At 71.7% G+C, this 54,398-nt stretch carries 57 protein-coding genes, 1 tRNA gene and 1 pseudogene (2 of these 59 only partly in view); 41 read left to right on the top strand and 18 right to left on the bottom strand.

What is annotated here, in order from left to right; translation table 11 throughout:
• Window positions 1-988: the 3' portion of a zinc-binding dehydrogenase gene (locus AMY39116_RS0311090; RefSeq protein ID WP_020417731.1), read on the top strand. It extends 62 nt beyond the left edge of the window; only the last 988 of its 1,050 coding nucleotides appear in the window; its start codon lies beyond the left edge, outside the window; it ends in the stop codon at window positions 986-988.
• A 57-nt stretch (window positions 989-1,045) separates the two neighbouring features.
• On the opposite strand, the gene AMY39116_RS0311095 is transcribed toward AMY39116_RS0311090, so the two are convergent.
• The 4 genes from AMY39116_RS0311095 to AMY39116_RS0311110 all read right to left on the bottom strand — a co-directional run bounded on the left by AMY39116_RS0311095 (window position 1,046) and on the right by AMY39116_RS0311110 (window position 5,406).
• Window positions 1,046-2,449 (bottom strand): MmgE/PrpD family protein, encoded by a 1,404-nt coding sequence (locus AMY39116_RS0311095; RefSeq protein ID WP_027935820.1) that lies wholly within the window; start codon window positions 2,447-2,449, stop codon window positions 1,046-1,048.
• Between the two features lie 160 nt (window positions 2,450-2,609).
• Window positions 2,610-3,425, bottom strand: coding sequence for a cyclase family protein (locus AMY39116_RS0311100; protein ID WP_020417733.1), 816 nt, complete (start codon window positions 3,423-3,425; stop codon window positions 2,610-2,612).
• Window positions 3,422-4,231, bottom strand: a complete 810-nt coding sequence (locus AMY39116_RS0311105) for a CoA ester lyase (RefSeq protein ID WP_020417734.1) — start codon at window positions 4,229-4,231, stop codon at window positions 3,422-3,424. Before AMY39116_RS0311105 ends, AMY39116_RS0311100 begins: the two co-directional genes overlap by 4 nt.
• Window positions 4,228-5,406: a CaiB/BaiF CoA-transferase family protein gene (locus tag AMY39116_RS0311110; protein WP_020417735.1), complete on the bottom strand. Its 1,179-nt coding sequence runs from the start codon at window positions 5,404-5,406 to the stop codon at window positions 4,228-4,230. The genes AMY39116_RS0311105 and AMY39116_RS0311110 overlap by 4 nt, the downstream gene beginning before the upstream one ends.
• Before the next feature lie 216 nt (window positions 5,407-5,622).
• On the opposite strand from AMY39116_RS0311110, the gene AMY39116_RS0311115 reads away from it, so the two are divergent.
• The 9 genes from AMY39116_RS0311115 to AMY39116_RS0311155 are packed head-to-tail and all read left to right on the top strand — an operon-like array spanning window position 5,623 to window position 15,125.
• On the top strand, window positions 5,623-6,867 hold the full coding sequence (locus tag AMY39116_RS0311115) for an ABC transporter substrate-binding protein (protein ID WP_020417736.1): 1,245 nt from the start codon (window positions 5,623-5,625) through the stop codon (window positions 6,865-6,867).
• The gene (locus AMY39116_RS0311120) at window positions 6,864-7,868 is read left to right on the top strand and encodes a branched-chain amino acid ABC transporter permease (RefSeq protein ID WP_235716104.1); all 1,005 of its coding nucleotides are present in this window, start codon (window positions 6,864-6,866) and stop codon (window positions 7,866-7,868) included. Before AMY39116_RS0311115 ends, AMY39116_RS0311120 begins: the two co-directional genes overlap by 4 nt.
• Window positions 7,865-8,911 (top strand): branched-chain amino acid ABC transporter permease, encoded by a 1,047-nt coding sequence (locus AMY39116_RS0311125; RefSeq protein WP_020417738.1) that lies wholly within the window; start codon window positions 7,865-7,867, stop codon window positions 8,909-8,911. The genes AMY39116_RS0311120 and AMY39116_RS0311125 overlap by 4 nt, the downstream gene beginning before the upstream one ends.
• On the top strand, window positions 8,908-9,642 hold the full coding sequence (locus AMY39116_RS0311130) for an ABC transporter ATP-binding protein (protein ID WP_235716105.1): 735 nt from the start codon (window positions 8,908-8,910) through the stop codon (window positions 9,640-9,642). Before AMY39116_RS0311125 ends, AMY39116_RS0311130 begins: the two co-directional genes overlap by 4 nt.
• Window positions 9,629-10,330 (top strand): ABC transporter ATP-binding protein, encoded by a 702-nt coding sequence (locus AMY39116_RS0311135; protein WP_020417740.1) that lies wholly within the window; start codon window positions 9,629-9,631, stop codon window positions 10,328-10,330. The genes AMY39116_RS0311130 and AMY39116_RS0311135 overlap by 14 nt, the downstream gene beginning before the upstream one ends.
• A complete protein-coding gene (locus tag AMY39116_RS0311140; protein WP_051123510.1) occupies window positions 10,327-11,658 on the top strand; it encodes an MmgE/PrpD family protein in 1,332 nt (443 codons plus the stop codon). The genes AMY39116_RS0311135 and AMY39116_RS0311140 overlap by 4 nt, the downstream gene beginning before the upstream one ends.
• The gene (locus AMY39116_RS0311145) at window positions 11,658-12,287 is read left to right on the top strand and encodes an aspartate/glutamate racemase family protein (RefSeq protein WP_020417742.1); all 630 of its coding nucleotides are present in this window, start codon (window positions 11,658-11,660) and stop codon (window positions 12,285-12,287) included. Before AMY39116_RS0311140 ends, AMY39116_RS0311145 begins: the two co-directional genes overlap by 1 nt.
• A complete protein-coding gene (locus AMY39116_RS0311150) occupies window positions 12,287-13,633 on the top strand; it encodes an FAD-binding protein (RefSeq protein WP_020417743.1) in 1,347 nt (448 codons plus the stop codon). Before AMY39116_RS0311145 ends, AMY39116_RS0311150 begins: the two co-directional genes overlap by 1 nt.
• 25 nt (window positions 13,634-13,658) lie before the next feature.
• On the top strand, window positions 13,659-15,125 hold the full coding sequence (locus AMY39116_RS0311155; protein WP_020417744.1) for a dihydroorotase family protein: 1,467 nt from the start codon (window positions 13,659-13,661) through the stop codon (window positions 15,123-15,125).
• Between the two features lie 497 nt (window positions 15,126-15,622).
• Here AMY39116_RS0311155 and AMY39116_RS0311160 read toward each other — a convergent pair whose 3' ends face one another.
• Window positions 15,623-16,447, bottom strand: coding sequence for an IclR family transcriptional regulator (locus AMY39116_RS0311160; RefSeq protein ID WP_020417745.1), 825 nt, complete (start codon window positions 16,445-16,447; stop codon window positions 15,623-15,625).
• Window positions 16,448-16,596: 149 nt separating this feature from the next.
• Here AMY39116_RS0311160 and ligD point away from each other — a divergent pair, with 149 nt between their 5' ends.
• Genes ligD through AMY39116_RS0311175 form a run of 3 tightly spaced genes read left to right on the top strand, consistent with a single transcriptional unit; the run spans window position 16,597 to window position 18,150 of the window.
• Window positions 16,597-17,502, top strand: a complete 906-nt coding sequence (gene ligD, locus AMY39116_RS0311165) for a non-homologous end-joining DNA ligase (RefSeq protein ID WP_020417746.1) — start codon at window positions 16,597-16,599, stop codon at window positions 17,500-17,502.
• 10 nt (window positions 17,503-17,512) lie between these two features.
• Entirely contained in the window at window positions 17,513-17,869 is a 357-nt protein-coding gene (locus AMY39116_RS0311170) for a YidH family protein (protein ID WP_020417747.1), read from the top strand.
• The gene (locus AMY39116_RS0311175) at window positions 17,866-18,150 is read left to right on the top strand and encodes a DUF202 domain-containing protein (RefSeq protein ID WP_020417748.1); all 285 of its coding nucleotides are present in this window, start codon (window positions 17,866-17,868) and stop codon (window positions 18,148-18,150) included. The genes AMY39116_RS0311170 and AMY39116_RS0311175 overlap by 4 nt, the downstream gene beginning before the upstream one ends.
• On the opposite strand, the gene AMY39116_RS0311180 is transcribed toward AMY39116_RS0311175, so the two are convergent.
• Window positions 18,119-19,522 (bottom strand): PLP-dependent aminotransferase family protein, encoded by a 1,404-nt coding sequence (locus AMY39116_RS0311180; protein WP_020417749.1) that lies wholly within the window; start codon window positions 19,520-19,522, stop codon window positions 18,119-18,121. The genes AMY39116_RS0311175 and AMY39116_RS0311180 overlap by 32 nt on opposite strands.
• Before the next feature lie 80 nt (window positions 19,523-19,602).
• Here AMY39116_RS0311180 and AMY39116_RS0311185 point away from each other — a divergent pair, with 80 nt between their 5' ends.
• From AMY39116_RS0311185 to fdhA, 3 genes are all read left to right on the top strand, one after another.
• Window positions 19,603-20,217, top strand: a complete 615-nt coding sequence (locus AMY39116_RS0311185; RefSeq protein WP_020417750.1) for a DSBA oxidoreductase — start codon at window positions 19,603-19,605, stop codon at window positions 20,215-20,217.
• A gap of 160 nt (window positions 20,218-20,377) precedes the next feature.
• Entirely contained in the window at window positions 20,378-21,586 is a 1,209-nt protein-coding gene (locus AMY39116_RS42670; RefSeq protein ID WP_039791404.1) for an MFS transporter, read from the top strand.
• 39 nt (window positions 21,587-21,625) lie between these two features.
• Window positions 21,626-22,846 (top strand): formaldehyde dehydrogenase, glutathione-independent, encoded by a 1,221-nt coding sequence (gene fdhA / locus AMY39116_RS0311195; protein ID WP_020417753.1) that lies wholly within the window; start codon window positions 21,626-21,628, stop codon window positions 22,844-22,846.
• Window positions 22,847-22,888: 42 nt separating this feature from the next.
• Here fdhA and AMY39116_RS0311200 read toward each other — a convergent pair whose 3' ends face one another.
• The gene (locus AMY39116_RS0311200) at window positions 22,889-23,503 is read right to left on the bottom strand and encodes a TetR/AcrR family transcriptional regulator C-terminal domain-containing protein (RefSeq protein WP_020417754.1); all 615 of its coding nucleotides are present in this window, start codon (window positions 23,501-23,503) and stop codon (window positions 22,889-22,891) included.
• Between the two features lie 65 nt (window positions 23,504-23,568).
• Here AMY39116_RS0311200 and AMY39116_RS0311205 point away from each other — a divergent pair, with 65 nt between their 5' ends.
• Together AMY39116_RS0311205 and AMY39116_RS0311210 are read left to right on the top strand one after the other, a co-directional pair.
• On the top strand, window positions 23,569-24,951 hold the full coding sequence (locus AMY39116_RS0311205; protein ID WP_020417755.1) for a DHA2 family efflux MFS transporter permease subunit: 1,383 nt from the start codon (window positions 23,569-23,571) through the stop codon (window positions 24,949-24,951).
• On the top strand, window positions 24,948-25,757 hold the full coding sequence (locus tag AMY39116_RS0311210; RefSeq protein ID WP_020417756.1) for an SDR family NAD(P)-dependent oxidoreductase: 810 nt from the start codon (window positions 24,948-24,950) through the stop codon (window positions 25,755-25,757). Before AMY39116_RS0311205 ends, AMY39116_RS0311210 begins: the two co-directional genes overlap by 4 nt.
• Here the strand turns inward: AMY39116_RS0311210 and AMY39116_RS0311215 are convergent.
• Both AMY39116_RS0311215 and AMY39116_RS0311220 read right to left on the bottom strand, forming a co-directional pair.
• Window positions 25,717-26,394, bottom strand: a complete 678-nt coding sequence (locus AMY39116_RS0311215; protein ID WP_020417757.1) for a phenylalanine--tRNA ligase beta subunit-related protein — start codon at window positions 26,392-26,394, stop codon at window positions 25,717-25,719. The genes AMY39116_RS0311210 and AMY39116_RS0311215 overlap by 41 nt on opposite strands.
• Window positions 26,391-26,990 carry a LysE family translocator gene (locus tag AMY39116_RS0311220; protein ID WP_020417758.1) on the bottom strand — a complete coding sequence of 200 codons (600 nt, stop codon included), beginning with the start codon at window positions 26,988-26,990 and terminating at the stop codon, window positions 26,391-26,393. The genes AMY39116_RS0311215 and AMY39116_RS0311220 overlap by 4 nt, the downstream gene beginning before the upstream one ends.
• 28 nt (window positions 26,991-27,018) lie before the next feature.
• Between AMY39116_RS0311220 and AMY39116_RS0311225 the strand changes: the two genes are divergently transcribed.
• Genes AMY39116_RS0311225 through AMY39116_RS0311235 form a run of 3 tightly spaced genes read left to right on the top strand, consistent with a single transcriptional unit; the run spans window position 27,019 to window position 29,647 of the window.
• Entirely contained in the window at window positions 27,019-28,479 is a 1,461-nt protein-coding gene (locus AMY39116_RS0311225; protein WP_020417759.1) for a PLP-dependent aminotransferase family protein, read from the top strand.
• The gene (locus AMY39116_RS47805) at window positions 28,476-28,598 is read left to right on the top strand and encodes a hypothetical protein (protein ID WP_020417760.1); all 123 of its coding nucleotides are present in this window, start codon (window positions 28,476-28,478) and stop codon (window positions 28,596-28,598) included. The genes AMY39116_RS0311225 and AMY39116_RS47805 overlap by 4 nt, the downstream gene beginning before the upstream one ends.
• Window positions 28,595-29,647 (top strand): C45 family peptidase, encoded by a 1,053-nt coding sequence (locus AMY39116_RS0311235; protein WP_020417761.1) that lies wholly within the window; start codon window positions 28,595-28,597, stop codon window positions 29,645-29,647. Before AMY39116_RS47805 ends, AMY39116_RS0311235 begins: the two co-directional genes overlap by 4 nt.
• A 111-nt stretch (window positions 29,648-29,758) precedes the next feature.
• Here the strand turns inward: AMY39116_RS0311235 and AMY39116_RS47415 are convergent.
• Window positions 29,759-30,121: pseudogene (locus AMY39116_RS47415) on the bottom strand (substrate-binding domain-containing protein); the annotation flags it as partial.
• A gap of 221 nt (window positions 30,122-30,342) precedes the next feature.
• The gene (locus AMY39116_RS0311245) at window positions 30,343-30,885 is read right to left on the bottom strand and encodes a hypothetical protein (protein ID WP_020417763.1); all 543 of its coding nucleotides are present in this window, start codon (window positions 30,883-30,885) and stop codon (window positions 30,343-30,345) included.
• Between the two features lie 323 nt (window positions 30,886-31,208).
• Between AMY39116_RS0311245 and AMY39116_RS0311250 the strand changes: the two genes are divergently transcribed.
• Both AMY39116_RS0311250 and AMY39116_RS46040 read left to right on the top strand, forming a co-directional pair.
• Complete coding sequence (locus tag AMY39116_RS0311250; RefSeq protein WP_020417764.1) at window positions 31,209-32,114, top strand: NADP-dependent oxidoreductase; 906 nt, start codon at window positions 31,209-31,211, stop codon at window positions 32,112-32,114.
• Window positions 32,115-32,132: 18 nt separating this feature from the next.
• Window positions 32,133-32,312: a hypothetical protein gene (locus AMY39116_RS46040; protein ID WP_157358513.1), complete on the top strand. Its 180-nt coding sequence runs from the start codon at window positions 32,133-32,135 to the stop codon at window positions 32,310-32,312.
• Here AMY39116_RS46040 and AMY39116_RS0311260 read toward each other — a convergent pair.
• Both AMY39116_RS0311260 and AMY39116_RS0311265 read right to left on the bottom strand, forming a co-directional pair.
• The gene (locus AMY39116_RS0311260) at window positions 32,309-32,710 is read right to left on the bottom strand and encodes a VOC family protein (protein ID WP_020417766.1); all 402 of its coding nucleotides are present in this window, start codon (window positions 32,708-32,710) and stop codon (window positions 32,309-32,311) included. The genes AMY39116_RS46040 and AMY39116_RS0311260 overlap by 4 nt on opposite strands.
• A 55-nt stretch (window positions 32,711-32,765) precedes the next feature.
• Complete coding sequence (locus AMY39116_RS0311265; protein ID WP_020417767.1) at window positions 32,766-33,218, bottom strand: iron chaperone; 453 nt, start codon at window positions 33,216-33,218, stop codon at window positions 32,766-32,768.
• A gap of 106 nt (window positions 33,219-33,324) precedes the next feature.
• On the opposite strand from AMY39116_RS0311265, the gene AMY39116_RS0311270 reads away from it, so the two are divergent.
• Complete coding sequence (locus AMY39116_RS0311270) at window positions 33,325-33,927, top strand: TetR/AcrR family transcriptional regulator (RefSeq protein ID WP_020417768.1); 603 nt, start codon at window positions 33,325-33,327, stop codon at window positions 33,925-33,927.
• Between the two features lie 359 nt (window positions 33,928-34,286).
• Here AMY39116_RS0311270 and AMY39116_RS0311275 read toward each other — a convergent pair.
• Window positions 34,287-34,359: transfer RNA gene (locus AMY39116_RS0311275), tRNA-Arg, on the bottom strand.
• Window positions 34,360-34,548: 189 nt separating this feature from the next.
• On the opposite strand from AMY39116_RS0311275, the gene AMY39116_RS0311280 reads away from it, so the two are divergent.
• Entirely contained in the window at window positions 34,549-35,460 is a 912-nt protein-coding gene (locus tag AMY39116_RS0311280) for a cation diffusion facilitator family transporter (RefSeq protein WP_020417769.1), read from the top strand.
• A 385-nt stretch (window positions 35,461-35,845) separates the two neighbouring features.
• Here the strand turns inward: AMY39116_RS0311280 and AMY39116_RS0311290 are convergent, their stop codons facing one another.
• Together AMY39116_RS0311290 and AMY39116_RS42675 are read right to left on the bottom strand one after the other, a co-directional pair.
• On the bottom strand, window positions 35,846-36,550 hold the full coding sequence (locus tag AMY39116_RS0311290) for a DUF305 domain-containing protein (RefSeq protein WP_020417771.1): 705 nt from the start codon (window positions 36,548-36,550) through the stop codon (window positions 35,846-35,848).
• A gap of 5 nt (window positions 36,551-36,555) precedes the next feature.
• A complete protein-coding gene (locus tag AMY39116_RS42675) occupies window positions 36,556-37,350 on the bottom strand; it encodes a DUF3105 domain-containing protein (RefSeq protein WP_020417772.1) in 795 nt (264 codons plus the stop codon).
• 102 nt (window positions 37,351-37,452) lie between these two features.
• Here AMY39116_RS42675 and argS point away from each other — a divergent pair, with 102 nt between their 5' ends.
• The 6 genes from argS to rho all read left to right on the top strand — a co-directional run bounded on the left by argS (window position 37,453) and on the right by rho (window position 46,139).
• The gene (gene argS / locus AMY39116_RS0311300; protein WP_027935823.1) at window positions 37,453-39,108 is read left to right on the top strand and encodes an arginine--tRNA ligase; all 1,656 of its coding nucleotides are present in this window, start codon (window positions 37,453-37,455) and stop codon (window positions 39,106-39,108) included.
• Window positions 39,109-39,114: 6 nt separating this feature from the next.
• Window positions 39,115-40,551, top strand: a complete 1,437-nt coding sequence (lysA, locus tag AMY39116_RS0311305) for a diaminopimelate decarboxylase (protein ID WP_020417774.1) — start codon at window positions 39,115-39,117, stop codon at window positions 40,549-40,551.
• 5 nt (window positions 40,552-40,556) lie between these two features.
• Window positions 40,557-41,864 (top strand): homoserine dehydrogenase, encoded by a 1,308-nt coding sequence (locus tag AMY39116_RS0311310; RefSeq protein WP_020417775.1) that lies wholly within the window; start codon window positions 40,557-40,559, stop codon window positions 41,862-41,864.
• Window positions 41,861-42,925 carry a threonine synthase gene (gene thrC / locus AMY39116_RS0311315; protein ID WP_020417776.1) on the top strand — a complete coding sequence of 355 codons (1,065 nt, stop codon included), beginning with the start codon at window positions 41,861-41,863 and terminating at the stop codon, window positions 42,923-42,925. The genes AMY39116_RS0311310 and thrC overlap by 4 nt, the downstream gene beginning before the upstream one ends.
• Window positions 42,922-43,803, top strand: a complete 882-nt coding sequence (gene thrB / locus AMY39116_RS0311320) for a homoserine kinase (RefSeq protein ID WP_020417777.1) — start codon at window positions 42,922-42,924, stop codon at window positions 43,801-43,803. Before thrC ends, thrB begins: the two co-directional genes overlap by 4 nt.
• Window positions 43,804-44,195: 392 nt before the next feature.
• Window positions 44,196-46,139 carry a transcription termination factor Rho gene (gene rho, locus AMY39116_RS0311325; protein ID WP_020417778.1) on the top strand — a complete coding sequence of 648 codons (1,944 nt, stop codon included), beginning with the start codon at window positions 44,196-44,198 and terminating at the stop codon, window positions 46,137-46,139.
• A 62-nt stretch (window positions 46,140-46,201) separates the two neighbouring features.
• Here rho and AMY39116_RS0311330 read toward each other — a convergent pair whose 3' ends face one another.
• On the bottom strand, window positions 46,202-46,702 hold the full coding sequence (locus AMY39116_RS0311330) for a hypothetical protein (protein ID WP_020417779.1): 501 nt from the start codon (window positions 46,700-46,702) through the stop codon (window positions 46,202-46,204).
• Window positions 46,703-46,922: 220 nt separating this feature from the next.
• Between AMY39116_RS0311330 and rpmE the strand changes: the two genes are divergently transcribed.
• Together rpmE and prfA are read left to right on the top strand one after the other, a co-directional pair.
• Entirely contained in the window at window positions 46,923-47,153 is a 231-nt protein-coding gene (gene rpmE / locus AMY39116_RS0311335; RefSeq protein ID WP_017987296.1) for a 50S ribosomal protein L31, read from the top strand.
• A gap of 82 nt (window positions 47,154-47,235) precedes the next feature.
• Window positions 47,236-48,315 (top strand): peptide chain release factor 1, encoded by a 1,080-nt coding sequence (prfA, locus tag AMY39116_RS0311340; RefSeq protein ID WP_020417780.1) that lies wholly within the window; start codon window positions 47,236-47,238, stop codon window positions 48,313-48,315.
• Between the two features lie 3 nt (window positions 48,316-48,318).
• On the opposite strand, the gene AMY39116_RS0311345 is transcribed toward prfA, so the two are convergent.
• Window positions 48,319-49,080, bottom strand: coding sequence for an alpha/beta fold hydrolase (locus AMY39116_RS0311345; RefSeq protein WP_020417781.1), 762 nt, complete (start codon window positions 49,078-49,080; stop codon window positions 48,319-48,321).
• Between the two features lie 59 nt (window positions 49,081-49,139).
• Between AMY39116_RS0311345 and AMY39116_RS0311350 the strand changes: the two genes are divergently transcribed.
• The 8 genes from AMY39116_RS0311350 to AMY39116_RS0311385 form a co-directional block, all read left to right on the top strand.
• Window positions 49,140-49,487, top strand: coding sequence for a MerR family transcriptional regulator (locus AMY39116_RS0311350; RefSeq protein WP_020417782.1), 348 nt, complete (start codon window positions 49,140-49,142; stop codon window positions 49,485-49,487).
• Between the two features lie 22 nt (window positions 49,488-49,509).
• The gene (gene prmC, locus AMY39116_RS0311355) at window positions 49,510-50,373 is read left to right on the top strand and encodes a peptide chain release factor N(5)-glutamine methyltransferase (RefSeq protein WP_020417783.1); all 864 of its coding nucleotides are present in this window, start codon (window positions 49,510-49,512) and stop codon (window positions 50,371-50,373) included.
• Window positions 50,374-50,595: 222 nt separating this feature from the next.
• Window positions 50,596-51,246, top strand: coding sequence for an L-threonylcarbamoyladenylate synthase (locus AMY39116_RS0311360; RefSeq protein ID WP_020417784.1), 651 nt, complete (start codon window positions 50,596-50,598; stop codon window positions 51,244-51,246).
• A complete protein-coding gene (locus tag AMY39116_RS0311365) occupies window positions 51,246-52,406 on the top strand; it encodes a glycosyltransferase family 4 protein (RefSeq protein WP_020417785.1) in 1,161 nt (386 codons plus the stop codon). Before AMY39116_RS0311360 ends, AMY39116_RS0311365 begins: the two co-directional genes overlap by 1 nt.
• Window positions 52,403-52,834: a hypothetical protein gene (locus tag AMY39116_RS0311370; RefSeq protein WP_020417786.1), complete on the top strand. Its 432-nt coding sequence runs from the start codon at window positions 52,403-52,405 to the stop codon at window positions 52,832-52,834. Before AMY39116_RS0311365 ends, AMY39116_RS0311370 begins: the two co-directional genes overlap by 4 nt.
• A 370-nt stretch (window positions 52,835-53,204) precedes the next feature.
• Window positions 53,205-53,987 carry a F0F1 ATP synthase subunit A gene (gene atpB / locus AMY39116_RS0311375; RefSeq protein WP_027935824.1) on the top strand — a complete coding sequence of 261 codons (783 nt, stop codon included), beginning with the start codon at window positions 53,205-53,207 and terminating at the stop codon, window positions 53,985-53,987.
• Between the two features lie 63 nt (window positions 53,988-54,050).
• Window positions 54,051-54,308, top strand: a complete 258-nt coding sequence (locus AMY39116_RS0311380; RefSeq protein ID WP_020417788.1) for a F0F1 ATP synthase subunit C — start codon at window positions 54,051-54,053, stop codon at window positions 54,306-54,308.
• Window positions 54,309-54,337: 29 nt separating this feature from the next.
• Window positions 54,338-54,398, top strand: the start of a protein-coding gene (locus tag AMY39116_RS0311385; RefSeq protein WP_017987306.1) for a F0F1 ATP synthase subunit B. It continues 494 nt past the right edge of the window; only the first 61 of its 555 coding nucleotides appear in the window; its start codon is at window positions 54,338-54,340; its stop codon lies beyond the right edge, outside the window.

Below are 54,398 nucleotides of genomic sequence, written 5' to 3' on the forward strand. Positions count from 1 at the left end.
GCCGGTACCCGAACCCGGGCCGGGCCAGGTCCGGATCAAGGTGCGCGCGGCCGGGGTGTGCCTGTCCGACGCCCACCTGATCGACGGCACCCTCACGCCGCTCTTCCTCGAAACCCCCGAGGTCACCCTCGGCCACGAGGTGGCGGGCGAGATCGACGCGATCGGCCCCGACGTGCCGGACCGGTGGCGGGAGGGCCAGCGCGTCGCACTCGAGGCGGGGGAGCGGTGCGGCCAGTGCCCGAACTGCGTGCGCTTCCGCGACCCGTGCCTGCAGGTCCGCACGCGCGGCGTCGACTACGACGGTGGCTGGGCCGAGTACGCCCTCGCCAGCCAGCACACCCTCATCCCGATCCCCGACGACCTGCCGTTCGTGCAGGCCGCGATCGTGCCGGACGCCGTGTCCACCCCGTGGGGCGCGGTCACCGGCACCGGCCAGGCCCAGCCGGCCCGGCCGGCGGGCGTGTGGGGCGCGGGCGGGCTCGGCGCGCACGCGGTGCAGCTGCTCCGGCTGATCGGCGCCGCCCCGATCGTCGCGGTGGATCCGCTCGAAGCGGCGCGGGAACGGGCACTGGAATTCGGCGCCGACCTCGCGCTGGACCCGGGCGACCCCACCCTGCGCGAGCAGATCCTCGCCGTCACCGGGGGTTCCGGGCTGGACGTGGCGTTCGACATGGCCGGCGTGCCACCGGTGCGGGAGCAGGCCGTGAGCTGCCTCGGCCTCGGCGGGCGTCTCGTGCTCGTCGGACTGACCCCGAAACCGCTCACGGTCACCGACGGCATCGGATTCAGCTACCGCGGCCAGCGCCTGCTCGGCCACTACGGCTCCCAGCCGGGCGCGGTCGAGCAGCTCATCGAGCTGGCGCGCTACCACCGCCTGGAATGGAGCCGCAGCATCAGCGGCACCTACCCGCTCGCCGACGCCGCGACCGCCGTCGAGCACCTGGAACGCAAGGAGGGCAACCCCATTCGACTGGTCCTGGTCCCCTGACCGCCCGCACCGGACCCGCGAGCGCGCCACAGGTCCGGTGCGGTCACCACCAGCGGTTCAGGCCCGCAGGAGGCGGGTCAGCTCACCGAGGTCCGTGAGCCCGGCGAGGCCGTACGTCAGCTCGGTGATCCGCTCCGCCGCCTCCGCGGACACCACGCGCGTCGCGTTCAGGCGGAACTTCAGCGCCAGCTCCTCGGCGGACAGCGGGTTCGCCGCCCCGCCGCGGTTGGCGTCCACCCGTTCCTCCAGCGTCCGGCCGTCCCGCAGCCGCGCACGCAGCACCGCCGGGAACTGGTGCGGGAAGATCTCGTCGCACCGGGTGTCCGGCACGCAGGTCACCTTCGCCGCCAACGCCAGCCGCTCCGGGGAAGCCGCCGCCGCGTCGGTGAAGTCGTCGTGGAAGACGCCCAGCCCGCCACCGCCGAGGAAGCCCGCCGCCACCGTGTACGGGCCGGAGAACGCGGCGTGGTAGCCGGACCGCGGGCGGATCTTGTCCTCTCTCGGCTCACCGATCGTGCGCAGCACCGCGGTCGGCGCGCCGAGCTCCAGCGACTCGATCTCCTCGACCGCCACGCCCCGCTCCCGCAACCGCCGCGCGGCGTCGATGCCGGCGTGCGTGAAGTGGTTGCACGGGTAGGGCTTGAAGAAGATGCCGGGCAGCTCCCACTCGTCGCCGAGCCCGCGGGTGATCGCGTCCACGTCGGTCTGGTCCCCGCAGAACGCCTGCAGCAGACCGAACCGGCCCTCCAGCACGGTCGGCGGGCCGGTGATGCCGTGCCGCGCCATGCCCGCGGCCGTCACCGCCGCGTGTGCGGCCCACCCGCAGTGCACGCGCTTCACGGTACCGCCGGTGCGGTTCGCCTCCAGCAGGCCCGACCCCATGCTCGACGCGATCCCCAATACGTCCGCGATGCCATCTTCGTCCACTTCGGACAGCATGGCGCACGCCACCGCCGCGCCCAGCGCGCCGCAGATCGCCGTGGCGTGCAGGCCGCGCTCGAAGAACACCGAGTTGCCCAGCTCGGAGTCGTACCCGGCCATGCCGAGCCGCACGGTGATCTCGACGCCGACGCCGATCGCGTCCAGCAGTTGCGCGCCCGAGCAGCCACGCGCCTCGGCGACCGCGAGCGCCGCCGGCACCACCGACGCCGAAGGGTGAAGCACCGACGGCAGGTGGGTGTCGTCGAAGTCCAGCGAGTGCGCCAGCGTCCCGTTGACCAGGGCCGCGCTCGGCTCGGGCAGCCGATCACCCGACCCGATGGCCGTCGCCCGGCCGGACCCGCCCCACTCACGAACGAGCGCGCCGACCGCGGCGGCCGGGCGTTCGGACGTGGCGGCGAGGCTGTTGCCCAGCACGTCGAGCACCCGCCGCGCCGCATCGTCCCGCAGCTCGGACGGCAGGCCCTTCGCCCGCACCGAGGCCGCGAACTCCGCCAGCCGCTGCACGATTGTTTGTGTCATGCCGCCACCGCCGGGAGGGGTTGCACCGGCGTGCCGGTGTCGAGGATGGGTGGTGGGGCGGGCAGGAACGGGCGCGTCATGCCGCCACCGCCGCAAAGGGGGCGCCGCGGTGAGCCTGTGCCGCAGATGATGGGTGGTGGGGTGGGCAGGAACGAGCGCGTCATGCCGCCACCGCCGCGAGGGGGCGCACCGGCGAGCCCGTGCCGCCGACGATGCGCAGCGGCGCGAGCATGAAGACGAACTCCCGCACGCCCGACTCGGCGATCTCCTCCAGGTTCAGGTGCTCCATGATGAAGATCCCCGACTCGACCAGCAGCACCCGGTGCACCGGCAGCACCGCGTGCCCCGCGCCGGCTGGGATCTGCTCGTATGCCGTCGTGTCCGCGCCGGTCGCGACGATTCCCCGCGCGGCCAGCCACGTGGCTGCCGACACGTCCGCGCCCGGCACGCCCGACTCCTTGCCCATGTACGCCACCGGGTCCGAGAACTTCCGCGCCCAGCCCGTCCGGATCAACGCCACGTCACCGGGGCCAGGCTCGGCGCCGGCCAGCTTCGCCGCCGCCTCCAGGTCCTCCGCCGTCACGCCGTAACCCGGCTCCAGCACCGGCACCCCGTGCACCGCCGCCACGTCCAGCAGCACCGCCCGCCTCAGCAGGCCCGGCAGGTTCTCCGCGCCGTGGGTCTTGAACACGCCACCCTGCTGGGCCTCCGCCGCGTCCACGTCCCCGTGCAGCTTCCCGCAATGACTCACGTGCGACAGCGCGTCGATGTGCGTGCCGACGTGCCCGCCGGTCACGATGATCTCGTTCGCCGCCGAACCGCCGTCCGCCCGCTCCATGTCCCCGTGCCTGCGGATCAACGTCATCCGGAACCCGGGATGGTTCGGCGAGGTCGGCATGCCGGTGAAGAACGGCTGACCCAGCTCGATCAACCGCACCCCGCCGGACACCGCCGCCAGCAACGCATCCTGTGTCATGAACCCTTGCCTTCCTTCACGTACTGGTCCGCGATCTCGAGCACCCACCGGGCGCGCGCCACGATCGCGGCGTCCACGAACTGTCCGTTGCGGTCGATCCAGGCCGACTCCTCCGCGGCGAGCACGTCACGGGCCCACGCCGTCTCGGCCGGATCGGGGGCGCACACCTCGTGCACCACCGGGATCTGCGCGGGGTGGATCACCGACCGGCCGAAGAACCCGGCGTCGCGCCCCTCGACCGTCGAGGCACGCAGACCGTCCCGGTCACGCACCGCCGTCCACACGCTCTGCACCGGGCTCGGCAACCCGGCCGCCCGCGCCGCCACCACTACCCGCGAACGGGGCCACGCCAGCGCGCGGGAATCCCGTACCCGCAGGTCCGCCATCAAATCGGCCTCCCCCAAGGAAATCCCGGCCACCAGCGGGTGCGCGGTCGCCAGCGCCAACGCGTTCTCCACCCCCAGCGCCGACTCCAGCACGGGGTACACCGGCACCCCGAGCGCGTCGGCGACCCGGCGCAGCTCGCCCGGATCCTCGGCCTTCGGCACGCGCACACCAGCGAGCCCCTCAACCGCTGCCAGCGCGCGGATGTCCGCTTCACCGGCGGAGGTCCCGGGCGCGTTGATCCGCACGAAAGCCGACGCGGACGCCAGCGTCTCCAGCACGGTCCGCCGCGCGAAGTCCTTGGCGGCAGCCGAAACCGCGTCCTCCAGGTCGAGTATCACCGCGTCCGCGGGCCCGGCCAGTGCCTTGCCGATGCGGTCCGGCCGGTCGCCGGGCACGTACAGCCAGCTGCGGGCAATCACTTCACGACGCCCTTTTCCCGCAGCGCGGCGACATCCACCCCGTACCGGCCCAGGACCTCCTCGGTGTGCGCGCCGAGCGGGGCGCCTGCCGACGTGATCCGCCCCGGCGTCTCGGACAGCCGGAACAACACGTTCTGCATCTTCACCGGCCCGAGCTCGTCGTCGTCGACCGTCGCGATCGTGCCCAGCGCGGCGAACTGCGGGTCGCTCATCACGTCCGCCGCCGTGTAGATCGGCGCGACCGCCGCCTCGGCCTCCTCGAACGCCTTGACCACCTCGTCGCGGTCCCGCTGCGCGATCCACGACCCGACCGCCTCATCGAGCAGATCCGCGTGCTTCGCCCGTTCCGCGCCCGAGGCGAACCACGGCTCGTCGATCAGCTCGGGGCGCCCGACCAGTCGCATCACCCGTTCCGCGATCGTCTGCGCGCTGGTCGAGATCGCCACCCAGCTGCCGTCGCGCGTGCGGTAGGTGTTGCGCGGCGCGTTGTTTACCGACCGGTTCCCGGTGCGCTCCTGCAGCTGCCCGAGCTGGTCGTAGGCGATGATCTGCGGCCCGAGCAGCGTCAGGATCGGCTCGATGATCGCCAGGTCGACGACCTGCCCGCGCCCGGTCTGCTCCCGCGCCCGCAGCGCGGTCATGATCGCGTAGGCCGTCGTCAGCGCCGCGATCCCGTCGGCGAGCCCGAACGGCGGCAGCGTCGGCGGGCCGTCCGGCTCCCCGGTGATGGCCGCGAACCCGCTCATCGCCTCGGCCAGCGTGCCGAACCCGGGCCGCTTCGCGTACGGCCCGATCTGGCCGAACCCGGTGACCCGCGCGAGCACCAGGCCGGGGTTGATCTCGCGCAGCTCGTCGTACCCCAGGCCCCACCGTTCCAGCGTGCCCGGCCGGAAGTTCTCGATCACCACGTCGGCGTCGGCGACCATCTTCCGGAACACCTCCTGCCCCTCGGGCGCGCCGAGGTACAGGGTGATGGCCTTCTTGCCGCGGCCGAGCATCTTCCACCACAGGCCGACCCCGTCGCGCTGGGCGCCGTGGCTGCGGACCGGATCGCCCTTCGGGTGCTCGATCTTGATCACGTCGGCGCCGAAGTCGCCGAGCAGAGTCGCCGCCAGCGGGCCGGCGAAGAGGGTGGCCGTGTCGAGTACCCGGATCCCGGACAATGCGCCCGTCATGGGGCGTACCTGCCTTTCTCATCCCGGCGAGCGTCGTTTCGCCAGGAGGAACATCGGTAAACATCCTGTTTCGTCGCCGACGCATCGCGCTGGTCACCAAGTTCGCACTGATAACGGCGCTCCGTCAAGTTATGACTGGATATTGACCTGGCGTGGAGGCGGGTGTCACGATAACCCGCATCACTCCCAATGTTTCTCTAAGCGGAACGAGGTGACATGTCCGCGCGAAAGCTCATCGCCGCGCTCGGTGCGTGCGCCCTGCTCGCGACCGGTTGCGGGGGCTCGGCTCCGATGGGGGCCGCGGGCGCGGCCGCCGAGCGCGACGAGGGCCCGGTGAAGATCGGCGCGCTGCACCCGGTCAGCGGGTCCAATGCGGTGGACGGGCAGCAGATGCGCCGCGGCGCCCAGATGGCGGTGGACGCCATCAACGCGGCAGGCGGCATCAAGTCCCTCGGCGGCCGCAAGGTCGAGCTCGTCACGGGGGACACCCAGGGCAAGGCCGACATCGGCCAGAGCGAGGCGCAGCGGCTGATCTCGGCCGGCGCGGTCGGCCTGGTCGGCACCTACCAGAGCGCGGTCAGCACGAACGTCGCCGTGGTGGCGGAACGCAACCGCGTCCCGTTCGTCGCGGACGTGACCGCCTCCGACGCGATCTACGCCCACGGCTACAAGTACGTGTTCCGCGTGCAGCCGGGCAGCAAGGTCATCGCGACGGCGGCCGCGCAGTACCTCCAGCAGGTGTCGCAGCAGGCGGGCAGGCCGGTCAAGAAGGTCGCGTTCCTGCACGAGCAGAGCGACTTCGGCAGCGGCGCCGCGGAGGCGTTCACCGCGGCGGCCGAGCAGCTGGGCATCGAGGTCGGCCCGAACATCAGCTACGACGCGGCGAGCGTCAGCGACCTGACCGCGCAGGTCACCCAGGTCAAGGCGTCCGGCGCGGACGTGCTCGCGGTGGCCGGCTACTACCGCGACAGCCTGCTGGCCGCCAAGGCGATCGCCTCGGTCAAACCGGATCTCAACGCGGTATGGGGCGTCTCCAACGGCGCCTTCGACCAGCCGAAGTTCGTCACCGACGCCGGTGATCTCGGCGCGCTGTACTTCAGCACCAACTACCACTACGACGCGACCAACCCGCAGACCGTCGCGCTGCGCGAGCAGTACCAGCGCACCTACGGCGATCCGATGCGGACCGGCGCGGTGCTGTCCTACGACGCGGTCCAGGTGATCGCGCAGGCGGTCGAGAAGGCCGGCAGCACCGATCCGGAGAAGGTCCGCGATGCCATCGCCGCCGCCCAGGTCGCACCCCTGACCGTGGGCGCGGGCCCGATCCAGTTCGCCTCCAACGGCGACAACCGCAACGCCATGGCGGTCCTGATGCAGATCCAGGACGGCCAGGTCAAGCAGGTCTATCCCCCGGAGAAAGCCGAATCCCGGCCCGAGTACCAGGTGACGTGGCGGCCATGAGCGAAACAGCACAGGGGGCGGCGCTCGCCCCCGACGTCTCCCCACCCCAGAAGAAGGACCGCGGTTTCCTCGGCCGCGCCGGTGTCGTCGGCGGTGTCCTCGTCGTCGCGATCGTCGTCGCGCTGCTGCAGTCGGGCAGCGGGCTGGTGGTCTGGCAGTCGGTCGTCACCGGCCTGCTGACCGGCGGTCTGTACGGCCTGATCGCGATGGGCCTGACGCTGATCTTCGGCGTGCTGGACATCGTCAACTTCGCGCACGGCGCGTTGCTCGCGGTCGCGATGTTCATCTCCTTCGGCATGGTGCAGGCCACCGGCATGCACCCCTACCTGACGCTGGTCATCGCCATCCCGGCGTTGTTCCTGATCGGCGCGGCCGTCCACCGTGGACTGCTGTCCGGCACCGGCGGCAGCTCGCTGGAAAACCAGCTGCTCATCACGCTGGGCCTGTCGCTGCTGCTGGAAAACGGGCTGCTGATGTTCTTCGGCGCCGAGCCCAAGACCATCGCGCTGCCCGGCGACTTCCAATTCCCGCTGCTGGGCGCGGTCGTCGCGGGTTCGCGGCTCTACGCGTTCCTCGGCGCGATCCTGCTCGGCGCGCTGCTGTACTGGCTGCTGCGGCGAACTCGGCTGGGCACGGCGATCCGCGCGGTCGCCGCGAATGGGCCGGGCGCGGAACTGGTCGGCATCAACGTCCGCCGGATCCACACGCTCACCTTCGCGATCGGCACCGCGTGCGCCGGTGCGGCCGCCGCGCTGGCGGGACCGCTGGTCACCGTGACCCCGACGCTGGGCGAGCAGTTCAACATCACCGCGTTCGTCGTGGTGGTGCTCGGCGGGATGGGCAACGTGGTGGGCGCGCTCGTCGGCGGCCTGCTGATCGGGCTGGTCGAGCAGCTCACCACGATCTACCTCGGCGGGCAGTCCTCGCTGCTGGGCGTGTTCGTGGTGTTCATCCTCGTGCTCTTCCTGCGCCCGCAGGGACTCTTCGGGAGGCGCGCATGAGCACCATCACCATCGCCGGGCCGGCCGGCGCGGAGAAGGTCAAGGCACCGCCGCTGCGCCCGCAGAACCGGCAGCTCGCGATCCTCGCCGTGCTGGTGCTGGTCGCGATCCCGCTGCCGCTCATCCTGCCGCCCGCGCAGGGCGCGGTGGCCGTGCGGATCCTGATCTTCCTGCTGATGGCCGTCGGCTGGAACATCATGAGCGGTTTCGGCGGCATGTTCAGCTTCGGGCACGCGGCCTACTTCGGCCTCGGCGCCTACACCAGTGCCTACCTGCTGGTGAAGCACAACGTGTCGCCGTGGATCGGGATGGTCGCCGGGATGGCGGTGGCCGCGGCGGCCGCCGTGCTGATCGGCTACTTCTCGTTCCGCTACAAGCTGCAGGGCGCGTACTTCGCGCTCGCCACGTTCGCCTTCGCCGAGATGCTGCGGCTGATCGTGACCAGCAGCGCGTTCGCCAACAAGGCCGTCGGCTTCACCGTTCCGCTGATCCCGGACTCGTCGCTGTGGATGCTGCAGTTCGAGGCCGACTCGCCCGCGTACTTCTGGGTCGCGCTGGTGCTGGCCGGTGCGGCGGTCGCGATCAGCATCGTGTTCCTGCACTCCCGCGCCGGGAAGTACGTGACGGCGATCCGGGACGACGAGCTGGCCGCGGCCTCGCTCGGCACGCCGGTGATGCGGCACAAGCTGATGACGGTGGCGTTGTCCGCCGCGATCACCGCGGTCGCCGGCGCCTTCTACACCCAGTACTACCTGTTCGTGAACCCGGAGCTGGGTTTCGGCTCGGCGGTGTCGATCCAGGCGATCGTGCCGGTCGTGATCGGCGGCATCGGCACGATCTGGGGCCCGGTGGTGGGCGCGATCATCGTCGGTTCGCTCACCGACGTGACGGCGACACTGCTGCGCACCCCGCCGGAGTTCCTGGGCTTCCTGCAGGGGCGCAGCGGTCTGGACGTGGTGCTGTACGCGGTGCTGCTGATCCTGATCGTGCGCCTGCTGCCGAAGGGCATCGTCGGAACGATCGCGGCGAGGTGGCGTCGATGAGCATCGTCAGGGCCGACGGGATCGGCAAGTCCTTCCGCGGGCTGCGTGCGCTGTCCGATGTGGACTTCGAGGTGGCCGAGGGGGAGATCCTCGGCATCATCGGGCCGAACGGCGCGGGCAAGACCACGCTGTTCAACGTCGTCTCCGGCGCGCTGGCCCCGGACACCGGCCGGGTGGCGTTCGCTGGTCAGGACGTCACCGGCCGGGCGCCGGACCGCATCGCCCGTGCCGGGATGGTGCGCACGTTCCAGCTGATGCGGCCGTTTTCCAGCATGACCGTGCTGGAGAACGTCTGCCTGGCCGCGCAGCACCACCGGTTCGGCAGGCGCAAGCTGCGCGAACACGCGCTGGAGGTGGTCGAGCGGGTCGGGCTCGGGCCGTGGGCCCACCGGGCCGCGCCGGAGCTGCCGACGGCCGGTCTCAAGCGGCTCGAACTGGCCCGCGCGCTCGCGACGCGGCCGAAAGTCCTGCTGCTCGACGAGGTCCTCGCCGGGCTGGTGCCCGCGGAACGCGAACCGGTGCTGGACCTACTGGCGCGGCTGCGTGAGGAGGAGGGCGTGACCCTGCTGTTCATCGAGCACATCATGGCCGCGGTGATGCGGCTCGCCGACCGCGTGCTCGTGCTGGACCAGGGCCGCGTCATCGCCGTCGGGTCGCCGCAGGAGGTCACCAGCGACGCGCGTGTCATCGACGCCTACCTCGGTGAGGAGCCGACCCATGCTGACGCTTGAGAAGGTGTGCGCCGGATACGGGCGGATGCGGATCCTGCACGACATCGACCTGCACCTGGGCGAGGGCGAGATCGTCGCGCTGGTCGGCGCGAACGGCGCGGGCAAGACCACGACGCTGCGCAGCATCTGCGGCCAGTTGAAGGCGTTGTCCGGCAGCATCACGTTCAACGGCGCGCCGACCGCGGGCCGCCGTCCGGACCAGCTCGTGCGCGACGGTCTCGTGCACGTGCCGGAGGACCGGGCGCTGTTCGGCACGCTGACCGTCGAGGAGAACCTGCGGATGGGCGCGTGGACGCGCACCCCGGCGCAGGCGGCGAAGTCGCTGGCCGAGGTCTACGAGCTGTTCCCGGTCCTCGCCGAGCGGCGCACGCAGATCGCGCAGACGTTCAGCGGTGGTCAGCAGCAGATGCTGGCGATCGCCCGCGCGCTGATGGCGGCGCCGAAGCTGCTGATGCTGGACGAGCCGTCGACCGGCCTGTCACCCAAGCTGACCTGGACGATGCTCGAAGCGGTGCGGCGGATCCGGGACAACGGGGTGTCGGTGCTGCTGGTCGAGCAGAACGCCAAGCAGGCGCTGGCGATCGCGGACCGCGCGTACGTGCTGGAGAGCGGGTCGACCGTGCTGTCCGGCAGCGGCGCGGAACTCGCCGGCGACAGCCGGGTGCGGAAGGCGTACCTGGGACTGTGACAGCGGCCGAATCGACTCGACAGCTGGGCGCGTGGGTGTCCGAACTGGACACCCCGGACGTGGTGCGGGACCGGCTCGCGCTGGTCCTGCTGGACGTCCTCGGGGTGACCGCGGTCGGCGCGGCGCAGCCGGAGCAGCGGGCGCTGCGTGCGGCGTGGCGGGCGCCGGACGGGCCGGCGCCGTTGATCGGCGCCGGGCGGTCGGTGACCGTCGACGCGGCGGCGTTCCTCAACGGGATGGCCTTGGTGTCGCTGGAGCTCGACGAGGGCAACAAGTACGCCAAGGGGCACCCGGCCGCGCACGGTTTCCCCGCGGTGCTCGCGCTGGCCGCGGATCTGGACAGCACCGGCGCGGACACCGCGGCGGCGTTGCTGGCGGCTTACGAGGTGGCGTCGCGGTTCGGTCGCGCGACGTCCTTGACGCCCGGCGCGCACCCGCACGGCAGCTGGGGTGTGCCCGGTGCGGCGGCCGGGTGCGCGCGGTTGCTTGGGCTCGACGCGGAGCAGACCGCCGCGGCCATCGACACCGCGGCGGGCATGGCGATCGCCGGGCACTTCGATTCGGCGACCACCGGCAACCCGGTGCGCAACGCCTGGATGGGCGCTTCGGCCACCTCCGGTCTGGCGGCCGCACGGATGGCGGCCGCCGGGATGGCACGCAACACCGGCACCGCGGCGCTGTCCCTCGGCACACTGCTCGGCTCGTTCGACCCCGGCGAGCTGACCGCCGGTCTCGGAACGCGGTGGGACATCCAGCACGGCTACTTCAAGCGGCACGCGTCCTGCTCGTTCACTCACCCGGCGGCCGACGCGGTCCTCGCGCTGCGCGGCGAGTTCCCGGCGGCAGGCATCACGTCGATCCTCGTCGAGTCCCACGCGCTCGGCGCCGGGCTCACCGGCACGGACTGGACGAACCGGTTGTCGGCGATGTTCTCCACCCCGTTCGTGGTCGCCACCGCGGCACTGACCGGGCGGGTCGGCCCGGACAGCGCCCTCGACGACCCGGCGGTGCAAACGCTTGCGCGGCGGGTGCGGCTGGTCGCGGCCGACGACCTGACCGCCCGGCTGCCCGCCGAACGCGCCGCGCGGGTCACGGTCGCCTTCGACGACGGCACCACGCTCACCCGCGAGGTGCCCAACCCGGTCGGCGACGCCGACCACCACCCGCTGGGCGAGGACGACCTGGTCGCCCTGCTGAAGACGTGGCTGCCCCGGCAGCCCGGGCTCGTGGACCGCGCCGTCGCGGTCAGCAACGAGCTGCCCGGCCTGGCTCGCGCCGGGGACGCCCTGCGCGGGCTGGCCGGACCGGACGAGAAGGAGCTGAACTGATGCGTGCCCTCGCGGTGACGCCCATCCACCTGCCCGCGGAGGAGATCCGGCGGCGGCAGGCCCGCTACGACCGGCTCGCCCCGCCGGGCCTGGAGGTCGAGCTCGTCGACGTCGGCGCCGCCGCACCGGCCTCGCTGGACACCGACGAGTCCGTGCGCGCCTCGGAACGCCAGGTGGCCGCCGCGCTCGCCCGGGCGGGGGAGGGCTACGACCTGGCCTTCCCGGACTGCGTGCTCGACCCGGCGGTGCCGGACACCGTCGCGGCGGATCCGCGGCCGGTGCACGGGTTGCTGAAGCTGTCCGCGACCTACCTCGCGGGCAAGGGCGTGCGGTTCGGCGCCGTGGTGCGCAACGAGGCCATCGCCGCCGAGTTAGGCAAGCGCATCGCCGACTACGGGCTGAGCCCCTACTTCGCCGGCACGCGCGTGCTGGACCTGCCGTTCGAGGCGATCGCCGACACCGGCACGTGGAACCGGGCGCTGGGCGCCGCGGTGCGCGAACTGGCGTCGCTGGGCGCGACCGCGGTCATCAACGGCTGTTCGGCGGTGGATGTCGAACCCGCCGACCTGCCTGCCCGGATCGTCGACCCGACGGCGCTGGCGTTGCGGCTGCTGGCGGTGGAGGCGTGATGGATCTTGTCGTCGCGGGTGCCGGTGGCGGCCTGGCCGGTGCGCTGCGTGCCGCCGAACTCGGGCTGAGCGTGGTCGTCGTCGAGGCCAGCGAGCACTTCCGGCGCGGCAACAACACGTCGATGTCGACCGCGATGTTCCCCGGCGCCGGTTCGCGCTGGCAGGCCGAGGCCGGTGTCGACGACTCGCCCGAGCGGTTCGTCGCCGACATCATGGCCAAGACGAAGGGCAAGGCCGATCCGCGGCTGGCCCGTACGCTGGCGGAGGTGAGCGCGCCGCTGGTGGAGTGGCTGGCGGATTCGGCGGGGCTGCCGTTGTCGCTGGTCACCGACTTCAACTACCCCGGTCACGCGGTGCCGCGCTGCCACTCGATCCCGGGGCGGCACGGCTCCGGGGTCGTCGACCACCTGGCCCGGCGGGTCGCCGAGCACGAGAACATCGAGTTGCTCGCGCCGGCGAAGCTGGTGGACGTGCTCACCGGTGACGGCGGTGTCCGCGCCGCGGTGGTGCGGTACCCGGACGGTGCGGAGGAGGAGATCTCGGCCCGCGCGGTCCTGTTGGCCACCAACGGGTTCGGCGCCGATCGCGACCTGGTCGCCCGGCACCTGCCGGAGATCGCGGACGCGTTGTACCAGGGCAGCGACCAGTCGCTCGGCGACGCGTTGCGGATCGGCGAGAAGCTCGGCGCCGCGGTGGGTTACCTGGACGCCTACCAGGGCCACGGCGCGGTCGCGGCGAACGCGGGCACGCTGGTCGGCTGGGCGACGATCATCCACGGCGCGGTCCTGGTGGACACGACGGGACGCCGCTTCGGCGACGAGACCCGCGGCTACTCCGAGTACGCTGCCGAACTGGCCGCCCGACCCGGCGCGACGGGCTGGATCGTGCTCGACGAGACGATCTTCGAGCAGTGCCAGCCGTTCCAGGACTTCCGGGACACGGTCGCCTCGGGCGCGCTGGTGTGGGCTGATTCGGCTGAGGAGCTGGCCGCGGTGACCGGTTTGCCGGAGCTGGCCGACGAACTCGCCGTCGCCGGCGCGATCGCCCGCGGTGAGCGCGCGGATTCGTTCGGCCGCACGAACTGGGAACGCCCGCTGTCTGGCCGCCTCGCCGCGGTGCGGGTGGTGCCCGCGCTCTTCCACACCCAGGGCGGTTTGCTGGTGAACGAGAACGCCGCAGTCGTCGACGCCCAGGACCGGCCGATCCCCGGCCTGTACGCCGCGGGCGGCGCGGCGGCGGGCATCTCCGGTCACGGCGCCGCCGGATACCTGCCCGGCAACGGGCTCCTGCCGGCTTTCGGGCTGGCGTACCTGGCCGCGAACGACGTCGCACGTCGCCCGGCCTGATCGATCACGCGGAGGAAAACGAGAGATGGCAACGACGGAACTGCTGGTCCGCAACGTCCGGGTGGTCCGGCCCGACGGCCCCGACGGCGAGCCGGAACTGCTGGACATCGCCGTCAACGACGGCACGATCACGCGGGTGGCGCCGGACCTGTCCGCCGACGACGCTGCCAGGGTGATCGACGGCCGGGGCCTGCTGGCGTTCCCCGGCGTGGTCGACGCGCACCAGCACTGGGGCATCTACAACGAGCTGTCGACCGACACGCGCACGGAAAGCCGGGCGAGCGCGCAGGGCGGCGTGACGACGTCGCTGACCTACATGCGGACCGGGCAGTACTACCTGAACAAGGGCGGCAGTTACCGGGACTTCTTCCCGGAGGTGCTGAGCAAGTCCGCCGGCAACGCGTACGTCGATTACGCGTTCCACCTGGCGCCGATGAGCGCGCAGCACATCGAGGAGATCCCGTTCCTCGTCGAGGAGCACGGCGTCACGTCGTTCAAGATCTTCATGTTCTACGGTTCGCACGGGCTGCACGGCCGGTCGACGAGCCAGAGCGATTTCCTGATGATCCCGCCGGACGAGCGTTACGACATCGCGCACTTCGAGTTCGTGATGCGCGGGGTGCAGAAGGCGCGGGAAATCCTGACCGAGTACGCGCCGCACCTGTCGTTGTCGCTGCACTGCGAGACGGCGGAGATCATGACGGCGTACACGAAGATGGTCGAGCAGGACGGCTCGTTGACCGGGCTGCGGGCGTACTCGGCGTCGCGGCCGCCGCACTCGGAGGGCCTGGCGGTGACGATCGCGTCGTACCTGGCGCACGAGACCGGGTTGCCGAACATCAACCTGCTGCACCTGTCGTCGGAGAAGGCCCTTTCGGCGGCGCTGACCATGGCGTCGGCGTTCCCGCACATCGACTTCCGCCGCGAGGTGACGATCGGCCACCTGCTGGCGGATGTTGATACAGCGTCCGGGATCGGTGGCAAGGTCAACCCGCCGCTGCGGGAGCGCGAGGACGTGGAAGCCCTGTGGCGGCATGTGCTGGCGGGCGAGGTGGACTGGGTGGTGAGCGACCACGCGTGCTGCCGGGACGAGCTGAAGTTCGGCTCGGACCGGGAGGACGTCTTCCTGGCGAAGTCCGGTTTCGGCGGCGCGGAGTACCTGTTGCCCGGCCTGGTGGGCGAGGGCACGAAGCGGGGCCTGTCGCTGCAGAAGATCGCCGCACTGCTGTCGTGGAACCCCGCGCAGCGGTACGGCCTGCTGCGCAAGGGAAAGATCGCGGAAGGCTTCGACGCGGACTTCGCCCTGGTGGATCCGGACGTCCAGTGGACCGTGCGGGCGGCCGACTCGGAAAGCACCCAGGAATACACCCCGTTCGAGGGCTTCGAAATGACCGCACGAGTCACGGACACCTTCGTGCGAGGAAACCACGTATACGCGGACGGCAAAATCCAAGGCGAGCCCAACGGAAAATTCCTGAAGCGCGGCCGCTAAAACCACAACACCAACCGCCGCCCGGCAACGCAAAGCAGGCGACTACCCCAACCAGACCTCCCCCGCCCCCGATCCACAGCCGATCTTTAGTCGCCGACCAGGGTTGTCAAGGCACGCTTTCCCGCCTTGACAACCCTGCTCGGCGACTAAAACACAATCAGGCATCGGGGGCGGGGGTGGTCGAAAGGTGACCTTCCGGCGCCGTGAGGCGCATTTTCCGCGCGACAGCGCGGCTCTAAAGATCAAAAGAGTCCTCGCCGGACGGGCAGGCTCCGGGATGACCAGGGGTTGGGTGCCTCGGCTCACCTCGTGCAGTGGGTCGCCGGGTGGTCATCCCGTCGCCTTCCGGTTTGTGCATATCACCTTGAGCCAGGGCCGCAAGGTTGGCATGTTCGGCTGCCGGTTGGCGGCCTGGGTTGCGGCCCTGGCTCAAGGTGATCGTCCAGTGTCAGGCGACGGGATGACCACCCAGCTTCGTTTGTGTTCAGGGCGTTGCGCTACGCGCTGCCTGCTTCGCTGTCGCGCAGCCAGGTCCAGTTGTCCCGGATTTCTTCCGATGCTGCGCGGATCAGGGCCCGATAGCGGTCGATCGCCTCTGGCGTGAAGCGGTATTGCGGGCCGCAAATGCTGATCGAGCCGTGGACCTCGCCGTCGGGGCCGAACAGGGGGGCGGCGACCGAACCGGCTCCGGCTTGGCGTTCGCCGAGGGAGACCGCTACCCCCTCCCTCGCGGTTTCGGCCAGTGCGGTGCGCAGGGTGTCGACGTCGGTGATCGTCTTGTCCGTCAGCGGTTCCAGCGTTCGCCGCAGCACCGACTCTTGCCGGTCCTCCGGTAGGAAGGCCAGGATGACCTTGCCCGACGAGCCCGCGTGCAGGGGAAAACGACGGCCGATCTCCACCGTCATCTTGATCTCGCGCGGGCTCTCGAACTGGTCCAGGTACACCCGCTCGTCGCCGACCAGGCCGGACAGCGTGGTGGTCTCGCCGGTCTCGTCCCGCAGCCGGCGCAGTATGGGCGTCGCGACCGTGCGGGCGTCGAACCGGCGCAGGGCGCTCGCGCCGAGCGCTGCCGCGGCCTGGCCCAGCCGGTAGCCGTTCACGCCAGGATCGGTCGCCAGCAGCTCCCGCGACACGAGCGACTGCAGGATCCGGAAGACGACGGCCTTCGACAGTCCCAGCTCGCGGCTGATCGCGCTCACCCCCAGGTAACGGGGACCGCCGGCGAAGAGCAGGAGCACGTCGGCGACCCGGGCCGCGGCCTCGGTGCCGGTGTTGTCGTTGGCCGGTGCGAGCTTGCGTCCGGCGGTACTCTTGGTGGTCAAAGCCGATGGTCCTCGGGGTAGCGTTCCGGTGAGAGGAACGGTATTGGTGCAGCTACTCCCATACTGTACCGGTTCCGAGCAAGATCTGTTCCGGTCAGCGAGACAATGCGCGGGATGCACGGCGCGCGACGCTGGGGCAGGCTGGGGGCATGGCCGAGGACAGGGTGACGGTGCAGGTCGACGGGCGCCGGCTGTCGTTGTCCAACCTGGACAAGGTGCTCTACCCCGAAGCCGGGTTCACCAAGGGCCAGGTGATCGACTACTACGCCCGCGTCGCCCCGGTGATCCTGCCGCACCTGCGCGACCGGGCGCTCACCTTCCGACGCTGGCCGGGCGGGGTGCAGTCGAACCCGTTCTACGAGAAGGACGCCGGACGGCACGCCCCCGACTGGGTGAAGACCGCGAAGATCTCGGACGTGAACGCGTATCCGCTGGTCAACGACGTGCCGACGTTGATATGGGCGGCCAACCTCGCCGCGTTGGAACTGCACGTGCCGCAGTGGACCGTCGGCCCGCGTGGCGCCCGGCGCAACCCCGACCTGCTGGTGTTCGACCTCGACCCGGGCGAGCCTGCGACGATCGTCGAGTGCTGCCGCGTCGCCGAGCGGCTGCGCGACCTGCTGGCGGCGGACGGGCTCCGGCTCTACCCGAAGACCAGCGGCTCGAAGGGCATGCAGCTGTACGCGGCGGTGAAGACCGCGACACCGGAGGACACCTCGGCCTACGCGAAGGCCGCCGCGAAGAAGCTCGCCGCCGAGACGCCGGGCGAGGTCACCGCGGCCATGACGAAGAGCCTGCGGCCCGGCAAGGTGTTCATCGACTGGAGCCAGAACAATCCGCACAAGACGACCGTCGCGCCGTACTCGCTGCGCGGCCGCCCGGAACCGACCGTGTCCACACCAGTCACCTGGGACGAAGTCGAGTCGTGCCGCCGCCCCGCGCAGTTGAAGTTCCTCAGCGACGACGTCCTCGACCGCGTCGAGGAAATCGGCGACCTGTTCGAGGACCTGCACGACGCCCCGGTCAAACTGCCCCGGGCCCGCGCCGGACAGTAACGTCACCCGCATGAGCCCACGCTGGTACGAAGAGGGGGAGGAGCCCGACTACCGCTTCACCCTCGCCAACGAGCGCACGTTCCTGGCGTGGCTGCGGACCGCGCTCGCGCTCATCGCCGGCGCCGTGGCGCTCATGCAGTTCGTCCCGCAGTTCTCGATCGCCGGGTTGCGTGGCGTCCTCGCCGCGCTGCTCGCCGTCACCGGCACCCTGCTCGCGGCGTTCGCCTACCGGCGCTGGGCCCGGGTGCAGCGCGCGATGCGCAACAAGCGGCCGCTGCCGATGACGTGGCTGCCGGTCGTCGTCGGGTGGGCGGCCGCGCTCGCCGGGACGGTCGTCCTCGTGGTCGCGCTGGCCACGATCCGATGAGGGACCCCGGACTCCAGCCCGAGCGGACCGCGCTGGCCTGGCAGCGCACCGCGCTCGCCGCCGCCGTCGCGGCCGTTCTCCTGCTGCGCAGCGGCCTGGTCCGCGGCGCCCCGCTGGAGATCGCCGCCGCGGGGTGCGCGGCCGCGGTCGTGGTGCTGTGGTTCATCGCCGTGCGGCGGCCGCCGACGACCGGCAGCGCGCGGCACGTCCTCGGCGCGGCGACCATCGCGGTCGCGGCGGCCGGTCTCCTCACCGCGATCCAGGTCGTCCTGCTGCCCTGAACGCGTCGCGCAACAGGCGGAGACCGGCCACGATCCCGTCCGGCGACACGGCCCCGTAGCCGAGCGCGAGCCCCTGCTCGGGCGGCGAATCGGCGTAGTAGGTGTGCAACCGGTCGAACGCGACACCCGGGGCGTGCAGGGCCGACGTGTCGACCACCGACCTGGCGCACACGTGCAGGCCCGCGGCCGAGGGCACGAGCCGGAGCCAGTCGCCGAATTCCCGCTCCAGCGTGCGCACGATCAGCTCGTGCCGGGCTGCGTACTCGCGAGTGGCCTTCCGGACGTGCCGGGTCAGCAGGCCCTCGTCCAGGAACCGGGCGAGCGCGGCCTGCGTGGTGAGGTCACCGTGCCAGTCGGTGAGCTGTTTGGCCTTGAGCAGCGCAGGCCGCAGCGCGGCGGGGGCGATCAGGAAACCCAGCCGCAGCATCGGCAGCAGCGTCTTGGAGAACGACCCCACGTAGATGACCCGCCCGGCGCGGTCCAGGCTCTGCAACGGGTCCAGCGGCCGCCCGGCAAAGCGGAACTCGCTGTCGTAGTCGTCCTCGACGATCACCGCGTCCCGCCGCCCGGCCCACTCGAGCAGGGCGGCCCGGCGCGCCGGCGACATCGGTGTGCCCAGCGGGAACTGGTGCGACGGCGTCACGTACACCAGCCGGGCGGTGTTCGGGATCCGGTCCACGACGATCCCCTCGCCGTCCACCGGCACTCCGGTGACCCGCGCGCCGAGCGATGCGAGCAGCCGCCGCGCCGGGGGATAACCGGGTTCCTCGACCGCGACGCACGCCCCCGGTTCGACCAGCACCCGGCCGACGAGGTCGAGCGCCTGCTGCGCGCCCTGCGTGACCAGCACGTCTTCGGCCGCCGCCCGCACCGACCGCGCGATGCCGAGGTGGCGCGCGATCGCCGCGCGCAGTCCACTGTGGCCGGACGGATCGCCGTAGCCGGCCGGGATCTCGTGGCCCCGCAGGCTCTGCGAGACCAGCCGCCGCCAGGTCTGCAGCGGGAACAGGCTCGCGTCCGGCACGCCGACGCGGAAGTCGTAGCGCACCGGCGGCGCCTCGACGGGGTCCGGCAGGGTGTTCCAGAACGGCCGCGCGGCGAGCACGCCCCGGGGCGCCCGGCGGGGCTGCCGCGGTGCGGTGCCCGCGACGAACGTCCCGGCCCCGACGCGGCCGGTCAGCAGGCCCTCGGCGGTGAGCCGGTCGTAGGCGGCGGCGACCGTGTTGCGGGAGACGGCGAGGGTCCGCGCGAGCTCCCGCGACGGCTGCAGTCGCTCGCCTGGCCGGAGGCGTCCGTCGGCGATCGCGTCGCGGACCTGGCGGTAGATCTGCGCGACGAGGTCACCGCCGGTCAGGCTGATGTGCAGGTCCACCACGGCTCCGGAAATGGCCCAAACAAGCAGATAGGAATTGGAGCTTACCTCGGGCCAATCGGCTGCCTAGCGTTTCCGCCATGACGACAGCCGACCTCTGGTTCGACCCGAAGTGCCCGTGGGCCTGGATCGCCTCGTGCTGGCTGCTGGAGGTGGAGCGGGTGCGGGACGTGCGGGTCCGGTTCCACGTGCTGAGCCTGTCGCTGCTCAACGAGGGGCGTGCGGTGGAGCCGTGGTACCGGGAGTGGCTGGACAGCGCCTGGGGCCCGGCGCGGGTCGCGATCGCCGCGGAGCGCAGGTGCGGCAACGAGGTGCTGCGTGACCTCTACACCGCGCTGGGCAGGCGGATCCACCTCGACCGCGCGCCGCTCGGGCCCGACCTGTACCGCGAGGCGCTGGCCTCGTGCGGCCTGCCGGTGGACCTCGCGGAGGCCGCCGCCACCACCGAGCACGACGAGGCGCTCCGCGAGAGCACCGCGGCGGGGCTCGGGCCGGTCGGGGAGGACCTGGGCACGCCGACGATCCACGTGACCGGCCCTGACGGCGAGGTCAACGCCTTCTTCGGCCCGGTGGTCACGCCGGTCCCCCGCGGTGACGCGGCGGGCCGGCTGTGGGACGGCGTGGTGCTGGTCGCGGGCACCGACGGTTTCTTCGAACTGAAGCGGGCCCGCACGCGCCGCCCGGTGGCGTCATGACCGCCGCGCGGGTGCTCGCTGTGGCGCAGCAGGCCAATTCGTTGGGTGACGGCGCTTATTACGCCGCGTACGCCCTTGGGCTGCCGCTCGGCTGGGCGGCCGTCGCAGGAGTGGGTGTGGGCCACCGCGCCGACGGGTACGGGCCGCACCGGGGCGTGTCATGACTGCCGCGCGGGTGCTCGCCACGGCGCAGCTGGTCAACTCGCTCGGCGACGGCGCCTACTACGTCACCTCCGCCCTGTACTTCACCCTCGTCATCGGTCTGCCGCCGGCCCAGGTGGGGCTCGGGCTGACGCTCGGCTGGGCGGCAGGCGCGATCGCCGGGGTGTGGGCCGGTCACCTCGCCGACCGGTACGGGCCGCGGCGGGTCGCGGTGCTGCTCGCGCTCGGCACGGCCGTCGCGCTCGGCGGGTTCGTCTTCGCCACCTCGTTCCCCGCCTTCCTCGCACTCGCGGGCGCCTACGCCTGTGGCCAGAGCGGGCTCGCCGCCGCACGGCAGGCGCTGCTCGCCGGTCTGGTCGAGCCCGCCGGCCGAACCCGGGTGCGCGCCCACCTGCAGGCGGCCACGAACGCGGGGCTCGCGATCGGCGCCGCGGCCGGGGGCGTCGCGCTGCAGGCCGGCACCGCGCTCGCCTACCAGGTGGTGTTCGCTGCCGACGCCGCCGGGTTCGTGGGCGCGGCGGTGATCCTGTCGCGCGTGCCGGAAGTCGCCGTGGTCCGCGACAGCCCGCGACGGGCGGTGCTGCGCGACCGGCCGTACGCGGTGCTGGCCCTCCTGCACACGATCATGATGCTGAACATGCCGCTGCTCAGCCTGGTCATTCCACTGTGGATGGTCGAGCGGACGGACGCGCCTGCCTGGCTGGTGTCGGTCCTGCTGCTGGTCAACACGGTGAGCGTGGTGCTGTTCCAGGTCCGGGTCGCGCGCCGGGTGTCGGGGCTGCGCACCGCCGCCCGTGCCGCGCGCGGCGCCGGGATCCTGATGCTGCTCGCCTGCGCGGTGTACGCGTCGTCGGCGGGCGTCTGGGTGGTGCTGCTCGTCGCGGCCGTCATCCAGGTGGCGGGGGAGATGCTGCTCGCCGCGGGCGCCTGGGAGATCAGCTTCACGCTCGCGCCCGACGGGAAACAGGGCCAGTACCAGGGGTTCTTCGCCTCCGGCGTGGCGATCGCCCGGATGGCGGGGCCGGTGCTGCTGACGACGTTGGTCCTCGGCGGTGGTGTGGTGGGGTGGCTGGTCCTCGGCGCGCTGTTCCTGCTGACCGGTCTCGGGTTCGCGCCCGTGACGCGGTGGGCCGCTCGCGAGCGCTTCCCGGAATGGTCTTCCGGCCCTAGGCCCGGCGCCGCGCACGTTCCTAGCATCGGGTCCTGACCGTTCAACGGCGAACGAGGAATCGAGGCGGCAGAACTCATGGCGGGCAACAAAGCGGTCACCTATCTGGGACCCGGCAAGGTCGAGGTCGACACCATCGACTACCCGACCTTCTCGATGAAGGACGGCCCCGGCGTGCACCAGGCCAACGTGGGGCGGGAAACCCAGCACGGTGTCATTCTCAAGAACGTCGCGACCAACATCTGCGGCAGCGACCAGCACATGGTGCGTGGCCGCACGACCGCGCCGGAAGGGCTGGTGCTGGGCCACGAGATCACCGGCGAGGTGGTCGAGACGGGCCGGGACGTCGAGTTCATCAAGGAGGGCGACCTGGTCTCGGTGCCGTTCAACATCGCCTGCGGACGGTGCCGCAACTGCAAGGAGGGCAAGACCGGGATCTGCCTCAACGTCAACCCGGACCGGCCCGGGTCGGCCTACGGTTACGTCGACATGGGCGGCTGGGTCGGCGGGCAGGCCGAGTACGTGATGGTGCCGTACGCGGACTGGAACCTGCTGAAGTTCCCGGACCGCGACCAGGCCATGGAGAAGATCCTCGACCTGGCCATGCTGTCGGACATCTTCCCGACCGGTTTCCACGGCTGCGTCAGCGCGGGCGTCGGCGTCGGGTCGACCGTGTACATCGCGGGCGCCGGACCGGTCGGGCTGGCCGCGGCGGCGTCGGCGCAGCTGCTCGGCGCTGCGGTGGTGATCGTCGGCGACCTCAACGCCGACCGGCTGGAGCAGGCCCGTAGCTTCGGCTGCGAGACGGTGGACGTGTCGAAGGGCGACCCGAAGGACCAGATCGCCGAGATCCTCGGCGTGCCCGAGGTCGACTGCGGTGTCGACGCGGTCGGGTTCGAGGCGCGCGGACACGGCAAGGAAGCGTCCGACGAGCACCCGGCGACCGTGCTGAACTCGCTGATGGACATCACCGCGGCGGGCGGCGCACTGGGCATCCCGGGCCTGTACGTGACCGGCGACCCGGGCGCGGCCGACGAAGCCGCGCGGCACGGCTCCCTGTCCATCCGGATCGGCCTGGGCTGGGCGAAGTCGCACGCGTTCACCACCGGACAGTGCCCGGTGATGCGCTACCACCGGCGCCTGATGATGGCGATCCTGCACGACCGGGTCCAGATCGCGAAGGCCGTCAACGCGACGCCGATCCCCCTGTCCGAGGCCCCGCGGGGCTACCAGGAATTCGACCACGGCGCGGCGCGCAAGTACGTGCTCGACCCGCACGGGTTGCTGGCCAACGCCTGAGGGGGTGCCGTGCCGGGGGCGCACTGCTCCCGGCACGGCCGGTCAGCCGTAGGCGCGCAGGAAGGTGTCGACAGCCGCGGCGGCGACGGCGTTCCGTTCGGCCGTCGGGAGCGCCCGCGTGCCCAGCCGGGTCCGCGACTCCAGGGGCGCGGTGAGCAGCGCCCCGAACTGCTCCGCCGCCCGCGCCGGGTCCGTGATCTTCAGCCGGCCCTCCAGGGCGAGGCGGGCCAGGCGGTCGGCGAGCGCGTCGGTCACGACGTTGGTTCCGGCGCGCGTCTGGACGGTGTCCAGTAGTTCCGGGAAGCGTGCCAGTTCGGCCTGCAGGAGCCGCCGGAACGCCCACGACCGGTCGTCGGTGTAGCAGTCGATCAGCCGGCGGCCCACCTGCTCCAGCGCGGCCCGCAGGTCCTCGCCCGCGTCGCGGAGCCGGTCCACCGCCGCCAGGTTGTCCGCGATCGCCTTGGCCGCCTCCGCCGTCATCGACTCGCGGAACAGGTTCGCCTTCTCGCTGAAGTGGTTGTAGACCGTCGGCTTCGCCACGCCGGCTTCGGCCGCGACCTCGGCGACGCACGCCTGCGCGTAGCCCTGCCGCGCGAACACCGTGAACGCCGCGTCCAGGATCGCCTGCCGTTTGTCGATGCGTCCACGCGTGGCCATACCCGCATGCTACTCGAATTGAACCCGTGGGTTCACTGTTCTGATGAGTAAGCTAACTTGAACCCATGAGTTCAATCAGCGCGGACGAACGCCTCGACCCGGCGCTCGTCCGGATGATCACCGCGGTCCTGCTCGGCGGGATCCTGGGCATCCTCAACAGCACGATGGTCGCCACCGGCACGGACGTCCTCGCCGCCGACTTCGGCGCCTCGCTGAGCACGATCGGCTGGGCCACCACCGGTTTCCTGCTCGCCGTCACCGTCGCCATCCCGTTCACGACGTGGGCCGTGGACCGCTTCGGCGGTCGCCGGATGTGGCTGTCCGGGCTGGCCGTGTTCCTGGCCGGCTCGCTGGCCGCCGGGTGCGCGTGGGACGTCGGCAGCCTCATCACCGCGCGGGTCGTGCAGGGTCTCGGCGCCGGCATCCTCGACCCGCTGGTCCTGACGCTGCTCGCGCGCGCCGCCGGACCCGCTCGCGCCGGGCGCGTGATGGGCCTGATGGGCGTGGTGCTCTCGCTCGGGCCGGTGCTCGGCCCGGTCGCCGGAGGCGCGGTGCTGGACGTGCTCCCGTGGCGGTGGATGTTCCTGCTCAACGTGCCGCTCGGGCTGGTCGCCGTGCTGCTCGCGCTGCGCTCCGTCCCGCGCGACGACGGTCCGGCGGCGGTCCCGGCGCCGCTCGACGTGCGTGGGCTCGCGCTGCTCGGGCCGGGGTTCGCTGCCCTCGTCCTGGCGCTGTCGCAAGCCGCGGAGCACACCGCGTTCGCCACCGCGTCCGTGCTCGTCCCGCTCGTCGCCGGTGTCGTCCTGCTGCTCGCGTACGGCGGGCACGCCAGGCGCGCCGCGGCGCCGCTCATCGATCTGCGCCTATTCGCGCGGGGCGGGTTCACCGCGAGCGTCGCCGTGATGGCGCTCGTCGGGCTCGGCACGTTCGCGAACCTGTTCGTCCTCCCGCTCTACTACCAGCAGGTGCACGGCCACGGCGTGCTCGCCGCCGGGCTGCTCGTCGCGCCGGTCGGCCTCGGCGGGGCACTGTCGATGCCGCTGGCCGGGCGGCTGTCCGACCGGATCGGGGCGCGGGTGCTGGTGCGCGCGGGCGCGGTCGTGGCCCTGCTCGCCGGGCTGGCGTTCACGTGGATGGGCCCGGACGCGGGTCAGGCGTGGCCCGCGGTGGCCGCGTTCGTCATGGGTCTGGGGCTCGGCTTCGTCGGCGCGCCCACGATGGGCTCGCTGTACCGGACGCTGCCCGCGGAGCTGGTGCCGCAGGGCAGTTCGGCGCTGTACATGCTCAACCAGCTCGGCGCGTCGATCGGCGTGGTCGTCGTGACGCTGATCCTGGAAACCGCGGGTGACGCGATGGCCGGTTTCCACGGCGTGTACTGGTTCGCGGTCGGCGCGCTCGTCGTCGTGCTGGCGGCGAGCCCGCTGCTGCCCGGGAGGGCGGAGCGGTGAAGACGGTGGTCATCACCGGCGGCACCGACGGGATCGGCGCGGGAGTGGCGCGCGAGCTGCTGGCGCGCGGCGACCGGGTGGTCGTCGTGGCCCGGAACCCGGCGAAGGCGCCGCCGGGCGCGGAATTCGTGCACGCCGACCTGAGCCTGGTGGCGGCGGCGCACGCGGCAGCCGACGAAATCACCGCGAAGCACCCGCGGATCGACGCGCTCGTGCTGTGCGCCCGGTACTTCCGCTCCCGCAAGCACGTGACCCCCGAGGGCTTCGAGGACAACTTCGCGCTGTTCTACCTGAGCCGGTTCGTGCTGGCGGAGCGGCTGGCCGGTGCACTGTCCGAAGCGGACACCCCCGTGATCGCCAACGTGGCCGGGCCGGGCGCCCCGTTGGACGTCGTGAACCGGGACGACCTCCAGTTCGCCCGGCACTACGATCCGGTCGGCGCGATGGTCCAGGGCGGCAAGCTCAACGACCTCCACGGTGTCTCGTTCGCCGAGCGGCACCCGCGGATCCGCTACGTGCTGGTGCACCCGGGCGTCACGGCGACCAGCTTCGCGGGTGAGTACGACGCCGCGAGCGCCCGGCAGCTGGACCGGATGAAGCGGTTCGGCAAACCGGTGGGTGAAGCGGTGGCCCCGATCGTGCGGGCGCTCGACTCGCCGCCCGCCGAACCGTTGAGCGCGTTCGTCGAGGGCAGGCGCATCGCCGTGGACGGGCCTGCCTTCGACGTCCAGGTGGCGAGGTGGTTGCACGCCGAAACGCTGCGGCTCAGCGGAGTTTCACCCGAAACTCCGGCGCGTCCCGGCTGAGCACCGTCGCCTCCGAGCCCGGCAGTTCGGCGCTCAGTGCGTCGAGCAGCCGGGGCACGTCCGCGGCCGCCGTGGTGTGCAGGGCTTCCGCGACGATCAGCACCGACCGCGTCGCCGGGGTGACGGCCGATCGCGCGCTCTGCCGGTGCGTCCATCGGCGGGCGTGCGCCCGGCCGTGCTCGTCCGCGAACACGATTTCCCCCGGGGCCGCGTGCTCGGTGTCGCCGGAGAACGCCGCGTACTCCTCGGTTCCCGTCGCGTACCGGACTTCCAGCAGACCGTCGAGCGCGTCCGCGTCGAACACGGCGACCGGGATCGCGAACGCGAGCGAAACCGCGTTGCCCAGGTCGATCATCGGGTGGATCGACGGCAGCGACCCGTCCTTGCGGAACCGGCGCAGCAACGATTCCGCCGCGCACCGGTACTGCGTCGGTTTCAGGCCCATCCGCGCGAACGCCTGCCGCCACGCCTGGATCTCCGGCAGCGCGGACTCCGGGCCGCCCGCGAGCCGCTCCGCCGCGATCCGCCAGTAGCGCGACGGATCACTGGACGGCCGCGCGTCCTCCGCGTACAGCACACCCGGGACCAGCTGCGGGAAGTCCGACCAGATCGCGTCGGAATGCCGGAAGCGGATCATTCGGCGGCCAGCCGGACGGCGAGGGCGGCGAACGTGCCCGCGAAGACCCGGCGCATCCACGCCCGCACCCGCGGCCGGGACAGCACGCGGTCGCGCATCGCCGCGGCGGCCACTCCGTAGGCGACGAACACGACCAGCGTCAGCGCCATGAACACCGCGCTCAGCTCGGCCATCGTCAGCAGCGAGCGCGGATCACCGGGGTGCACGAACTGCGGCAGGAACGCGAAGAAGAAGATCGTGAGCTTCGGGTTGAGCACGTTGACCAGCACCGCGGACACGATCACCCGGGCGGCCGACCGCGGCGCGGGCGCCTCCGGCGGCCGGTCCGGCTCCCGCAACGCCGACCACGCCAGGTAGAGCAGGTAGGCCACCCCGGCGTACTTGATCACCTGGAACGCCACTGGGCTGGCGTGCAGCAGCGCGGCGAGGCCGGTGATCGCGGCGATCGCGTGCGGAACGGTGCCCAGCGTGCAGCCGACCGCGGCGATGACGCTCGCCCGCGTGCCGTGCGCCAGGCCGGCGCTCATGGTCAGCAGCGCACCGGTGCCGGGCGTGGCCACGACGACCAGCGCGGTGAGCAGGAATTCGACGGACATGGGACCACCATGGCGGGATACTGGTCCGGTGGACAGGTCCAAACCCGAGCCCGTCGAGCGGTCCATAACGGGATCGGACTTCCTCCAGCTCGACATCGGCGAGGCCCCGCCGGGCGGGCGGTCGGCGTGGCTGGCGGCGCGCCTGCGGGACGCGATCGCCGACGGGCGCCTGCCGGTGGGCAGCAGGCTGCCGCCGACGCGGACGCTGGCCGCCGAGCTGGGCGTGTCACGCGGGGTGGTGACCGAGGCGTACCAGCGGCTCGTCGAGGACGGGCACGTCGCCGGGCGCGGCCGGGGCGGAACCGTCGTGGTGGCGGTGCCCGTCACCGCGTCTCCCGTACCGGTTCCCGCGCCGAGTGCGGACGTCGTGTTCGAGCCGCGGCCGGACGTCTTCGACCGGTTGCGCGCCGCGCCGGCCCGCATCGACCTCACCCCCGGCGTGCCGGACCTGGCCGCGTTCCCGCGGGTGGCGTGGCTGCGCGCGGAACGGGCGGTGCTCGGCGGGCTGTCGGCGGCCGACTTCGGGTACGGCGACCCGCGGGGCGCGCCGGCGTTCCGGCTGGCGGTGGCGAACTGGCTGGCCCGCAACCGCGGCATCCGCGCCGATCCCGCCGACGTCGTCGTGGTCGCCGGGGTCGCGCAGGCGCTCGGCCTGCTCGCGACGGTGTTCCGCGCGCACGGCATCGGCGAGGTCGCGGTGGAGGACCCCGGTTCGCTCGGGGCGCGGCAGCACCTCCGCAACAGTGGCCTGGCCACCCCGCCGGTGCCGGTCGACGACGAGGGCGTCCGGGTGTCCGAACTGCGGTCGCCCGCGGTGTTGTTGACGCCCGCGCACCAATTCCCGGCGGGCGTGGTGCTCGGCGGCGAGCGGCGACGCGAGCTCATGCGCTGGGGCGGCCTGATCGTCGAGGACGACTACGACGCCGAGCACCGGTACGACCGCCCGCCGGTGCCCGCGCTGCGCGCGATGCTGCCGGAGCGGGTCTGCTACGCGGGCAGCATCTCGAAGCTGCTCGCCCCGGCGCTGCGGATCGGCTGGCTGCTGGTGCCGCCGCGGTACCAGCGGGACCTCGTGGACGCGAAGCGGTACGCCGACCTCGGCAACGCGGTGCTGCCGCAACTGGTGCTGGCGCACCTCATGACGTCCGGCGACCTGGAGCGGCACCTGCGCTTCGTGCGCCGAAGCCACCGGCGCCGCCGGGACGCGATGATCGACGCGGTCCGACGGCACCTGCCCGGCGTGCGCGTGCACGGCGCGGCGGCCGGCCTGCACCTGATGATCACGTTCGACCGCGAGCTGTCCGATGTGGACCTGGCGACCGCGGCGCTGTCCCGCGGCGTCAAGGTACAGCCGCTGTCCTGGCACCGCCAGCTCCCCGGCGCACCCGGCCTGGTGCTCGGCTACGGCGCCAGGCCGCCGGGCGAAATCGAGGAGGGCGTGCGGATCATCGCGGAGCTGGTGGCCCGGCCTCGGGGAACACGACGTTGACGGTCGTCATCACCAACGCGAAGCTGGGCGACGTGACACTGAAGCAGTTAGCGACGACCGGGCTGGGCGCGCCGGCCTCCGAGCCGGCGTGGGACGCGGTACTGGCGAGCACCCGATGAAGGTCGTGGTGGCCGACGACCCGCGGACCCTGGGCGCGGAGTGCGCCGGCGACATCCGGGCGGCCTTCGACGGTTACGCCCGGCTGTTCGCCGCGCACGGCATCGGGTTCGAGCAGGTGCGGGCGTTGGGCGCGGCGGCGCTGGCGGAAACGAGCGAATGGGCGCCGTCGCTGGGGGAGGAGCTGCTCGGGGTGGCCGAGGGCAGCGGGCTCGCCGGGTGGCAGCTCGGCGCACTGAACGGGCGCACCGAAATCCTCGCCGCGGCGGCCGTGACCGGCGAGGGGGAGTGCTCCACGTCGGTGGTGCTCGCGGACGGCTCGCCGCGCACGGTGCAGACCTGGGACTGGCACGACATCCTGCGCGACGGCATGACCGTCGTGTCCTGGCCGGGGGTGTGCACGTTCACCGAGGCCGGGGTGGCCGGCAAGATCGGCGTGAACTCCGGCGGGCTCGGCGTGCACTTCAACGTGCTGCGGCACGCCTCGGACCACGCGGACATCGGGGTGCCGGTGCACGTGGTGGCGCGGCGGATTCTGGACGAGGCGTCGACCGTCGAGGAGGCCACGGAACTGGCCTGCTCGGCGCGGTTGTCGGCGTCGTCGGTGATCACCGTCGTGACCGCCGACCGGGCGCGGTGCCTGGAACTGAGCCCGGCCGGGGTCGGCGTGGTCGACCCGGTGGACGGAGTTCTGTGGCACGCCAACCACTTCCTCGACGCGGCGCTCGCTCCCGGAGAGCGGACGACGGTCGACGTGTCGACGACGCTCGCCCGCGGCTCGTGGCTGCGGTCGCACGCCGCGGAACTCGGCGCGGCGGACCTGACCGCGCGGGCGCGTTCGCTGTGCGCGCACACCGAGGACGGCGCGGCGGTCTGTGCGCACCCGGACATGTCGCTGCCCGCGCACGAGCGGTGGGAGAGCCTGGCGACGATCTCGCTGGACGTGGTGGCGGGGCGGATGCACGTGCACACCGGCGGGCCGTGCTCGGTGACGCCGGAGAGCTGGGCGGAGTTCGCGGTCAGGCCCGCCGTGTCGACGCCCGTTCGATGAGGCCGATCGCCTGGGGTGCGCACGGTCCCGGGCGGCGCCTCGCCGGACAGGGATGTCGAACAGCAGCCGCGCGCAGGAGTCGCCGGCGTCGCGGGGCCGCAGGTCGATCGCGGTGATCGGCGGGTGCGCCAGCGCGGTGCTGTCCACACAGGACGCGAGCAGCAGGTCCCTGCCGATCGTCCGGCCGGCGGCGCGGATCACCGGCAGCACGGCGGCCGCAGCGCCGTCGGGCGCGCACGCCCGCGCATCGACGTCCGCGTCGGCGTTGAGCAGCGCGCGCACGTTGTCCTGCATGACTGTGCTGGGCGATCCGAACGCCATCTCCCACAGCCGCGGCCGGCGCCGGTGCCGCTCGGACCAGCCGAGGTAGGTGCGCTGCAGGGGGCGGCCCCAGTCGGTGACCGTGCTTGAGGCGAGCAGCGCGATGTGCTGCGCACCGGCCGTGGCAAGGTGGTCGAGGAGCTGTTCGAGCATCGCCGCGTGGTCGGACAGCACGACGCCCGCCGGTTCGCCGTTCGAGCGCGCGGCCGGGTTCGGGGTTCAGCCGAGCCGCCGCGCCACGGCGACCACGTGCTGCTTCGTCCGCTCCGACACCCGGCCGGAATCACGCAGCGCGTCCGACGCGGTGCATTCGCCACGGCGATCAGCGGGACGGGCTCATCCTTGCTCACCCGACGACGATATCCGTGCGCTGATCAGGGCTGCGGCGGGTAGGGGCCGGTGTTCAGGTCGATCTCGCTCTGCTCGCGGTCGGACAGCGACGCCTCCCGGTCGTCCCGCGACGCGGACCGGTCTTCCCGCGCGGACCTGCGGTCCCGCGCGGCCTGCTGCCGGGAAGTTCTCGCCGTGCCGTGGTCGTTCGCCGTCCGGTTGAGGTATTCCCGGAGGGCGTAGCGGTCCTCGGCCGCGGCGGCACGGTCGTCGGCCGCCGCCAGCCGGTCCGACTCGGCGTCCGCCATGAACGCGGCCACCGCATCCGGATCGTCCGCCGCCAGTTCCTTCTCCCGGCGGGTCGCATCGGCTTCGCGCTGCAGGGCCACGCGCTCCCGGGCCTCGGCGTCGCGGAGGGCCTTCGAAATCGTGTGCCGTTCGTGCCGGTCCTGGGTCTCGCCCACTTCCGCCAGCCCGTCCCGCTCGACGGCCGCCCTGTCCCGGCGGTCGGCCGCCCGGTCGCGGGCGTCGGCCAGGTCGTCGCGCTCGTTGGCCGCGCGGTTCCGGTCCTCGGCTCCCTCCGCCATCTCCCCATGTTCACACGTCAGCGCGCCGGGCGTTGCCACTCCTCGCAAGACTCGTGACTCTTTTTTCAGCCGTTTCGCTTCGTCGCGGTGACGGGCGGCTGTCGCTCGCTCACCGGCTGCCTGGTCGCAGGTCGCGTTGGCGTGCAGCCGCGCGGCGGTGGCCGTGATGGTGATCTCGGTGCTGGTGCAGCACGCCCGGGCGGCGCCGGTCAGGACGGGGTCGTCCGGCCGTTCAGTGGCCATGTACGGGTGTGCCCGCGCACGAACCGGCGAAACTCGCCTGCGGTGGAATATCCCGTCGCGGGCCCGCCGTTGCGCCGGACATGAAGGCAATCGCACTGCAGGAGTACGGTTCGGCGGACGACCTCCGGCTGGCCGAGCTCCCGGATCCCAAGGTCGGTCCGGGGGAGGTGCTGGTCAGGGTGAAGGCGGCCGGTGTCAACCCGGTCGACTGGAAGCTCGCCGCGGGCGGGCTGGACGGCCTGATGGAGGTCCGGTTCCCCCTCGTGCCCGGCTGGGACGTGGCCGGGGTCGTCGAGAAGGTGGGATTCGACTCCGGGGAGTTCGCCGTCGGCGACGAGGTTTTCGGCTACGTCCGGAAGGACTGGGTGCAGCAGGGCGCCTACGCCGAGCTGGTGACCGCGAACGTGCGGATGCTCGCGAAGAAGCCGCGTTCGCTGGACTTCGCGCAGGCGGCCGGCGTGCCGCTGGCGGGGCAGACGGCGTACCGCTCGCTGAAGCGCGTCGGGCTGCGGGCCGGTGAGACGGTGCTGATCCACGCCGCGGCCGGTGGCGTCGGGTCGTTCGGCACGCAGATCGCGGTCGCGCTCGGCGCGCGGGTGATCGGCACGGCGAGCGAGCGCAACCACGACTACCTGCGTGAGCTGGGCGCGGAGCCGGTCACCTACGGCGAGGGCCTGGCGGACCGGCTGCGTGAACTGGGCCCGATCGACGCCGCGGTGGACTTCGTGGGCGGCGACGCGGTGGAGGTGTCACGGGAGTTCGTGAGCCGGGACCGGATCGCGTCGATCGCCAACCCGGAGGTCGGCGCGCACGGCTACGTGTGGGTCCGCCCGGACGGCGCCGAACTGGCCGAGCTGGCGAGCCTGGCGGACGAGGGCAAGCTGACGGTGCACGTCGAGCGGACGTTCCCGCTCGCCGAGGCCGCCGACGCGTGGCGCCTGAGCCGGCAGGGCCGCACGCGCGGGAAGATCGTGCTGACGGTCTAGCCGTAGGGATCATCGACGTTGTCGATCGAGGCGAAGACCTCCGTGTCGGGTGCTGCCACCTGCGCCGACTTCTTCCGCCGCGCCGCCGCCCACGGCATTCCCGCCATCCTCGAACGACCGCACGGCAGCACTGCCCACACCGCCTTCAACGGCCAACCCATCACCCGCGTCAGCAACCTCGCGGGGCAAAACGGCTAGCCGACGAAGATGCAGAACGGGTGCCCGGCCGGATCGGCGTAGACGTACAACGGTTCGTCCGGGTCGTCGCTGCGGTCGCGGAGCAGCCGGGCGCCGAGGTGAAGGGCCCGCTCGTGCTGGGCTTCCAGTTCGGCCTTGGTGGGCACGGTGAGGTCGAGGTGCAGCTGCTGCGGCACGGGGCCGTCCGGCCACGTCGCCGCCGGCAGGGTGTCGACCTGCTGGAAGGCCAGCTGGGGGCGGCCGTCCGGCGTGCGGAGCACGAGCCAGTCGGCGTCGCCGTCCTCGTCGCCCGGCCGGTACACGAGCCCGAGCAGCTCGCGGTAGAACTCCGCGAGCCGCCGGGCGTCGGTGCAGTCGAGGACGACCTGGCAGAACGTCGGCAGGGTCATGCCGATCATCCTGCCGCAGCCCGTCCGCCGCGGCAGGACAACGTGATCCGGCCCGGCTCGCCGGTCAGCTCACCGCGCGCTCGACCAGCGCCGCGATCTTCTCCTCCACCTCGGAAGTGACACCGGCCAGGGCGAAACCGGTCGGCCACATCGGACCGTCGTCGAGTGACGCCTGGTCGCTGAACCCGAGCGTGGCGTAACGCGCCTTGAACTTCTCCGCGCTCTGGAAGAAGCACACGACCTTGCCGTCCAGAGCGTAGGCGGGCATGCCGTACCACAGCTTCGGTTCGAGGACCGGCGCGGCGGCCCGGACCACGGCGTGGACGCGCTCGGCCATCGCTCTGTCCGACGGCGTCATCGCGGCGATCTTCGCGAGCACGTCCTGCTCGGCCTGCGCCGCCTTGTCCGCCCGGGAGCCGCGACGGGCCGCGGCCTTCAGCTCCTTCGCGTGGTCCCGCATCGCGGCCCGTTCTTCGGCGGTGAAGCCCTCGTGCTTCGTGCCCGCACTGCTGCCCATGGTGACCTCCTTCAGGTTATCGGCACGCACCGTGCCGTTACGCCTCATGATGCAGCGAGCCTGTCTGGCTGTCAACGGCACGCAGCGTGCCGATAGGATGCGGGACATGACCGACCAGCCTCGGCGCCGCGGCGCCGCCCGGACGGACGAACTGCTGCAGGTGACGCTCGACCTGGCCACGGAAGTCGGGTACGCGGGCCTCAACATCGAGGCGGTCGCGCGCCGGGCCGGCGTCGGGAAGCACACGATCTACCGGCGCTGGCCGTCGATGGCCTCGCTGCTGCTGGACGCGCTCAGTCGCGTGTGGACGACCGACCTGGACTACCACGACACCGGCGACGTCCGGGCCGACCTGCGTGAGCAGTTCCTGCGGTCCGCGCCCGCGCTCTCCCAGCCGCCGATCGGCCCGGTCTACCGCGCGGTGATCGCCGAAGCCCAGTCCGATGCCGCGTTGCGGGAGACCCTGCACGAGCGGTTCCTGGCGACCGTCGAGCAGAGCACCTTCGACCGGATCGCCCGAGCCCAGCGTGCCGGCGAACTGGTCGCCGACGCGGATCTGCGCTTCCCGGCAGAGGTTCTCTGCGGCACCCTCTACTACCGCTGGTTGCTGTCCACGAAGCCGATCGACGAGGAGGCCGTGAACAGCCTGGTCGACATGTTCATGGCCGCCTACGGCGCGGGTTCACGCGTCTCCGGCGGACCCGCGTGATCTCGTCGTACGCCCGATGGGACTTGTCGGCACGGTGCCGAGCGCTCGGCGACGAGCGCATCCGTATCGACGCTCTTGCTTGAACGCTTCGGCTACGGCCCCGACGGGCGCCTGGTCGTCGACGAGCGCGGACCGCTCGCGCGGCGGCCCTGCGACTTCCGCCACGCCGCGGTGAGCACCTGGCTGGGGTGGGGTTCCGCGGCCACGGCGGCGCAGTGGGCGGGGCAGTCGGTCTCTGTCCTGCGTGCACACGCATTGCGCACAGATCCCCGATCTTGATCGGGGTCCGCCGGTGAACATGAATCGGCCCCTACCGCGTTCTCGCTGGTAGGGGCCGGTTTTGTGTGTTGGAACCTGGGTGCCCTCGGCAGGATTCGAACCTGCGACACCTGCCTCCGGAGGGCAGTGCTCTATCCCCTGAGCTACGAGGGCCCATCGCTGGGCGACGTGACACAGCCTAGCGCACCCGTGTTTCCGCCCCGTGAGCGGCTACCCCTTCGGAGGGGGCGGCGCGGTCGCCGCTCGGTTAGGCTGCGCGAAGAAGGCAAGCCTTACCTGCCATTGCATACATGCGCATATCACTATATATTCCGGGTGCGGGACAGAGGAGGACACCAGCGCATGGGACACGGCCACGGACACCAGTCGCCCGGTAGCGCGTCCGCCCGCTATCTGCCACGGCTCGCCGCGGCGCTCGGGATCGGCCTCGCCTTCCTGTTGCTCGAAGTCGTCGTCGGGGTGGTCACCGGGTCGCTCGCGTTGATCTCCGACGCCGGGCACATGCTCACGGACGTCCTCGGGCTGGCGATGGCCCTCACGGCGATCGTCCTGGCGCGGCGGTCCGGGCCGACCTACCGGCGCACCTTCGGGCTCTACCGGGCCGAAGTGCTCGCCGCGCTGGCCAACGCCGTCCTGCTCTTCGGGGTGGCAGGCTACGTGATCTTCGAGGCCGTCGAGCGGCTCGCGAACCCGCCGGAGGTGCCCGGCCTGCCCGTGCTGCTCGTGGCGGTCGCCGGGCTCGCCGCGAACCTCGTCGCCTTCGCCCTGCTCCGCGACGGCTCCAAGGAGAGCCTCAACCTGCGCGGCGCGTACCTGGAGGTCCTCGCCGACCTGATCGGGTCGGTCGGCGTCCTCGTCAGCGGCGTGATCACCCTGACCACCGGCTGGCGCTACGCGGACGCCCTGATCGGTGTCGCGATCGGACTGTTCGTGCTGCCTCGCACGTTCACCCTCGCCCGGCGGGCGCTGCGCATCCTGTTCCAGCACGCACCCGCCGAGGTGGACGTCGAACGCATCAGCGCGGACCTCGCCGAGCTCGCCGGCGTGTGCGACGTGCACGACCTGCACGTGTGGACGCTCACCTCGGGCATGGAGGTCGCCTCCGCGCACCTCACCCTGGAACGCACCGCGCAACCGGCCGAGGTGCTCGCCGCCGCGCAGACGCTCCTCAAGGAGCAGTACTCGATCGAGCACGCCACGCTGCAGTGCGAACCACGCGAATCGGCGGCGCGCTGCCAGGAACTCAGCTGGTGACCACGGCTGGGCTTGCTCCGCTCTGCACCCTCAATCCGCCGTAGCAGCCGCCGGGTCTCCGTCTATCCACCAAGCCGGAGGCCACCCGGCCAGGGGAGGGGCCGCAGCCCCGAAAGCCGCGACTTTCCACTCCTCGCCGATCCTGTGCATCAGCAGATCCATCGAAACCGGCAGCACGGATGGGGTGTGCACCAAGTACCCGTCCGAGTGCGTGCCGAGTGGTGCCATGCGGACGAGTTCATCTTCGACGGCGAGAAATCGCAGTTTCTTCATGCCGGTTCGATTCGCTGACAAGCCACGCTTCGGCATACAGCCGGCCATAGCGGACTGGTGAGAACGGACAGGACGGTGAGGAGCAGGCCCACCAGGCCCCCGAAACAGGGCGTCAGGGGAAGGGCAGCGGCTGCGCGCCCCGCGCGGTGAGCATGTTCCGCATCACCGTCATCTCCGCCCCCTGCGAGGTCAGGATGCTCTGCGTCAGCGCCTTCACCGCGGACACCGACGTGTGATCGTGCGCGTACTGCGCCATCTCGGTGCCGCCCTGGTGGTGCCTCAGCATCAGCTGCAGGAAGTACACGTCCAGCTCGGTGCCGGACAGCGAGCGCAGCTTCGCCAGCTCGTCGTTGGTCGCCATGCCCGGCATCGGCGCGCCCGCGGCCGCGGCTGACGACGACGGCGCCATCGCCATGTGGTCGTGCCCCGCGTCGGCCGTCATCCACGTCATGTACTCGCCCGTGGCCTGCTCGGGCTGGCCCCACAGCATGAGCCAGCCCTTCATCCGGCCGACCTGCTCGCGCTGCGTGGACTCGATGTCGAACGCCAGCTGCTTCAGCTGCGGATCGCTCGTGTGGTCGCGTTCCCAGCTGGCCATGGTCACGGCCTGCAGGTGGTGCACCGACATGTCCTGCGCGAACCCGACCTCGACCGAACCCTCCGCGGGCGTGGCCGAGGTCCCCGGGCCCTTCGCCAGAGACGTCAGGAACATCCCGAGCACCGCGCCGACCAGCAGCACCACGACCACCGTCGCGCCGATGACGACCGGCCGGGGCCCCGGCCGGTCCGCCACCGGGGCGTCTTCTTCGTCCGCCATCAGGATCAGGACGTCGGCATCGTGCTGGTGTCCTGCTGCGTGCCCGCGGAACCCTGGTAGTCCATCGGCTTCGCGTCCGGGCCCGGCGGCGTCGGGTCGAACGGCGGCGGGTTGTCCGGGTCGAAGGCGCCCGCGCCGAGGGCGTCGCACGAGGCACCGACCTCCGGGTAGGTGTTCTGGTTCGTCCGCAGCGCGGTGATGAACTGGTCGATCCGCTCGTCGGTGGCCGAGTCGAGCTTCAGCTGGTGGCCCCACGACTGCAGCGAGATCGGCTTGTCCAGCCCGGGGTAGGGCGACATCATCGTGTACGGCTTGCCCTCGACCTTGGACTTGAGCGTGTTCAGCGCGTCACCGGTCACCTGGTCGGGGTTGTAGGCGATCCACACGGCCCCGTGCTCGAGCGAGTGCACCATGTTCTCCGTGCGCACCGCGACCGGGTAGACGACGCCGTTGCACGCCGCCCAGTAGCCGTCGTGCGGGCCGCCGTAGGGCGGCGAGTGGTCGTAGGCCACCCGCTCGGTCGGCAGGATGTGCACGCTGGCCTGGTACTGGCCGGTGACGATGCCGGGGATGCTCAGCGACGGGTCCGGGTTGTCCGCGGTGGGCGCCCAGCTCGCCAGCGCGCGCTTGGGCGCCGACTGGACCAGGTAGTAGGTGACCACCACGGCGGCGAGCGCGACCACCGCGACCACCGAGATGATCGTGCCCCAGGGCACACCCTTCTTGGACACCACCGAGCCGCGGGCCGCCTTCACGCTGCCCTTCTTCGGTGCGCCCTTCTTCTTAGTGCCGCTGGCCATGGCTCCCGCGTCTCCCGTCAAGTGGATATACCCGGGTAGAGTTTAGGGACCCCGTGTTCGGTCCCTGTCAACGGCCGAGGTCGCGGCCCTTACACTCGGCTGGTGACTCCCGAGGCCCTAGCTGACCTGGTCCGTACGTCCGCCGCGCAGGTGCTCACCGCCCGTGGCGCCGACCCCGCCGTGCTGCCCGCCACGGTGACCGTCGAGCGCCCGCGCAACCCGGAACACGGAGACTACGCCACCAACATCGCGCTGCAGGTGGCGAAGAAGGCCGGCCTGGCCCCGCGCGACTTCGCCCAGGAGCTGGCCGACGCGCTCGCCGCCACCGACGGCATCGACTCGGCCGAGATCGCCGGCCCCGGGTTCGTGAACCTCCGGCTGGCCGCCGACGCCCAGGGCGAGCAGATCCGCCAGGTCCTCACCCTCGGCGACGCCTACGGCCGCGGCACCGCGCTGGCCGGCCGCAAGATCAACCTCGAGTTCGTGTCGGCGAACCCGACCGGCCCGATCCACCTCGGCGGCACCCGCTGGGCCGCGGTGGGCGACGCGCTGGGCCGCGTCCTGCAGGCGCAGGGCGCCGACGTCACGCGCGAGTACTACTTCAACGACGCCGGCGCGCAGATCGACCGGTTCGTCCGGTCCCTGATCGCCGCCGCGAAGGGCGACCCCACGCCGGAGGACGGCTACGCGGGCGCCTACATCAGCGACATCGCCGCCGAGGTCCTGCGCCAGGAGCCCAGCGCGCTGTCGCTGCCCGAGGACGAGCGCAACGAGACGTTCCGCCGCATCGGCGTCGACCTGATGTTCGGCGAGATCAAGAAGAGCCTGCACGAGTTCGGCACCGACTTCGACGTCTACTTCCACGAGGACTCCCTGCATCAGTCCGGCGCCGTGGAGAAGGCCGTCGAGAGCCTCAAGGAGAACGGCAGCCTCTACCACGCCGACGGCGCCTGGTGGCTGCGCTCCACCGAGTTCGGCGACGACAAGGACCGCGTGGTCATCAAGAGCGACGGCGCGCCCGCCTACATCGCCGGTGACATCGCCTACCTGCACGACAAGATCGGCCGCGGCTTCGACCTGTGCATCTACATGCTCGGCGCCGACCACCACGGCTACATCGCCCGGCTCAAGGCCGCCGCGTCCGCGATGGGCCACGACCCGTCCGTGGTCGAGGTGCTCATCGGCCAGCTGGTCAACCTGGTCAAGGACGGCAAGCCCGTCCGCATGGCCAAGCGGGCGGGCAACGTCATCACGATGGAGGACCTCGTCGAGGCGGTCGGGGTGGACGCGGCGCGCTACGAGCTGAACCGGTACTCGGTGGACTCCAGCATCGACATCGACCTCGACCTGCTGCGCAAGCACAGCGACGAGAACCCGGTCTACTACGTGCAGTACGCGCACGCCCGGCTCGCCTCGCTGCAGCGCAACGCCGCCGACCTCGGACTGAAGTTCGACAACGACGCCGACTTCGGGCTGCTCACCCTCGACCGCGAGGGTGACCTCATCCGCACGATCGGGGAGTTCCCGACGATCGTGCAGCGCGCCGCCGAACTGCGTGAACCGCACCGCGTGGCGCGTTACCTGGAAAGCCTCGCCGGCGCGTTCCACAAGTTCTACGCCGTCGCGCAGGTCCTGCCCAAGGGCGACGAGGAAGCCACTCCGCTCACCTTCGCCCGCCTCGCCCTGTGCGAGGCGGCGCGCCAGGTGTTCGCGAACGGCCTCGCCCTGCTCGGTGTCTCAGCTCCGGAACGGATGTAATCCCCCATGGCTCACCCCGCCGGCCCGCGGCACGCGGAGGTCTACCCGCACGCCGACACCTCCGGTTTCCCCCCGTCCAGTTCCGAAGAGCTCGACCGGCTCTACCCGAAGGTCTGGCCCCGCAACTCCTACCGCGCCCCGGACGGCGTGGTGCGGATCGCGGGCGTCGACGTGCGGCAGCTGGCCGAGACCTACGGCACGCCGTTGTTCGTCGTCGACGAGGCCGACTTCAAGTCGCGCTGCGCCGAGTACGCCGAGGCGTTCGACGACCCGTCGCTGGTGCACTACGCGGCCAAGGCGTTCCTGTGCACCGAGGTGGCCCGCTGGGTCGCCGCGCAGGGCCTGAGCCTGGACGTCGCCAGCGGCGGCGAGCTCGCGGTCGCGCTGCGCGCCGGGTTCCCGCCGGAGCGGATCACCTTCCACGGCAACAACAAGTCGGTCGCCGAGCTGGAGACCGCGGTCGGCGCCGGGGTCGGCACGGTCGTGCTGGACTCCTACTACGAGATCGCGCGGCTGGCCGACGTGGCGGCGCGGCTCGACGTCGAGCAGAAGGTGCTGATCCGCGTCACGGTCGGCGTCGAGGCGCACACGCACGAGTTCATCGCGACCGCCCACGAGGACCAGAAGTTCGGTTTCTCCCTGGCCGCGGGCGACGCCGCGGAGGCGGTCCGCCGGGTGCTCAACGCGCCGTCGCTGCGCCTGGTCGGCCTGCACAGCCACATCGGGTCGCAGATCTTCGACGCCGACGGCTTCGAGGTCGCCGCGCGCCGGGTCATCGGGCTGATGGCCGAGCTGGTCAAGGAGCACGGCGAACAGCTGCTGGAGCAGCTGTCGCTGGTGGACCTCGGCGGCGGCTTCGGCATCGCCTACACCGACAAGGACAACCCGCCGCCGCCTGCCCAGATGATCACGCAGATCCGCGAGATCGTGCGCAAGGAGTGCGAGTTCGCCGGGCTGCCGGTGCCGCGCATCGCGGGCGAGCCCGGCCGCGCCATCGCCGGCCCGGGCACCGTCACGCTGTACGAGGTGGGCACCATCAAGGACGTGTCGCTGGGGGACAACGAGTCCCGGCGCTACGTCAGCGTGGACGGCGGGATGAGCGACAACATCCGCACGCCGCTCTACGACGCGGTGTACGACGTCCGCCTGGTGTCGCGCGCGAGCGACGACGGGACGAGCGAGCAGGTCGGCGCGGCGCTGAGCCGCGTGGTGGGCAAGCACTGCGAGTCCGGCGACATCGTCGTGCGGGACTGCTGGCTGCCGGACACCCTCGCCCCCGGCGACCTGCTCGCCGTCGCGGCGACCGGCGCGTACTGCTACTCCATGGCCAGCAACTACAACCGGCAGCCGCGCCCCGCGGTCGTCGCGGTCCGCAACGGCAGCGCCCGGCTGCTCCTGCGCCGCGAGACGATCGACGACATGCTGCAGCTGGAGGTGTCGTGACTGCAATGTCCACTGTAGACGGCAAGACGGTGCGCGTCGCGCTGCTGGGCTGCGGCACGGTCGGCGCCGAGGTCGCGCGGCTGCTCACCGAGCAGGCCGACGAGCTCGCCGCCCGCGCCGGAGCCCCGGTCGAGCTGGCCGGCATCGCGGTGCGCCGTCCGGACAAGCACCCTGAGCTGCCGCAGCACCTGCTGACCAACGACGCCGCCGCGCTCGTGGAGTCCGATGTGGACGTCGTGGTCGAGCTGATCGGCGGCGTCGACCCGGTGCGCGAGTGGCTGCTCACCGCGCTGCGCAAGGGGAAGTCGGTCGTCACGGCGAACAAGGCGCTGCTGGCCGAGTACTCCGCGGAGCTGTTCGAGGCGGCCGACTCCAGCGGAGCCGACCTCTACTTCGAGGCGGCGGTGGCCGGTGCGATCCCGCTGCTGCGCCCGCTGCGCGAGTCGCTGGCCGGCGACCGCATCACCAAGGTGATGGGCATCGTCAACGGCACCACCAACTTCATCCTGTCCGCGATGGACTCCACGGGCGCCGGCTACGCCGAGACCCTGGACGAGGCCAGCCGCCTCGGCTACGCGGAGGCGGACCCGACGGCGGACGTGGACGGCTACGACGCCGCGTCCAAGGCGGCCATCCTCGCCTCGCTGGCGTTCCACACCCGCGTCACCGCGTCCGACGTGCACCGCGAGGGCATCTCGAACGTGTCAGCTTCGGACATCGCGGCGGCGAAGGCGCTGGGCCGCACGGTGAAGCTGCTCTCGATCTGCGAGCGCGTCGAGGGCGAGGACGGCACGGAGTCGGTCTCCGCTCGCGTGCACCCGGTGATGCTCCCGCGCACCCACCCGCTGGCGAACGTCGGCGGCGCGTTCAACGCCGTTTTCGTCGAGGCGGACGCGGCGGGCAGCCTGATGTTCTACGGCCAGGGCGCCGGTGGCGCGCCGACCGCCAGCGCGGTGCTCGGCGACCTGGTCGCGGTGGCCCGCAACCGGGTGGTCGGCGGCCGCGGCCCGCGCGAGTCGGCGCACGCCCAGCTGCCGGTGCGGCCGATGGGCCAGACCCCGACCCGCTACCACGTCAGCCTCGACGTGGCCGACAAGCCGGGTGTGCTCGCCCAGGTCGCGCAGGTGTTCGCGGCGCACGAGGTGAGCATCGCCGCGGTCCGGCAGCGTGACCGGCACGACACGGCCAGCCTGGTCATCGTGACGCACCTCGCACCGGACGCGGCGCTCGAGGCCACCGTCGAGGCCATCGGGAAAATGGACGTCGTCAACGAGGTCGTGAGCGTGATGCGGGTGGAAGGCGAGGATTCATGACTGCGAAGGCCGGCTGGCCCGGGATCATCGAGGCGTACGCCGACCGGGTACCGGTTCCGGCCGGGGCGGAGGTCATCACCCTCGGCGAGGGCAACACGCCGCTGATGCTCGCCCCGCACCTGTCCGAGCTGACCGGCTCGACCGTCTACCTCAAGGTGGAGGGCGCCAACCCGACCGGGTCGTTCAAGGACCGCGGCATGACCGTGGCGATCACCCACGCGAAGGCCAGCGGCCTGCAGGCGGTCATCTGCGCCTCGACCGGCAACACGTCGGCCTCGGCCGCGGCCTACGCCGCGCGCGCCGGACTGACCTGCGCTGTGCTCATCCCGCAGGGCAAGATCGCGATGGGCAAGCTCGCGCAGGCGATCCTGCACGGCGCGCGCATCCTGCAGATCGACGGCAACTTCGACGACTGCCTCGAACTCGCCCGCAAGACCGCGATCGACCACCCGGTCACGCTGGTCAACTCGGTCAACCCGGTGCGCCTGATCGGCCAGAAGACCGCGGCGTGGGAGATCTGCGACGTCCTCGGCCAGGCGCCGGACATCCACTGCCTGCCGGTCGGCAACGCGGGCAACATCACCGCCTACTGGGCCGGGTACTCCGAGTACGCCGCGGACGGTGTGGTGAAGAACACCCCGCGCATGTTCGGGTTCCAGGCGGCCGGCGCGGCCCCGCTGGTCAAGGGTGAGCCGGTCGCCGAGCCGGAGACGATCGCGACCGCGATCCGCGTCGGCAGCCCGGCCTCCTGGGAGGGCGCAGTGAAGGCGAAGAACGCCTCCGGCGGCCTGTTCGAGGCGGTCACCGACGAGAAGATTCTCGCCGCGTACCGCCTGCTGGCCAGCAAGGAGGGCGTGTTCGTGGAGCCGGCGTCGGCGACCAGCGTCGCGGGCCTGCTCGCCACCGCCGCCGACGGGCGCCTGCCCAAGGGCTCGACGGTCGTGTGCACCGTCACCGGACACGGCCTCAAGGACCCGGGCACCGCGCTGGAGGGCAACGTCGAGGTCGAGCCGCTGGCGGTGGACCCGCGGGCCGTGGCCGCCGCGCTGGAGCTGACGTGACCGCTCTGAAGGTGACCGTCCCGGCGTCGAGCGCGAACCTCGGCCCGGGCTTCGACGCGCTCGGGCTGGCGCTCGCGCTGCACGACGTCGTCGAGGTGCAGGTCACCGACGCCGGTCTCAAGGTCGAGGTGTTCGACGCCGGGGCCGGCGGGGTCGAGGACGTGCCCACCGACGAGACGCACCTGGTGGTGCGGGCGCTGCGGCGCGCGTGCGAGCACCTCGGTGTCACGCCGCCGGGGCTGCATCTGCGGTGCTTCAACAAGATCCCGCACGCGCGCGGGCTCGGTTCGTCGGCCGCGGCGGTGGTCTCCGGGATCGCCGCCGGCTACGCCCTCGCGGAGCGGCCGCTGGACGGCGACGCGGTCCAGCTGGCCGCCGAGTTCGAGGGGCACGCGGACAACGCCGCCGCCAGCCTGCTGGGTGGATTCGTCCTGGCGTGGTGTGAGAAGGGCCGCTTTCACGCGGAACGGCTGACGCCGCACCCGTCGATCCGCCCGGTGGTGGCGGTGCCCTCGGTGAAGTCGTCCACCGAGGCGACGCGCGGGCTGCTGCCGGAGAAGGTGTCGCACTCCGACGCCGCGTTCTCGGCGGGCCGCGCGGCGCTCGCCGTGCACGCGCTGACCAGCGATCCGTCGCTGCTGTTGCCCGCGACCGAAGACCGCCTGCACCAGGACTACCGCGCCCCCGCCTACCCGGCGACCGGGCGCCTGGTGCACGACCTGCGTGCCGCCGGGGTCGCGGCGACGGTGTCCGGCGCGGGTCCGACCGTGCTGGCACTCACGGTCGACGGAATAATTCCGGCGCCGGTGGACGTTGCAGGATTCGAAGTCATCGAGCTGCCGGTCGACCAGACCGGGGTTCAGGTCACGAGCCGGTAGATTCCGTGCGGAGATTCGCGGCACGCCGGGGGGTGGTTGTTGCACCTCGTGCCCGGTCGGTCTACCCTCGGGGGCGTTCGATCACCGCGCGCAATCCGCACCCGGTGTCGGTCCCGGGGGTTTCGTCCCGGATCGCATTCTCTCGTTGAGTCGATAATTCCGCATAGCTGGTGCAGGGATTGACCTAGGCGGGTTTCCGGTAGCCACGGTGACACGAATTCGGCGCGTTCCACCTGGAGCACGCGAGAACCCCGTGTGGCGGCTCCGCCGCTGTGACCTGCGTGTCCCGGCCGGGGAAGCCACACCGGGCAGGAGCAGACCGCCTCGCGATCGGACGCGGGCGGTAGTCCGCTGATCCACCTGGAGGCGTGGATCGGTCAGGAAGGACATGTGTGAGCAACACCGATCTTTTGAGCGGCGACGTGGCGACCGCCGCGACGAACGCTGAGCCAGGGGAGAGCAACGGCACGGCCGCGCCGAAGCGCCGCAGCGGTGGCCTGTCCGGCATGGTGATCGCCGACCTGCGGGAACTCGCCACCCAGCTGGGCATCGGCGACACCAAGGGGATGCGCAAGGGCGATCTGATCGCCGCGATCCGCGAGCGCCAGGGCAAGGCCCCGCGCAAGCGCGCCGCCGACGAGACCCTGCCCCTCGACGGCATCGCCGCGAAGGTGGAGGCTCCGGCGCCCGCCAAGACCGCCGAGAAGGCGCCCCGGCAGGCCGCGGCCCCGGCCGACAACCCCGCCCCGGTGGTGGAGAAGGCCGAGAAGCCGGCCCAGGCCGAGAAGCCCGTGAACGGGGCCGACGCTCCCCAGCAGGGTGAGGACGCTCCCCGTCGCGAGGGCGGCGCCCGCCGTCGCCGCGGCGCGAACCGCGCCGCCGGCAGCCCGGACAACCGCGGTGGCGGTGACCAGCGCGGTGGGGACCAGCGCGACCAGCGCGGCGGCGACCAGCGCGAGCAGCGCGGTGGCGACCAGGCCCAGCAGGGCGGTGGCGACCAGCGCAAGCAGAACAACCGCGACTCCGGCTCCGGTGGCGGCCAGTCCAAGCAGAACGCGGGCGGCGGCCAGAACTCCGGTGGCGGCCAGAACAACGCGGACGACGACGAAGGCGGCCGTCGCGGCCGCCGGTTCCGGGACCGCCGCCGCCGCGGCAACCGCGGCGAGGGCGGCACGGACACCGAGATCCGCGAGGACGACGTCCTGCTGCCGGTCGCCGGCATCCTCGACGTCCTGGACAACTACGCGTTCGTGCGCACCTCGGGCTACCTGCCCGGGCCGAACGACGTGTACGTGTCGCTGTCGCTGGTCCGCAAGCACGGCCTGCGCCGCGGTGACGCGATCACCGGTGTCGTCAAGCAGCCGCGCGAGGGCGAGCAGCAGCGCCAGAAGTTCAACCCGCTGGTGCGCGTCGACAGCGTCAACGGCCTGGACCCGGACGAGGCCAAGCGCCGCCCCGAGTTCACCAAGCTGACGCCGCTCTACCCGAACGAGCGGTTGCGCCTGGAGACCGAGCCGCACAAGCTGACCACCCGCGTGATCGACCTGGTCATGCCGGTCGGCAAGGGGCAGCGCGCCCTGATCGTGTCGCCGCCGAAGGCGGGCAAGACCACGATCATGCAGGACATCGCGAACGCGATCACCACGAACAACCCCGAGTGCCACCTGATGGTCGTCCTCGTCGACGAGCGTCCGGAAGAGGTCACCGACATGCAGCGGTCGGTGAAGGGCGAGGTCATCGCCTCGACCTTCGACCGCCCGCCGTCAGACCACACCTCGGTCGCCGAGCTGTCCATCGAGCGGGCCAAGCGGCTCGTGGAGATGGGCATGGACGTGGTGGTCCTGCTCGACTCGATCACCCGCCTCGGCCGCGCCTACAACCTGGCGGCCCCGGCGTCCGGCCGGATCCTCTCCGGTGGTGTCGACTCGACCGCGCTGTTCCCGCCGAAGCGCTTCCTCGGCGCGGCGCGCAACATCGAGAACGGCGGCTCGCTGACGATCTTCGCCACGGCGATGGTCGAGACCGGGTCGACCGGTGACACGGTGATCTTCGAGGAGTTCAAGGGCACCGGCAACGCCGAGCTCAAGCTCGACCGCAAGATCGCCGAGCGGCGCGTCTTCCCGGCGGTGGACGTCAACCCGTCCGGCACCCGCAAGGAGGAGCTGCTGCTCTCGCCGGACGAGCTGGCGGTCACGCACAAGCTGCACCGGGTCCTGCACGCGCTGGACTCGCAGCAGGCCATCGACCTGCTGCTGTCCCGCCTGCGCAAGACGAAGACCAACATCGAGTTCCTGATGCAGGTCAGCAAGACGGCGCTCGCCTCGGACGACGACTGACGTTCGTAGCACGCGAAACGGCCACCCTCCCCCAGGAAGGGTGGCCGTTTTCGTTGTGGTTCCTACTGGTGGGGGACAGCGGCCGGGGTCCAGCCGCGGTAGTTGCTGTAGTAGCTGTAGCCGCCCTGGGCCTTGGTGAGGTGCCCGATCTTGCCGCCGACGCTGGTCGCGTAGAACCCGCCGGCGCCGTCGGAGATGCCGACGTGCCCGTAGTTGCTGATGTTCCAGTACACGAACGCGCCCAGTGGCGGGTTGCGGTCACCGGCGTGCTTGGGGCTGGCGCCGAACCAGTGCGCGTTGGCCGAGGCCCATACCCCGGTGGTGCCGTAGGCGTTCTCCACGGCCTTCTCGCACAGGCCCTGGTAGGCGGTGCTGCCGATGCGGGCCTTGAACCACGCGACGGCGCCCGCCGGTGTGCCGTCGCCGGCGGCGAGAATCGAGACGTCGCTGTTCGGGGCGACGGTGGCGAGGGTGGCGGCCTGGCTCGTGGCCGGCACGAGGGCGAGTGCCGTGGCGGCGAGCGCGGCGACGGCGGCGGACTTGGCGGTGCGCGAAAGTGACATCGGCTCCTCCTCACCCGGCGGGTCCGGGTCTCGGCCAGGAGCCTCGCGTGCGCCCGTACAAAACCCGTACACGTCCCGTACCCGGAATATGCGCCGCCCGGGGGGCGTTGACCTGCATGTCAGCGCGTCTGGCAGAATCAATCCGCTAACGTCCGGCTCCGGTTCACCCCACGTGTCGAAGAACGCCGCGGGGACCCGGCGGCCACCGAGAGAGGACTCCATGAAGAGCGGTATCCACCCCGAGTACGTGCCCACCACCGTCACCTGTGGTTGCGGCAACACCTTCACGACCCGCAGCACCAAGACCTCCGGCGCCATCACGGTCGAAATCTGCTCGAACTGCCACCCCTTCTACACCGGCAAGCAGAAGATCATGGACACCGGTGGCCGGGTCGCGCGCTTCGAGGCGCGCTACGGCAAGCGGGCCGGCAAGAAGGCCGACGCCAAGTAGCTCCACCGCCGGCGCCCACTCCCGACCATCGGGGGTGGGCGCCGCTTTTGTGTCCTGAGGCCATCAAGAGGAAGGTTCGGTCGTGGATTCGTCTTCCCTGCACGGGCTGCTCGCCGAGTACGCCGATCTGGAAAAGCAGCTGGCGGACCCGGCCGTGCACGCCGACCAGGGCCGGGCGCGCAAGCTCGGCCGCCGCTACGCCGAGCTGAGCCCGATCGTCAAGGTCATCAACGAGCTGGACCAGGCGCGGGACGACCTGGGCACCGCGCGTGAGCTGGCCGACGAGGACGCGGGCTTCGCGGCCGAGGCCGAGGAGATCGCGGCGCGCATCCCGCAGCTGGAGTCCCGGCTGACGGAGCTGCTGCTGCCGCGCGACCCGTACGACGGCTCGGACGTCCTGATGGAGATCAAGTCCGGTGAGGGCGGCGAGGAGTCGGCCCTGTTCGCCGGCGACCTGCTGCGCATGTACCTGCGCTACGCCGAGCGGCACGGCTGGAAGGCCGAGGTGCTCGACGCGGTGCACTCCGACCTCGGCGGCTACAAGGACGTCACGGTCGCGGTAAAAGGAAAGGGCGCCGTGACTTCAGCCGCCGACGGCGTGTGGGCGCGGCTGAAGTTCGAGGGCGGCGTGCACCGCGTGCAGCGCGTGCCTGCGACCGAGTCGCAGGGCCGCATCCACACCTCCGCCGCGGGCGTCCTGATCTACCCGGAGCCGGAGGAGGTCGAGGTCGAGATCGACCCGAACGACCTGCGGATCGACGTGTTCCGGTCGTCCGGCCCCGGCGGGCAGAGCGTCAACACCACCGACTCGGCCGTGCGCGTGACGCACCTGCCCACCGGGATCGTGGTGTCCTGCCAGAACGAGAAGTCGCAGATCCAGAACCGGGCCCGCGCCATCCAGGTGCTGCAGGCGCGGCTGCAGGCGATGGCGGAGGAAGAGGCCGCCGCCAAGGCCGCCGACGCGCGGAAGTCGCAGGTCCGGACGGTCGACCGCTCCGAGCGGGTGCGCACCTACAACTTCCCGGAGAACCGCATCTCGGACCACCGGGTGAACTACAAGGCGTACAACCTGGACCAGGTCCTGGACGGCGACCTGGACGCCGTGCTCGACGCCCTGGCCGCCGCCGACCGCGAGGAGCGCCTGGCCACCGCGGGCCAGTGACGCCTACCGGTCCAGGAAGTCCCTGATCCGGGCGAGCCACTCGTCGCGGGCCTCGGCCTGCATCGAGTGGCCGCTCGCGATCTCCACGTACTCCGCGCCCGGGATCCCGTCGGCCAGCTCGCGCTGCACGCCGATCGGCACCAGCACGTCCTGCCGCGTGCCGATGACCAGCGCCGGCACGGCGATCCGGCCGAGCTCCGCGCGGGTGTCCACCGACGCAACCAGGTCCACGTGCTCCGGCGTGCCGTCGGGAACGGCCAGCCCGGCCAGCGCGCCCTCCAGTTCCTGCGGCGACAGGGCGTTCAGATACCCGGCTCCCACCGCGGCGAAGGTCAGGAACTTCGCCAGCAGCTCCTTGTTCCCCAGGTCCAGCAGCTCCCGCCAGACGTCCACGGCGAGCCGCATCTGGTTCGTCGGGTGGGCGAACCCCGCAGTCAGCACCAGGCCGGTCACCCGCTCGGGGTGCCGCGTGGCCGCGCGCACCGCGACCGCCGTCCCGAGCGAGTAGCCGAGGATCGTGAAGCGCTCCACGCCTGCGGACACGGCGGTCGCCACCAGGGAGTCGGCCAGACCGTCCAGGGTCAGCGGCTCGTCGCTGCGTGGTGTCGCCCCGCTACCGGGGTAATCCGGGCCGACCACGGTGTGCGTGCCGGCGAGGTCGTCCAGGATCGGGCCGAAGTTCGCCTCGATGCCGCCGCCGGCGCCGTGGGCGAGCAGCAGGCCGGGGCCGGATCCGCGGACGACGTGCGAGAAATGTTCGGTCATGCGGCGACGTTAGGAACTGACACCGGTGTGAAGGTCAACTTTGGAGTGAGCGAGGTCGCATGCGGATCGGGGAGCTGTCCGCCCGGACCGGGGTCAGCCAGCGGTTGCTGCGGTACTACGAGGAGCAGGGGCTCCTGGTGCCGCGCCGGGACGCCAACGGTTACCGGGTCTACGACGACGACGCCGTGGTCACGGTCCGGCAGATCCGCGCGCTGCTGGCGGCCGGGCTGTCGACGTGCGTGATCGCGAAGCTGCTGCCGTGCGCGCGGGGGGAGAAGCCGGACCTGGAGCTGTGCCCGGAGGTGGTGCGCACGCTGCGTGAGCAGCTCGACGCACTGGACGAGCGCATCGACGGTCTCCGCCAGACGCGCGGGGCGCTCGCGGCATACGTCCCCGCGAGCGGATGACCGCTGTGGAAAAGTTGGGTGCGTGAAGCGGCAACCGTTGCGACTGGCGATCCTCGAGGCGATGCGCATCCTGGAGGAGGCGGGGGTGGCGTCTCCGCGCGCCGACGCCGAACTCATCGCCGCGCACGTGCTTGGCGTCGACCGCGGTCGCCTGCCGCTCGTGCCCCTCGTCGACCCGCCCGTGGTCGAGGCCATCGGCAAGCTGGTGGCGCAGCGCGCCAAGCGGGTGCCGCTGCAGCACCTGACCGGGTGGGCCGGGTTCGCCGGCATCACGCTGGACGTCGGGCCCGGCGTCTTCATCCCGCGGCCGGAGACGGAACTGCTGGTCGAGTGGGGGTTGCGGCTCATCCACGGCCGCGAGTACCCGGTGGTGGTCGACCTGTGCACCGGTTCGGGCGCGCTGGCGCTGGCGATCGCGCACGAGCGGCCGGACGCGGTGGTCTACGCCGTGGACATCGACCCGAACGCGCTCGCGTGGGCGCGGCACAACGCGGACAAGCAGGCCGCGGCGGGGGACACGCCGATCCGCCTGTACTCCGGCGACGTCGGGGACAGCACGATCTTCGCCGAGCTGGACGGGCTGGTGGACCTGGTGGTGTGCAACCCGCCGTACGTCCCGCCGGGCGGCGATCTGCCGCCCGAGGTGGTCGACTTCGACCCGCCGCAGGCGGTCTTCGCCCCCGACGGCGGCCTCGCGGTGGTCCGGCAGGCCGTGGCGACCGCCTGCCGGCTCCTCAAGCGCGGCGGCGGAGTGGCCATCGAACACGACGACACGCACGGCTCGGCCGCCCCGGCGCTGGTCGCGTCCCGCAAGGTGCTGACGGACGTCCAGGACCACCGCGACCTCGCCGGACGCCCCCGTTTCGTCACCGCCCTCCGCGGCTGACCCAACCACCGCTCACCACCCCACCCACACCGCCACCCCTGCCGCACCAGCCACCCTCGCCTGCAGCAGCCAACGCGCCACCCGGAGCGGCCACACGCGCGTGACGGCGTCTTGGCCGGTGGGTGCGGTGAGCCGGCCGGTCGCGGGGGCGTGCCGCGCGGGCGGTGCGGTGAGCGCCACCCGCAACCAAGCCGTTACCCGACCGGGAATAGTCTTCACCCCATGAGCGCGGTGTACGACTGCAGCCGTCCGGAGACGCGGGCCGAGGGGCTGGCCGCGGCGGCGAGCGCGGTCCGTTCGGGGCGGCTGGTCGTGCTGCCCACGGACACGGTCTACGGCATCGGGGCGGACGCCTTCGACTCCGCCGCCGTGCGTGCGCTGCTCCGGGCGAAGAACCGCGGCCCGGACCTGCCGGTCGGCGTCCTCGTCGGCTCCTGGTCCACAGTGGACGGTCTGGTGCTCGGCGTTCCGCCGCAGGCACGCGCCCTCATCGAGGCCTTCTGGCCCGGCGATCTGTCCATTGTGCTCCCACACGCGCCGAGCCTGCGCTGGGACCTGGGCACCACCCGCGGCACCGTGATGCTCCGGATGCCGCTGCACCCGGTCGCGCTGGAGCTGCTCCGCGACGTCGGCCCGATGGCCGTCTCCAGCGCCAACGTCGCCGGGCGGTCCCCGGCGTCCAGCGCGCAGGAGGCGCAGGAGCAGCTCGGCGAGTCGGTCTCGGTCTACCTCGACGGCGGGCCCAGTGGCCAGCCGGTGCCCTCGTCGATCGTCGACCTGACCGGCGACGAGCCCGTGCTGCTGCGGGCGGGCGCGGTGAGCGCGGAAGCGGTGAGTGAGGTGCTCGGCGCACCGGTGAAGACCGCGGCCTGATGACCCCCGTAACCACCGCAGGCCTCCCGATCCGGGAGTACATCCTCGTCGGCCTCATCGCCGCGACCCTGACGTTCCTGCTCACCGGCGTCATCCGGCGCCTGGCGATCCGCCTCGGCGCCATCGCCAACCCGCGCGCCCGCGACGTGCACGTCATCCCGATCCCGCGCATGGGCGGCGTCGGCATGTACCTGGGCGTCGTCGGCGGCATGGCGATGGCCCACCAGCTGCCGGTGCTGCGCCGCGCGTTCGACTTCTCCCTCGACCCGGTCGGCGTGCTGATCGGCGGCGGCGTCATCGTGCTGATCGGCGCGCTGGACGACCGCTTCGAGATCGACGCCTGGACCAAGCTCGCAGGCCAGGTGATGTGCGCGGGCATCCTGGTCATCTTCGGCGTGCAGTGGAACGTCTTCTGGGTGCCGTGGGGCGGCAACGGCGACGCGCTCGGCTCGGTGGTCACCCTGGACAACAACCAGGGCGGGCTGCTGATGGTGCTGCTCGTCGTGCTGCTGGTGAACGCGCTGAACTTCGTCGACGGGCTGGACGGCCTCGCCGCCGGGCTCGGGTTCATCGCCGCGGCCGCCACCTGCGCGTTCTCGCTCGGCCTGCTCAACTCCCAGGGCGGCGACGTCGGCGTCTACCCGCCGGCGCTGATCGCCGCCACGCTGGCCGGCGCTTGCCTCGGCTTCCTGCCGCACAACTTCCAGCCCGCGAAGATCTTCATGGGCGACTCCGGCTCGATGATGATCGGCCTGATGCTGGCCGGCGCCACCACCTCGGCCTCCGGCAAGATCAACTACACCCGGTTCGGCGGCTCGGACGCGCTGGCGCTGCTGTCCCCGCTGCTGGTCGTCGTCGCGGTGCTGTTCCTGCCGGTCCTGGACCTGCTGATGGCGGTCGTCCGGCGCACGCGGCGCGGCGAGAGCCCGTTCGCGGCCGACAAGATGCACCTGCACCACCGCCTGCTGGAGATCGGCCACTCGCAGCGCCGCGCGGTGCTGCTGATCTACCTGTGGGCGGGCCTGCTCGGCTTCGGCGCGGTCTCGGTGACGCTGTTCGACACGACGGCGGTACTCTGGATCGTCGGCGCGGGACTCGTCCTCGCCGCGATCGTGTCCGTCATTCCGCGCCTGAGGTCGCGGAACCAGGGAGTGTCATGACCGACAACACCGAGAACCCGCACGCGCAGTCGGTGCTCAAGCTGGCCGACGCGATGCTGCGCTTCGCGCTGTGGCCGGGGCTGGCCACGGTCGTGATCGGCGTGGTCGTGTCGACGATCCTGTCCGGCGTGCCGGGCCTGCTGGGCTCGCTGGTCGGCGGCGCGATCGCGTTCGCGTCGTCCCTGGTCACGCTGTTCATGATGCGCAAGTCGGCCGCGCTGGACCCGTTCATGGTGATGGCGGTGGCGATCGGCGGCTACATCCTCAAGGTGCTGGTGCTGTTCGGCGTCATGACCGCCCTCAAGGGCGTCGACGCGTTCAACCGCTACGCGCTGGCGTTCACCACGCTGGCGGTGATCCTGGTCTGGGCCGCGGCGGAGTTCCTGGCCTTCCGCAAGACCAAGATCCCGACGATCATCCCGAGCTGACTTCCGCAGGTCAGCGCCGGATTCCGGCGGTACTCCGACGGGTGGGAACCCATTAAGGAGTACGCCCGTACGGTGTCGATTTACCGGCTGGTATCGTCCGCACTGTGGAGGTGGGGCCTTCGGGCCGCGCTCCCGATGCGGAACCCGACCGGCAACGTGGCGATCGAGACGGATGGCCCCTGAGCTGGCTCGGCCGATTCTGCCGTCGGAGATCGTAGTGCCGAAACCCCCAGGTGGCTGAAAGTACACGCGTTGTTCACTGAGGGGATCCGCCTCCAAGCACCCGAAACGTATCGGGTACGTTAAGTCCAGATCGTGACGATTCCCCCGGCGGAGTGAACGCCGGCCGGGAGAACCGGAAGGAGCCCAGTTGGGCGCGCTGGTATTGGCCGAGGGCGAAACGTTCGCGCCCCCGGGTGCCGGAGACTTCGACCTGCCGCCGATCTTCCTCGGCGTCACCAAGCCGATGATCCTGGTCGTGCTGTCGGTGATCATCATCGCGGCCTTCTTCCTGCTGACCTCGCGCAAGCTGAAGGTCGTGCCGGGCAAGGCGCAGTTCGCCGCCGAGTACGTCTACGACTTCGCGCGCAACGGCATCGCGCGTGAGCAGATCGGGTCGAAGGACTTCAAGCCGTTCATCCCGCTGGTGCTGACGCTGTTCAGCTTCGTGCTGATCAACAACCTGTTCGGGATCATCCCGATCTTCCAGTTCCCGACGTTCTCGCACATCGGTTTCCCGATCGCGCTGTCGCTGCTGGTGGTCTACCCGGTGTACCACTACGTCGGGTTCAAGCGGCACGGCTTCGTGGGCTACCTCAAGCACGCGACCGTCCCGCCGGGCGCGCCAGGCCCGATCTACATCCTGCTGACGCCGATCGAGTTCCTGCAGAAGTTCGTCCTCAACCCGCTCACCCTGGCGGTCCGGGTGTTCGCCGCGATGTTCGCAGGCCACCTGATCCTGCTGGTGTTCACGCTCGCGGGCGAGTTCCTGCTGCTCCACGCGGGCGGGGTCTTCAAGCCCATCTCGCTGGTCTCGTGGGCGTTCGCCATCCTGATGACCTTCGTGGAAGCGCTGATCCAGGTGATCCAGGCGTATGTGTTCGCCGTGCTGTCGGCGAACTACATCGGCGCCGCGCTCGCCGAAGACCACTAGAAGAAAACGAACCGAAAAGCCCCCGATCCGCGTGGTAGCGGACCGAGTGAAAGGGAAACGCAAGTGAGCAACATCGTTCTTGCCCAGGCCGCCGAGACCGCTGTCAACCTCAACCCGGGTCTCGCCGCCATCGGCTACGGTCTGGGCGCGATCGGCCCGGGCATCGGTGTGGGTCTGATCTGGGCCGCCGTCATCAACGGCACCGCCCGTCAGCCGGAGGCCCAGGGCAAGCTCATGGGTATCGCCTGGACCACCTTCGTGCTTACCGAGGTGCTCGCCCTGATCGGTCTGGTCGTCTACTTCATCGCCTCCGCCGCCTGAGTTAACCGCTCACCGCTGAAGGAGTCGTTGTGGTGAAGACCCAGATCGTGCTGGCCGCGGAAGAGGCGCCGAACCCGGTGCTGCCGCATC

The sequence above is a fragment of the Amycolatopsis sp. ATCC 39116 genome (assembly GCF_000231075.2).
Classification (GTDB): domain Bacteria; phylum Actinomycetota; class Actinomycetes; order Mycobacteriales; family Pseudonocardiaceae; genus Amycolatopsis_E; species Amycolatopsis_E tucumanensis.

Bases quoted from the DNA above. Each gene is read 5' to 3' on its own strand.
- AMY39116_RS0311095 (WP_027935820.1), bottom strand. From the start codon at position 2,449: ATGACACAAACAATCGTGCAGCGGCTGGCGGAGTTCGCGGCCTCGGTG.
- AMY39116_RS0311100 (WP_020417733.1), bottom strand. From the start codon at position 3,425: ATGACACAGGATGCGTTGCTGGCGGCGGTGTCCGGCGGGGTGCGGTTG.
- AMY39116_RS0311110 (WP_020417735.1), bottom strand. From the start codon at position 5,406: ATGACGGGCGCATTGTCCGGGATCCGGGTACTCGACACGGCCACCCTC.
- AMY39116_RS0311115 (WP_020417736.1), top strand. From the start codon at position 5,623: ATGTCCGCGCGAAAGCTCATCGCCGCGCTCGGTGCGTGCGCCCTGCTC.
- AMY39116_RS0311120 (WP_235716104.1), top strand. From the start codon at position 6,864: ATGAGCGAAACAGCACAGGGGGCGGCGCTCGCCCCCGACGTCTCCCCA.
- AMY39116_RS0311125 (WP_020417738.1), top strand. From the start codon at position 7,865: ATGAGCACCATCACCATCGCCGGGCCGGCCGGCGCGGAGAAGGTCAAG.
- AMY39116_RS0311130 (WP_235716105.1), top strand. From the start codon at position 8,908: ATGAGCATCGTCAGGGCCGACGGGATCGGCAAGTCCTTCCGCGGGCTG.
- AMY39116_RS0311135 (WP_020417740.1), top strand. From the start codon at position 9,629: ATGCTGACGCTTGAGAAGGTGTGCGCCGGATACGGGCGGATGCGGATC.
- AMY39116_RS0311145 (WP_020417742.1), top strand. From the start codon at position 11,658: ATGCGTGCCCTCGCGGTGACGCCCATCCACCTGCCCGCGGAGGAGATC.
- AMY39116_RS0311150 (WP_020417743.1), top strand. From the start codon at position 12,287: ATGGATCTTGTCGTCGCGGGTGCCGGTGGCGGCCTGGCCGGTGCGCTG.
- AMY39116_RS0311155 (WP_020417744.1), top strand. From the start codon at position 13,659: ATGGCAACGACGGAACTGCTGGTCCGCAACGTCCGGGTGGTCCGGCCC.
- ligD (WP_020417746.1), top strand. From the start codon at position 16,597: ATGGCCGAGGACAGGGTGACGGTGCAGGTCGACGGGCGCCGGCTGTCG.
- AMY39116_RS0311170 (WP_020417747.1), top strand. From the start codon at position 17,513: ATGAGCCCACGCTGGTACGAAGAGGGGGAGGAGCCCGACTACCGCTTC.
- AMY39116_RS0311175 (WP_020417748.1), top strand. From the start codon at position 17,866: ATGAGGGACCCCGGACTCCAGCCCGAGCGGACCGCGCTGGCCTGGCAG.
- AMY39116_RS0311185 (WP_020417750.1), top strand. From the start codon at position 19,603: ATGACGACAGCCGACCTCTGGTTCGACCCGAAGTGCCCGTGGGCCTGG.
- AMY39116_RS42670 (WP_039791404.1), top strand. From the start codon at position 20,378: ATGACTGCCGCGCGGGTGCTCGCCACGGCGCAGCTGGTCAACTCGCTC.
- fdhA (WP_020417753.1), top strand. From the start codon at position 21,626: ATGGCGGGCAACAAAGCGGTCACCTATCTGGGACCCGGCAAGGTCGAG.
- AMY39116_RS0311200 (WP_020417754.1), bottom strand. From the start codon at position 23,503: ATGGCCACGCGTGGACGCATCGACAAACGGCAGGCGATCCTGGACGCG.
- AMY39116_RS0311205 (WP_020417755.1), top strand. From the start codon at position 23,569: ATGAGTTCAATCAGCGCGGACGAACGCCTCGACCCGGCGCTCGTCCGG.
- AMY39116_RS0311215 (WP_020417757.1), bottom strand. From the start codon at position 26,394: ATGATCCGCTTCCGGCATTCCGACGCGATCTGGTCGGACTTCCCGCAG.
- AMY39116_RS0311220 (WP_020417758.1), bottom strand. From the start codon at position 26,990: ATGTCCGTCGAATTCCTGCTCACCGCGCTGGTCGTCGTGGCCACGCCC.
- AMY39116_RS0311235 (WP_020417761.1), top strand. From the start codon at position 28,595: ATGAAGGTCGTGGTGGCCGACGACCCGCGGACCCTGGGCGCGGAGTGC.
- AMY39116_RS0311245 (WP_020417763.1), bottom strand. From the start codon at position 30,885: ATGGCGGAGGGAGCCGAGGACCGGAACCGCGCGGCCAACGAGCGCGAC.
- AMY39116_RS0311250 (WP_020417764.1), top strand. From the start codon at position 31,209: ATGAAGGCAATCGCACTGCAGGAGTACGGTTCGGCGGACGACCTCCGG.
- AMY39116_RS0311260 (WP_020417766.1), bottom strand. From the start codon at position 32,710: ATGATCGGCATGACCCTGCCGACGTTCTGCCAGGTCGTCCTCGACTGC.
- AMY39116_RS0311265 (WP_020417767.1), bottom strand. From the start codon at position 33,218: ATGGGCAGCAGTGCGGGCACGAAGCACGAGGGCTTCACCGCCGAAGAA.
- AMY39116_RS0311270 (WP_020417768.1), top strand. From the start codon at position 33,325: ATGACCGACCAGCCTCGGCGCCGCGGCGCCGCCCGGACGGACGAACTG.
- AMY39116_RS0311280 (WP_020417769.1), top strand. From the start codon at position 34,549: ATGGGACACGGCCACGGACACCAGTCGCCCGGTAGCGCGTCCGCCCGC.
- AMY39116_RS0311290 (WP_020417771.1), bottom strand. From the start codon at position 36,550: ATGGCGGACGAAGAAGACGCCCCGGTGGCGGACCGGCCGGGGCCCCGG.
- AMY39116_RS42675 (WP_020417772.1), bottom strand. From the start codon at position 37,350: ATGGCCAGCGGCACTAAGAAGAAGGGCGCACCGAAGAAGGGCAGCGTG.
- lysA (WP_020417774.1), top strand. From the start codon at position 39,115: ATGGCTCACCCCGCCGGCCCGCGGCACGCGGAGGTCTACCCGCACGCC.
- AMY39116_RS0311310 (WP_020417775.1), top strand. From the start codon at position 40,557: ATGTCCACTGTAGACGGCAAGACGGTGCGCGTCGCGCTGCTGGGCTGC.
- thrC (WP_020417776.1), top strand. From the start codon at position 41,861: ATGACTGCGAAGGCCGGCTGGCCCGGGATCATCGAGGCGTACGCCGAC.
- AMY39116_RS0311330 (WP_020417779.1), bottom strand. From the start codon at position 46,702: ATGTCACTTTCGCGCACCGCCAAGTCCGCCGCCGTCGCCGCGCTCGCC.
- rpmE (WP_017987296.1), top strand. From the start codon at position 46,923: ATGAAGAGCGGTATCCACCCCGAGTACGTGCCCACCACCGTCACCTGT.
- AMY39116_RS0311345 (WP_020417781.1), bottom strand. From the start codon at position 49,080: ATGACCGAACATTTCTCGCACGTCGTCCGCGGATCCGGCCCCGGCCTG.
- AMY39116_RS0311350 (WP_020417782.1), top strand. From the start codon at position 49,140: ATGCGGATCGGGGAGCTGTCCGCCCGGACCGGGGTCAGCCAGCGGTTG.
- AMY39116_RS0311360 (WP_020417784.1), top strand. From the start codon at position 50,596: ATGAGCGCGGTGTACGACTGCAGCCGTCCGGAGACGCGGGCCGAGGGG.
- AMY39116_RS0311365 (WP_020417785.1), top strand. From the start codon at position 51,246: ATGACCCCCGTAACCACCGCAGGCCTCCCGATCCGGGAGTACATCCTC.
- AMY39116_RS0311370 (WP_020417786.1), top strand. From the start codon at position 52,403: ATGACCGACAACACCGAGAACCCGCACGCGCAGTCGGTGCTCAAGCTG.